The organism is Pseudomonas sp. LBUM1671 (genome assembly GCF_059695685.1).
The window spans coordinates 803,983-861,284 of record NZ_CP166782.1; the positions used below are offsets into that span (position 1 = coordinate 803,983).

Annotated in this window: 52 protein-coding genes, 1 other RNA gene and 1 pseudogene (2 of these 54 only partly in view); 24 read left to right on the forward strand and 30 right to left on the reverse strand. The window is 58.8% G+C overall.

The genetic code is table 11. The features are described 5' to 3' along the window. Together ACA060_RS03520 and ACA060_RS03525 are read right to left on the reverse strand one after the other, a co-directional pair. Positions 1 to 581: the 5' portion of a methyl-accepting chemotaxis protein gene (locus tag ACA060_RS03520; RefSeq protein WP_497318169.1), read on the reverse strand. It extends 283 nt beyond the left edge of the window; 581 of the gene's 864 nt are visible here — the first part of the coding sequence; the start codon lies at positions 579 to 581; its stop codon lies off the left edge, out of view. A 42-nt stretch (positions 582 to 623) separates the two neighbouring features. Beyond that, positions 624 to 1,637, reverse strand: a pseudogene (locus tag ACA060_RS03525) (methyl-accepting chemotaxis protein); the annotation flags it as partial. 260 nt (positions 1,638 to 1,897) lie between these two features. Between ACA060_RS03525 and pmrG the strand changes: the two are divergent. Together pmrG and ACA060_RS03535 are read left to right on the forward strand one after the other, a co-directional pair. Beyond that, complete coding sequence (pmrG, locus tag ACA060_RS03530) at positions 1,898 to 2,569, forward strand: lipopolysaccharide core heptose(II)-phosphate phosphatase PmrG (RefSeq protein ID WP_497315460.1); 672 nt, start codon at positions 1,898 to 1,900, stop codon at positions 2,567 to 2,569. Positions 2,570 to 2,594: 25 nt separating this feature from the next. Then, entirely contained in the window at positions 2,595 to 3,458 is an 864-nt protein-coding gene (locus ACA060_RS03535; RefSeq protein WP_497315462.1) for a phosphatase PAP2 family protein, read from the forward strand. Here the strand turns inward: ACA060_RS03535 and ACA060_RS03540 are convergent. The 12 genes from ACA060_RS03540 to ACA060_RS03595 form a co-directional block, all read right to left on the reverse strand. Then, positions 3,409 to 4,848: an ArnT family glycosyltransferase gene (locus ACA060_RS03540; protein ID WP_497315464.1), complete on the reverse strand. Its 1,440-nt coding sequence runs from the start codon at positions 4,846 to 4,848 to the stop codon at positions 3,409 to 3,411. The two genes, ACA060_RS03535 and ACA060_RS03540, sit on opposite strands and share 50 nt — an antisense overlap. A gap of 84 nt (positions 4,849 to 4,932) precedes the next feature. Next, positions 4,933 to 5,520, reverse strand: a complete 588-nt coding sequence (gene rimJ / locus ACA060_RS03545; protein ID WP_497315466.1) for a ribosomal protein S5-alanine N-acetyltransferase — start codon at positions 5,518 to 5,520, stop codon at positions 4,933 to 4,935. Positions 5,521 to 5,577: 57 nt separating this feature from the next. Further along, entirely contained in the window at positions 5,578 to 6,600 is a 1,023-nt protein-coding gene (locus ACA060_RS03550) for a sensor histidine kinase (protein WP_497315467.1), read from the reverse strand. Between the two features lie 9 nt (positions 6,601 to 6,609). Further along, positions 6,610 to 8,067: an ATPase domain-containing protein gene (locus ACA060_RS03555; RefSeq protein ID WP_497315469.1), complete on the reverse strand. Its 1,458-nt coding sequence runs from the start codon at positions 8,065 to 8,067 to the stop codon at positions 6,610 to 6,612. Then, positions 8,064 to 8,498, reverse strand: a complete 435-nt coding sequence (locus tag ACA060_RS03560) for a hypothetical protein (RefSeq protein ID WP_256597469.1) — start codon at positions 8,496 to 8,498, stop codon at positions 8,064 to 8,066. The genes ACA060_RS03555 and ACA060_RS03560 overlap by 4 nt, the downstream gene beginning before the upstream one ends. Before the next feature lie 242 nt (positions 8,499 to 8,740). Further along, positions 8,741 to 10,147 (reverse strand): DUF2252 domain-containing protein, encoded by a 1,407-nt coding sequence (locus tag ACA060_RS03565; RefSeq protein WP_497315471.1) that lies wholly within the window; start codon positions 10,145 to 10,147, stop codon positions 8,741 to 8,743. A gap of 222 nt (positions 10,148 to 10,369) precedes the next feature. Then, positions 10,370 to 10,627: a hypothetical protein gene (locus tag ACA060_RS03570; RefSeq protein ID WP_497315473.1), complete on the reverse strand. Its 258-nt coding sequence runs from the start codon at positions 10,625 to 10,627 to the stop codon at positions 10,370 to 10,372. A 35-nt stretch (positions 10,628 to 10,662) separates the two neighbouring features. After that, positions 10,663 to 11,034, reverse strand: coding sequence for a DUF6124 family protein (locus ACA060_RS03575; RefSeq protein WP_497315475.1), 372 nt, complete (start codon positions 11,032 to 11,034; stop codon positions 10,663 to 10,665). Between the two features lie 392 nt (positions 11,035 to 11,426). Continuing rightward, positions 11,427 to 11,594, reverse strand: a complete 168-nt coding sequence (locus ACA060_RS03580) for a hypothetical protein (RefSeq protein WP_497315477.1) — start codon at positions 11,592 to 11,594, stop codon at positions 11,427 to 11,429. Between the two features lie 93 nt (positions 11,595 to 11,687). Then, positions 11,688 to 12,278, reverse strand: coding sequence for a hypothetical protein (locus tag ACA060_RS03585; protein WP_497315479.1), 591 nt, complete (start codon positions 12,276 to 12,278; stop codon positions 11,688 to 11,690). Positions 12,279 to 12,373: 95 nt separating this feature from the next. Then, positions 12,374 to 13,297 (reverse strand): hypothetical protein, encoded by a 924-nt coding sequence (locus ACA060_RS03590; protein ID WP_497315481.1) that lies wholly within the window; start codon positions 13,295 to 13,297, stop codon positions 12,374 to 12,376. A 33-nt stretch (positions 13,298 to 13,330) separates the two neighbouring features. Beyond that, on the reverse strand, positions 13,331 to 13,483 hold the full coding sequence (locus tag ACA060_RS03595) for a hypothetical protein (protein ID WP_162556171.1): 153 nt from the start codon (positions 13,481 to 13,483) through the stop codon (positions 13,331 to 13,333). Positions 13,484 to 13,728: 245 nt separating this feature from the next. Between ACA060_RS03595 and ACA060_RS03600 the strand changes: the two genes are divergently transcribed. The 10 genes from ACA060_RS03600 to ACA060_RS03645 all read left to right on the forward strand — a co-directional run bounded on the left by ACA060_RS03600 (position 13,729) and on the right by ACA060_RS03645 (position 28,488). Then, entirely contained in the window at positions 13,729 to 14,661 is a 933-nt protein-coding gene (locus ACA060_RS03600) for an NAD-dependent epimerase/dehydratase family protein (RefSeq protein ID WP_010463668.1), read from the forward strand. A 62-nt stretch (positions 14,662 to 14,723) separates the two neighbouring features. Next, entirely contained in the window at positions 14,724 to 17,537 is a 2,814-nt protein-coding gene (locus ACA060_RS03605) for a bifunctional glycoside hydrolase/polysaccharide deacetylase family protein (protein WP_497315483.1), read from the forward strand. Next, positions 17,515 to 21,108, forward strand: coding sequence for a tetratricopeptide repeat protein (locus ACA060_RS03610; protein WP_497315485.1), 3,594 nt, complete (start codon positions 17,515 to 17,517; stop codon positions 21,106 to 21,108). The genes ACA060_RS03605 and ACA060_RS03610 overlap by 23 nt, the downstream gene beginning before the upstream one ends. Before the next feature lie 28 nt (positions 21,109 to 21,136). After that, positions 21,137 to 21,655, forward strand: a complete 519-nt coding sequence (locus ACA060_RS03615; RefSeq protein WP_109627884.1) for a penicillin-binding protein activator LpoB — start codon at positions 21,137 to 21,139, stop codon at positions 21,653 to 21,655. Between the two features lie 5 nt (positions 21,656 to 21,660). Then, positions 21,661 to 23,028 carry a PelD GGDEF domain-containing protein gene (locus tag ACA060_RS03620; RefSeq protein WP_497315487.1) on the forward strand — a complete coding sequence of 456 codons (1,368 nt, stop codon included), beginning with the start codon at positions 21,661 to 21,663 and terminating at the stop codon, positions 23,026 to 23,028. Beyond that, a complete protein-coding gene (locus tag ACA060_RS03625) occupies positions 23,006 to 23,995 on the forward strand; it encodes a HEAT repeat domain-containing protein (protein WP_109627886.1) in 990 nt (329 codons plus the stop codon). The genes ACA060_RS03620 and ACA060_RS03625 overlap by 23 nt, the downstream gene beginning before the upstream one ends. Continuing rightward, entirely contained in the window at positions 23,992 to 25,506 is a 1,515-nt protein-coding gene (pelF, locus tag ACA060_RS03630; protein ID WP_497315489.1) for a GT4 family glycosyltransferase PelF, read from the forward strand. Before ACA060_RS03625 ends, pelF begins: the two co-directional genes overlap by 4 nt. Continuing rightward, complete coding sequence (gene pelG / locus ACA060_RS03635; protein WP_497315491.1) at positions 25,507 to 26,877, forward strand: exopolysaccharide Pel transporter PelG; 1,371 nt, start codon at positions 25,507 to 25,509, stop codon at positions 26,875 to 26,877. A gap of 191 nt (positions 26,878 to 27,068) precedes the next feature. Beyond that, complete coding sequence (locus ACA060_RS03640; protein WP_497315493.1) at positions 27,069 to 28,028, forward strand: enoyl-CoA hydratase/isomerase family protein; 960 nt, start codon at positions 27,069 to 27,071, stop codon at positions 28,026 to 28,028. A gap of 37 nt (positions 28,029 to 28,065) precedes the next feature. Continuing rightward, a complete protein-coding gene (locus ACA060_RS03645; RefSeq protein WP_497315495.1) occupies positions 28,066 to 28,488 on the forward strand; it encodes an organic hydroperoxide resistance protein in 423 nt (140 codons plus the stop codon). Between the two features lie 113 nt (positions 28,489 to 28,601). Here ACA060_RS03645 and ACA060_RS03650 read toward each other — a convergent pair whose 3' ends face one another. From ACA060_RS03650 to ACA060_RS03710, 13 genes are all read right to left on the reverse strand, one after another. Next, positions 28,602 to 28,979, reverse strand: a complete 378-nt coding sequence (locus tag ACA060_RS03650; RefSeq protein WP_109627889.1) for a DUF6124 family protein — start codon at positions 28,977 to 28,979, stop codon at positions 28,602 to 28,604. 387 nt (positions 28,980 to 29,366) lie between these two features. Then, on the reverse strand, positions 29,367 to 29,570 hold the full coding sequence (locus tag ACA060_RS03655; protein ID WP_497315497.1) for a hypothetical protein: 204 nt from the start codon (positions 29,568 to 29,570) through the stop codon (positions 29,367 to 29,369). Between the two features lie 133 nt (positions 29,571 to 29,703). Then, complete coding sequence (locus tag ACA060_RS03660; RefSeq protein WP_497315499.1) at positions 29,704 to 30,471, reverse strand: DUF1828 domain-containing protein; 768 nt, start codon at positions 30,469 to 30,471, stop codon at positions 29,704 to 29,706. After that, on the reverse strand, positions 30,468 to 30,962 hold the full coding sequence (locus tag ACA060_RS03665; protein WP_497315501.1) for a DUF6978 family protein: 495 nt from the start codon (positions 30,960 to 30,962) through the stop codon (positions 30,468 to 30,470). Before ACA060_RS03665 ends, ACA060_RS03660 begins: the two co-directional genes overlap by 4 nt. A gap of 213 nt (positions 30,963 to 31,175) precedes the next feature. After that, entirely contained in the window at positions 31,176 to 31,379 is a 204-nt protein-coding gene (locus tag ACA060_RS03670) for a hypothetical protein (RefSeq protein WP_497315503.1), read from the reverse strand. Positions 31,380 to 31,494: 115 nt separating this feature from the next. Next, positions 31,495 to 31,888, reverse strand: a transfer-messenger RNA (tmRNA) gene (gene ssrA / locus ACA060_RS03675). A 115-nt stretch (positions 31,889 to 32,003) separates the two neighbouring features. Further along, entirely contained in the window at positions 32,004 to 32,255 is a 252-nt protein-coding gene (locus ACA060_RS03680; protein WP_056741045.1) for a PA2433 domain-containing protein, read from the reverse strand. A gap of 422 nt (positions 32,256 to 32,677) precedes the next feature. Beyond that, positions 32,678 to 32,953, reverse strand: coding sequence for a PA2433 domain-containing protein (locus ACA060_RS03685; RefSeq protein ID WP_109627891.1), 276 nt, complete (start codon positions 32,951 to 32,953; stop codon positions 32,678 to 32,680). A 206-nt stretch (positions 32,954 to 33,159) separates the two neighbouring features. Further along, on the reverse strand, positions 33,160 to 35,970 hold the full coding sequence (locus ACA060_RS03690) for an FAD-binding and (Fe-S)-binding domain-containing protein (RefSeq protein WP_497315506.1): 2,811 nt from the start codon (positions 35,968 to 35,970) through the stop codon (positions 33,160 to 33,162). Continuing rightward, on the reverse strand, positions 35,967 to 36,638 hold the full coding sequence (locus ACA060_RS03695; protein ID WP_497315508.1) for a LutC/YkgG family protein: 672 nt from the start codon (positions 36,636 to 36,638) through the stop codon (positions 35,967 to 35,969). Before ACA060_RS03695 ends, ACA060_RS03690 begins: the two co-directional genes overlap by 4 nt. After that, positions 36,638 to 38,092 (reverse strand): LutB/LldF family L-lactate oxidation iron-sulfur protein, encoded by a 1,455-nt coding sequence (locus tag ACA060_RS03700; RefSeq protein WP_497315510.1) that lies wholly within the window; start codon positions 38,090 to 38,092, stop codon positions 36,638 to 36,640. Before ACA060_RS03700 ends, ACA060_RS03695 begins: the two co-directional genes overlap by 1 nt. Further along, a complete protein-coding gene (locus ACA060_RS03705) occupies positions 38,089 to 38,913 on the reverse strand; it encodes a (Fe-S)-binding protein (protein ID WP_497315512.1) in 825 nt (274 codons plus the stop codon). Before ACA060_RS03705 ends, ACA060_RS03700 begins: the two co-directional genes overlap by 4 nt. Before the next feature lie 151 nt (positions 38,914 to 39,064). Next, positions 39,065 to 40,759 (reverse strand): lactate permease LctP family transporter, encoded by a 1,695-nt coding sequence (locus ACA060_RS03710; RefSeq protein ID WP_150633553.1) that lies wholly within the window; start codon positions 40,757 to 40,759, stop codon positions 39,065 to 39,067. 262 nt (positions 40,760 to 41,021) lie between these two features. On the opposite strand from ACA060_RS03710, the gene ACA060_RS03715 reads away from it, so the two are divergent. Beyond that, complete coding sequence (locus ACA060_RS03715) at positions 41,022 to 41,789, forward strand: GntR family transcriptional regulator (protein WP_109627897.1); 768 nt, start codon at positions 41,022 to 41,024, stop codon at positions 41,787 to 41,789. Between the two features lie 147 nt (positions 41,790 to 41,936). On the opposite strand, the gene smpB is transcribed toward ACA060_RS03715, so the two are convergent. After that, on the reverse strand, positions 41,937 to 42,419 hold the full coding sequence (gene smpB, locus ACA060_RS03720) for an SsrA-binding protein SmpB (protein ID WP_109627898.1): 483 nt from the start codon (positions 42,417 to 42,419) through the stop codon (positions 41,937 to 41,939). A gap of 118 nt (positions 42,420 to 42,537) precedes the next feature. On the opposite strand from smpB, the gene ACA060_RS03725 reads away from it, so the two are divergent. The 4 genes from ACA060_RS03725 to ACA060_RS03740 all read left to right on the forward strand — a co-directional run bounded on the left by ACA060_RS03725 (position 42,538) and on the right by ACA060_RS03740 (position 45,838). Continuing rightward, positions 42,538 to 43,941, forward strand: coding sequence for a sodium-dependent transporter (locus ACA060_RS03725; RefSeq protein ID WP_109627899.1), 1,404 nt, complete (start codon positions 42,538 to 42,540; stop codon positions 43,939 to 43,941). Between the two features lie 7 nt (positions 43,942 to 43,948). Then, positions 43,949 to 44,383 carry a type II toxin-antitoxin system RatA family toxin gene (locus tag ACA060_RS03730; protein WP_010463538.1) on the forward strand — a complete coding sequence of 145 codons (435 nt, stop codon included), beginning with the start codon at positions 43,949 to 43,951 and terminating at the stop codon, positions 44,381 to 44,383. Beyond that, complete coding sequence (locus tag ACA060_RS03735; protein ID WP_497318171.1) at positions 44,376 to 44,690, forward strand: RnfH family protein; 315 nt, start codon at positions 44,376 to 44,378, stop codon at positions 44,688 to 44,690. Before ACA060_RS03730 ends, ACA060_RS03735 begins: the two co-directional genes overlap by 8 nt. Before the next feature lie 125 nt (positions 44,691 to 44,815). Then, on the forward strand, positions 44,816 to 45,838 hold the full coding sequence (locus ACA060_RS03740) for an IS110 family RNA-guided transposase (RefSeq protein ID WP_497312317.1): 1,023 nt from the start codon (positions 44,816 to 44,818) through the stop codon (positions 45,836 to 45,838). A gap of 267 nt (positions 45,839 to 46,105) precedes the next feature. Here the strand turns inward: ACA060_RS03740 and ACA060_RS03745 are convergent, their stop codons facing one another. After that, positions 46,106 to 46,633, reverse strand: coding sequence for an outer membrane protein assembly factor BamE (locus tag ACA060_RS03745; RefSeq protein WP_109627901.1), 528 nt, complete (start codon positions 46,631 to 46,633; stop codon positions 46,106 to 46,108). Between the two features lie 97 nt (positions 46,634 to 46,730). Here ACA060_RS03745 and fur point away from each other — a divergent pair, with 97 nt between their 5' ends. After that, on the forward strand, positions 46,731 to 47,135 hold the full coding sequence (fur, locus tag ACA060_RS03750; RefSeq protein ID WP_003197684.1) for a ferric iron uptake transcriptional regulator: 405 nt from the start codon (positions 46,731 to 46,733) through the stop codon (positions 47,133 to 47,135). 75 nt (positions 47,136 to 47,210) lie between these two features. Here fur and recN read toward each other — a convergent pair whose 3' ends face one another. Beyond that, positions 47,211 to 48,884, reverse strand: a complete 1,674-nt coding sequence (recN, locus tag ACA060_RS03755) for a DNA repair protein RecN (protein ID WP_497315515.1) — start codon at positions 48,882 to 48,884, stop codon at positions 47,211 to 47,213. A 240-nt stretch (positions 48,885 to 49,124) separates the two neighbouring features. Between recN and grpE the strand changes: the two genes are divergently transcribed. The 6 genes from grpE to carB form a co-directional block, all read left to right on the forward strand. Beyond that, a complete protein-coding gene (grpE, locus tag ACA060_RS03760) occupies positions 49,125 to 49,691 on the forward strand; it encodes a nucleotide exchange factor GrpE (protein ID WP_109627904.1) in 567 nt (188 codons plus the stop codon). Between the two features lie 102 nt (positions 49,692 to 49,793). Further along, a complete protein-coding gene (gene dnaK / locus ACA060_RS03765) occupies positions 49,794 to 51,710 on the forward strand; it encodes a molecular chaperone DnaK (RefSeq protein WP_109627905.1) in 1,917 nt (638 codons plus the stop codon). A 297-nt stretch (positions 51,711 to 52,007) separates the two neighbouring features. After that, entirely contained in the window at positions 52,008 to 53,132 is a 1,125-nt protein-coding gene (dnaJ, locus tag ACA060_RS03770) for a molecular chaperone DnaJ (RefSeq protein ID WP_109627906.1), read from the forward strand. Between the two features lie 10 nt (positions 53,133 to 53,142). Beyond that, positions 53,143 to 53,946 (forward strand): 4-hydroxy-tetrahydrodipicolinate reductase, encoded by an 804-nt coding sequence (gene dapB / locus ACA060_RS03775; protein ID WP_109627907.1) that lies wholly within the window; start codon positions 53,143 to 53,145, stop codon positions 53,944 to 53,946. A gap of 258 nt (positions 53,947 to 54,204) precedes the next feature. Next, positions 54,205 to 55,341 (forward strand): glutamine-hydrolyzing carbamoyl-phosphate synthase small subunit, encoded by a 1,137-nt coding sequence (gene carA / locus ACA060_RS03780; protein ID WP_045060050.1) that lies wholly within the window; start codon positions 54,205 to 54,207, stop codon positions 55,339 to 55,341. Between the two features lie 121 nt (positions 55,342 to 55,462). Then, positions 55,463 to 57,302: the 5' portion of a carbamoyl-phosphate synthase large subunit gene (carB, locus tag ACA060_RS03785; protein WP_497315519.1), read on the forward strand. It continues 1,382 nt past the right edge of the window; the window shows 1,840 of its 3,222 coding nt (coding positions 1-1,840); it begins with the start codon at positions 55,463 to 55,465; its stop codon lies beyond the right edge, outside the window.

Consider the following 57,302-nt stretch of genomic DNA (forward strand, 5'->3'; position numbering starts at 1 on the left):
CTGTTGTTCATCACGGTGGACACTTGTTGAGTGCCATTTTGCAGACCGGCCACCAGACCTTCGATTTCTTCGGTGGATTTCTGTGTGCGCTGGGCCAGGCCACGGACTTCGTCGGCCACCACCGCAAAACCACGACCGGCTTCACCGGCACGCGCGGCTTCAATCGCAGCGTTGAGGGCCAGCAGGTTGGTCTGTTCGGCGACGGCTTTGATCACGTCCATGACGCTGCCGATCTTGTCGCTTTCCTGTTGCAACACGCTCATGGCTTCGGTGGAACGCGCCACTTCGCTGGCCAGACGCTCGATCTGGGCGATGGCTTCGTTGACCACTTTGTCGCCTTCGCGAGCTTCGCCGTCGGCGGCGGCTGCGGCCTGGGAGGCTTCTTCGGCGTTGCGCGCGACTTCCTGCACGGTGGCGGTCATCTCGTGCATGGCGGTGGCCACTTGATCGGTTTCGATCTTCTGGCTGTTAACGCCGGCGCTGGTTTGCTCGGTGACGGCGGACAATTCTTCGGCGGCGCTGGCGATCTGAGTGACGCCGTCGCGGATGCCGCTGATCAAGTCACGCAGGGTCACGCCCATGCGCGCGATGCCTTGCTGCAACACGCCAAGTTCGTCGCGGCGCGTCACCTTGACGTCCTGGGACAAGTCGCCGCTGGCGATGCGTTCGACCACCGCTAATGTGTCGCGCAACGGGCCGGTGATCTGACGGGTGATGATCACGGCAGCAATGATGCCCACCAACAACGCCAGCAATGTGCTGATCAGCTGCAGGGTGCGCGCCTGGGCGCTTTCGGCATCACGACGATCGAGCTGGATCTGATACAGCTGATCGCTCAGGGTCACGATGGCGGCGCCCTGCTCGGTCATTTCCTTGCGGGCCTGCACGGCATCGGTGTTGGCCGCTTTATAAGCCTGCAAGGCGCTGCGGTAGTTGCCGAGCGCGGTTTCCAGCTGACGCAGGGCGTCTTGCTGGGTGTCGGCAAACTGAACGTTGAGCGGCTTCAGGCTGGCAATCGCCGAATCCAGTTGGACGACGGCTTTTTGCTCGGTTTCGGCATTGGTGGTGGCGGTGTAGCCGCGCACTTCGTAGCGGGCCAGGATGAACGCTTCCTTGGCGGCAGTGACGGCCTGGAACTGTTCGAAACGCTGATCGCCAAGAGGCATTTGTTGCACGTGGGTGCCGATGGCATCGATCAGCGTGCTGGCCGTTTCGGCATTGGCGGCCATGGTGTCGCGGGCGCTGTTGCCGGTGCGGTAGGCGCTGCGCATTTTGTTCAGCGACGTCTTGTAGGCGTCGATGTAAGTGCCTTGTTCTTTGAGCAGCTTGAGGTTTTCCGGGCTCTTGAATTTCGACAACAGCGATTGTTGCTGAGCGGAAAAGGCGTCAAGGGTGGTCTGTACGTTCTGAGCGGCGGTTTCATCGCCGTTGGTCAGCATGTATTGCAGGCGCACCACACGAAGTTTGGTCAGACCAGAGTTGAGCTGGGTGATGTCGCTCATCCAGTTGCTGCGGTCAATCAACCCGCCCAGGCTCGTCCAGCCGGTCAGGGCCAGTATGCAGGTCAGAGCCAGGACCAGGCCGAACCCCAGGCCCAGTTTCATGTTCACGCTGATGTTGCCGAACCAGCTATTCATCAAATTCCTCCAGGAACGTTGCGCTTTCGATCGTCGGTTGGCTGGAAGATTGTTGTTTTTAGGTGCCAGCAAGGGATGTAGCAGGTTTGTATCGGCAGCAATCACTAGAGCTGAAAGGATTTTGTCGGACGGATTCTGTAACAAGGTTTTTGTGGGCGGCTTAAGCTTTTTTTCACATGGGTTTCACCGGCTGCCGACGCGCGCCTCTCTACCCTCGCGGCATCGAATGACAAGGGTGCACGCGGGTGAGGCCGTTTGATGTGGAATTGAGACTGAGTCTGTTCGGGATCAAACGCTCGATCAATCTGAGCGTTTTGGCCCGGCATCGAAATATCGCGGTGGTACTGGCCTCGGCATTGCTGGTGGTTCCGCTGACGGTATGGCTGTTGCAGCCGGCCGCAGTGCCGGACCTGGCCCATGGCAATGTGGCGGGCGCACGAACGTTGGCCGCCGAATGGGCCAAAGGCGACGTCATCGTGCTGGTGCGCCACGTCGAGCGTTGCGATCACTCGAAAGCCGCATGCCTGAGTGGCAACGATGGCATCACCGATCGCTCGCGCAGCGTTGCGGTGAATGTCGGTGCGCGGTTCGAACAGTTGGGGCTGGACAAGACCGATATCTACAACAGCCCGATGGTTCGCACGTCTCAGACGGCTGGCTACATGTTCAACAAGGTCGGTGTCGGCGAGGACTGGTTGGTGAGCTGCAAGGGCACGATGCTGCGTGATGCCCTGGCGCACAAAGTGGCGGGCCGCAATTTGATTCTGGTCACCCACAGCGAATGCATGGCGCAACTTGAAAAAGACCTCAAGGTGTCGACCTCCACCCTCGGTTATGGCGCTTCGTTGTTTGTCTCCGCCAAAAAACCTCTGACACCGCGCATGCTCGGCTTCATAGAAGCCTCCGACTGGCGTTCGGTGACCACCCAATGAATTTTCCTCTGGATCAGGACGCACCATGCTGACTTCTTCCCGCAGCCGCTTTTATTGGGCGAACTTCGGTATCCCGCTGGCCTGTGCGGTCGTGGTTTTCCTGATGTTCGACATGACCAACATCGACATCGCCTTTAGCAATCTGCTGTTTGATCCCGTCGCCCAGATCTTTCCCCTCGACAAGGTTCACTTCTTCGAGAAGTTGACCCACAAGTGGGCGCGGATCATTCCGAACTGGACCGGGGAAATCGCCGTGATCGGCGCCATGCTGTCGTTTGTCTGGCCGTTGCTAAACGTTCAAAGGCATCCGCGTCTCGGCAGTTTCCTGGAACGCAGCAAAGCCGCCCCGGTGCTCCGGTTTGCCTACGAGCATCGTCGCGATTTCCTGTTTGTGGTCGTCGCGTTCGCCATTTGCACCGGCGTGATCCATTTTCTCAAGGCGCACACCAGCGTGTACTGCCCGATCGAAACGACCCTCTACGGCGGGAAAATGGCCCACATAGAGTGGTACGAAAACTTCCAGCTGTTCAAGGAAGCCGGTGACGGCCGTTGCTGGCCGGGCGGCCATGCTTCCGGCGGCTTCACCATGCTCGCGTTGTACTTCGTGGCTCGCCGCTACCGCTGGCGATACTCCAAAGCGCTGATGTACGGCGCGTTGCTGCTCGGTTTCGTCTACGGCACGACACGGGTCCTGCAAGGCTGGCACTACATGTCCCACACTTTCTGGGCCGGGATCTTCGTGTGGCTGGCGTGTTTGCTGACGGCGCTGGCATTTTACGGTCGAGCGCGGCTGGAAGTGCCGGTGCTGCAAAAGGCAGGCGCGCAGACCGCTGAGCCGCTTACTGGTTTACAAAGTAGTAAGCCTGACGCCCCACCTTCATGGTCTTGAGCACTTTCAAGGGCGCGGTTGGTTCGGTTTCACCGGACATGACCGCCACGTTGGAGGGCGAGGCCGCCAGAAACTCATGCAGCTGCGCCTCGGTGTCCAGGCCCTTGAGCACTTGCCGGGTATAGAACACGCTGGCGCCGCCGACCCGTTCGTTGGCCTGGAACAGGGCGACGTGTTGTCCATTGGCTTGCATCGTTTGAATCTGCTCGGTCAGCGGCATAAACGACAATTTGCGGTCCGCGTGGGGCAGCGCCCATTGAGCGGCGGCCAGGTAGCTGCCGATCACCAGCATGATCATGCCAATCGCCACACCGCGTCGATGCCGTGCGATGTGCCCCAAAAGGTTCGAGGCCCCTTCGCGCATCTTCAGCCGCTCGAACAGAACGCCCGCATACTCCGCCGCAATCACCGCCGCCGCAGGCGTCATCGACATGAGATACACCGTGCGCTTGCTCGACGCCAATGTCAGCATCACAAACTGCGCCACGATCCACAGGGTGAAAAACAGCAAGTAACGATTGGCCATCAGGCGTTTGCGAAAATGCCACAGCCCCAGGTACACCAGAATATTCCACGGCAGGAACGCTTGGGGCAGCTTGGTCAGGTAGTAGTAGAACGGTTCGTAATGTCCGGCCTCGACGAAGGATCCGCTGAAGCGTCCGACGCTGTTGGTCAGCAGCACTTCTCCCACGGCTTGCGCTCCATCGCGCTGATACAGCACGGCGAGCCAGATCATCAACGGGATCAACCCTGCTAGCGTCAGTAAACCGGGGCGCAACCAGTCGGAGATTTTCAGGCGCCTGTCCATCAAGGTCTCGGCCAGCAGATACGCGAAAATCACCACGCCCGGCATCGCCAGGCCCAGTACGCCTTTGCTCAATGTGGCGATGGCGATTCCGGAGGAAAACAGCAGTGCGTTGCCGAGCGTCGATTGTCGGTGCCCCTGAAAGAATGCCAGCAACGCCATGCTCACACCAAGGGCAAGCAGCGCGTCTTCCCCGACCCCGCGCACGTTGCTCCAGTAACTGGCCATGGTTGCCAGAAAGATCCCCGCCGTCCAGGCAATCGCCTTGGGCCGCCCGAACCGCCGCAGCATCTCGTACAACAGCATCACACTGAACAACCCGGCAAACGCCGAAGCCAGTCGCACCGCCCACGGCGTGCCGCCGAATGCGCGGATGGCACCGGCATCCAGCCATAAGCTCAAGGGTGGTTTTTCCAGAAACGGTTCGCCGAACAAACGGGGCGTCACCCAGTCGTTTTCCAGGTGCATTTGCATGGCGATCCCGGCCACTCGGGCCTCGGTGGAACCTTGCAGTTGATGATTGCCCAAGGCAAAGAAAAACAGCATAGCGGCAAGCAGAAACAGTGAAGTGGCGGGACGCGACATAGACTTCTGGCTTCCGGGAAGGTGGACCGGGAAGCCCGAGCATACGGGGCGAATGCTTAATGAATTGTGAACAGCCGCGAAGTATTACGAGAGAGGTCTGGACCAGCGCTGTTCCGGGGCTTCAAAGCGGTCATTGATCAACGCGGTCAACACGTGATCCTGCCAGCGCCCGGCGATACTCAGGTAAGCCTTGGCGTAGCCTTCACGTTCAAATCCCAGACGCTCCAGCAACCGTGCGCTGCGTTCATTGCCGGGGATGTAATTGGCCATGATCCGGTGCAGTTTCTGCTCATCGAACATGTAGCCGATGGCCGCTTCCAGCGCTTCCTGCATCAAGCCCTGACCTTGATGGGATTCGTCGATGTGGTAACCCAGATAACACGCTTGAAACGCCCCGCGAGTGATGCCGCTGAAATTGCAGGCGCCGATCATCTGGCCGTTGTCCGCGTCCAACAGCGCGAAGTGCACCGCGAGGCCTGCCTGGAACGCGCTGGCTTGCACTTCAAGGCGCGGACGAATGTTTTCAGGGCTGTGGTAATCGGTGGGGCGAATCGGCGACCAGCGGGCGAGATGCCTTTGGTTGCGCCGGTAGAAGTCGCTTTCCAGTGCTGCCTGTTCAGGGTCGAGCACCGCCAGCGTCAAGCGTTTACAGGGCATGGACAACAGCGGCATAGGGCGCTCCGTTTCGGGGGGATCGTCGCGCAAGCATTGCGTGGTCAGCGGAAAAACTCAAACCGCCAAGGGCAATGTCACGATAAAGGTGCTGCCTTTGCCGTCACCGTCGCTATTGCCAATCACAGTGCCGCCATGGGCTTCCACCAGTTCGCGAACCACAGTCAGGCCAATGCCCAGGCCTGCTCCGTTGAAGCCGACGGCATGCACGTCTTGCACAAACGGCTCGAAGATAAACGGCAGTGCCTGGGCGGAAATACCGATGCCGTCATCACAAATGCTCATCTCCAGCACGTTGTCATTGGCCCTGGCCGACAACGTGACATGGCCCCCCGCAGGTGTGTACTTGGCCGCATTGCCCAGCAGGTTGCCGAGAATCTGCGTGAGCCGCACCGGGTCGCCGTTCACCGACAACGCACAGCTGGGCAGTTCGGCGGTGAAATGCAGCTGTCGGATAATCATCAACGGACGGCACACCTCGATGGCCTCGTGGATGATCTGCGCCATGTCGACGATCCGGCAATCGAGACGCAGCTTGCCGGTGCTGGCGCGGGACACGTCGAGCAAGTCATCCACCAGCCGCGTCATGTGCCGCACCTGGCCCTCGATCAATGCCTGCATGCGCGGCAACTCTTCACTGGGCACCCGCACCAGGCGGCCGGCGATCATGCTGATGGGGGTAAGCGGGTTGCGCAGTTCATGGGCGACCGTCGTGAGGAGGTTGCGTTGCTGCTCCAGCGTGTGTTCCGCCGAGGCTTGCAGGTTTTGCGCGCTGAGGGCGGCGATCACCAATTGTGCGTTGGCCTCGCGCATCTCCAGGAACAGCCGCTGCTCTTCTTGTGAGCGATGGGGTTTTTCCGCATCCGATTGCGCCAGCAGAATAGCCAACACCAGTTGCTGGTTGGCTTCGACCAATTGTTCGATTTGCTGGGCGTCCACCAGGCGGTTATTGGTATCGTTCAATTCCTTTTTCAGCGCCGCCAGCACCGCACGCGCTTCCACGGTCTTCTGGCCGAGCAGGAACAACTCACGAGCGGCGGTGGCCATCGTTTGTGCGTTCGTGCCATTGGCCTCGGTCATGGTCCTGGTTTACACCTCGTCCTTGTTGATCTGCCGGGTAGGCCGGCCCCCTAGTAACCCTTCCTGATCCGGCAACATCTCGCCGATCTGCAGGCCTTTATCGTCGATGCGGTACAGGCGCAACTCATCGGAATGGGCGCTGGCCCGAACCTTGACCACCGCCATGATGCGCAACAGGCGACTCTCTACTTCAATATAGCGTTGGACGATGATGGCGTCGGTGAGAAATGCCGTGCCATATGGGCTGAAGCGCAGGTCGGTGTAGCGGTCTTCCAGTTCCGAGGTCATCAAGACACTGACGCCGATGCTGGTCAGTGCCGTGACCATACGCGACAGCGATTCGCGAAAGTCTTCGCGGAAGGTCGGTGCCAGCGCCAGTTCGAAGCCCGACAACGAATCGATCACCACCCGGGTGGCTTTCAGTCGGCGGATCTCGCTGAGCAGCAACTGCACGATTTCGTCGATGGACAGGTCCGGCGCGCGGCTGTCCACCAGGCCGACTTGCCCACTCTCGATCAGTCCCGCAAGGGCTGCGTTCTGGGAGTGATTAGGCCGTTGCTCGAACACCGCGATCACGCCGGTCTCGCCGTTGCGCGCGCCTTCGGCGAGGAAGGTTGACGCCAGGATGCTTTTGCCCGAGCCCGACGGCCCGGCCACCAGCAAGGAATAGCCACGGGGCAGGCCACCACCGAGCATTTCATCGAGCTGCGGTACGCCCATTTTCAGGCGCTGAATCGGAAACTTCAGTGGCGCTTCAACCCGGTTGAGTGGGGGCGGCGCGAAGACCTTGATGCCGGAGGCGGCGATACGGAAGGTGTGCAGCCCCGGCAACGTCGGCTGGCCGCGCATCTTCATGATTTCCATCTTGCGCACCATGGAGTTGCGCTGGACGCTCTGGCGCAGCCAGATCAGGCCATCGGCCACGGTGAAAATCGGGTTGGTGTCGGTTTCGGTGAAATATTCGCCAATCAGGAAGGTTGTCGCCTGCCAGGTGGTCATCAACATGCCCAGTTGCTGAACGAACTGCGGCAGGTTGTTGTTGGGGTTGTCCTGGGTCTGGCTGGCCAGCACCACGGAGCGGAACGAGTCGACGAACACCAGCGCCGGTGAGTGAGCCTCTACCTCGCTGATAATCCGTCGCAGCACCTCGTCCAGATTCCCGGCCAGGGTGTCGGTGGACAGGTTGATATAGCGAATCGACTGATTGATCGCTTCGCTGTCGAAAAAATCGAATTGCTGCTGATAGCGCAGCATCTTCAGCGGCGGTTCCCCCAGCACGGTGAAGAACAGCGCCGGACGTTCAGGCGTTGCCAGGGCGAACATCATCTGGTGCGCGAGGGTGGTTTTGCCGCAACCGGGAGGGCCTGCGATCAGGTTGAACGAAAACTCCGGCAAACCTCCGCCCAGCACCTCGTCCAGTCCTGGCACGCCGGTAGCCAGACGGTTGATAGTCACTTTGGTGCTCATGGCGAATTTTCCTGCGAAGGGGTGTCGCTCAAAGAAGGTTCCCACATGCCACGAAGCAAGCGTTCGGTGAGCGAGGGCCCGATGAGCGTGGACAGCAGTTCGTAAAAGGTCGTCAGCAACACTTCACCGAAAAACAGCGCATCGGCGTCGCTTTGCTCAACAATTACGGACTTGAGGGCCGCCATGTCCATGCCGGCCGGCACTTTGTCGCGGGTGCTGGCTAAACGCGGATGAGTAATGGCGCACAGGTGGAGGCTGCGGCGATAAAGCGCGGCAACCCCTTGCTGGCCGATGATGGGCGTGAGGGCTACTTCCATATCCCGCAAGGTTGAAATGATCGCTTGGGCGATCCTTGCGATGTCAGCGTCGGGGCCAACACGGTGCGCCAGAGAAGCAACGATCTGACGGCTCTCTTCGCTTTGCGTGGACATGGCTAACTGATATCTGATGAACAGACATCGATGGTACACCCAATAAGGTGGCTGGACTTGATTTGCAACAGTTCCGGGGAAGGTATTGGGTTATGGGCCGCCGCTCATCAATCAAAAGGCAAAAAAAAGCCCGCGGGAGGGCGGGCAAACCGTAGTTTCTTGAATGAGCGAGGGCAATGTACCGGCTGGAGAGGGTTGATGGGGTGAAGAAAAATTCATATGGATGGACCCGCGTTGCCCGCTCAGGGCAAATGATCTGCCGCAAAGTCTGCCTCGGAGCGAGCTTGTAACCGGCCCGTACGGCAGGCTTGCTGGAATCGCTCAAAGTCTTGCTCATTCTGCGTTGCATAACTTTTCGCATACTTGAACAGCGCGTCCGCCAGTGCATCGCTCTTGCCGATGTAACCGCTGATCTGCGCGGCCTGTCCGGACGATTTGGCATGTGCGCGGGCGAGGGCGCGACCACAGACGCGTCCATACGCGGCGAAGGTGTCCGCATCGAAAGTCTCAAGTTCTGCCGAAATTTTCATGTCGCGCAACTGCCGCACGTAGAAGTGTCGACCGCCGGGGCCGGTGGTCCAGCCGAGAAACAGGTCACTGGCCGACTGCATCAACCGTTGACCCTCGACCACCCGCTGACCGTTATGCCGCACTGTTGATTTTGTCTTCACGTAGTCGGCCAGTACCGAGCGCCGTGCTTCCTTGAATTGCAGGAACAGCGGGAACTCCTGATCATCAGTCAGCAAGGCCACCAGACAACGGGTACCAACACTGCCGACGCCCACCACTTTGAACGCCATGTCCTGAACGTGAAAACGTGAAAACAACGCTCGACGGTCAGCCTGCAGCGTGCCTGGATACTTGCGCATGAAGGCGTCGTAGATCGGTCGCCAATCCGAGTGGAGCAGCCAGTCATCGTCGGCATTCAGCAATGTGGTTTTTTTGTGCAGGTGGAAAATTTCCGGCAGGTCATCGCGAATGATCAGACAGCCATCAGCGTCACGCTCGCTGATTTTCGGCAGCAGTTCGGCGTGGGAGCGGCCCTCGGCTTTTTCGATGGCGCGTTCGATATGCTCGAGCGTTTTTTTGTTCGCCTGCTTGCGCAGGTCGTCGTAACGGATGGATTCGTACCAGGTTTCCAAGGCGCTTTGTTCGGCGCACTCGAGCATGGTTTTCTGATAGGCGCTGACCACGTCGCGGCAGACCGATTCTTCGACCGTTTCCCCATGACGCAGATCGCGGGCAGCCACCACGATACTTGTCACCAGCCGTTTGATATCCCACTCCCAGGGGCCGGGATGGACCTCGTCGAAGTCGTGGACGCCAAACAACAGATTGCGTTCGGGCGTGGCGAACCCGCCGAAATTCATCAGGTGGCAATCGCCGCAGATCGGCGAGGTCAGGCCCATATTCGGCGTGGAGGCCAAGTCGTGGGCCTGCAAAAGCGCGGTGCCGCGATAGAAGCTGAAGGGGGAGACGAGCATGCGGCCGTAGCGGAGCTCTACAAGGGATTTGATTCGGCCTTCGCTGGAGGCTTTGATCAGCGGGAGTGGGTCGCGGTTTGTTTTGCCCGTGGACGCTTGAGCATTGCGGGGGCAATTCTTGCGGGCATTTTTGCCTTGCTTCAAGCGGTCTTTTAGGGTGGTCATGGGAGCTCTTTTGGAAAGTGTTTTGGGCGTATGCGGATTGAGTGTAGAAGGAGCCTACTGAGTCGACAGAAAGTTACAGTTTATGAAACCTTCTGTTGAGTCATCAGCCCAAGCGATGTTCTGTTTACGTAACATTCGGCTCCCAATGTCACGTATACGGAACATTGCACTCTTTAAATTCAAAAAAGGCACCCGCGATATTCTCGTCAGGTGCCTTTTTCGTTACATCGACGAAACCTGCGCCTGCAATCTTCGCCCAACGACATCCATCAAATCGCAGCCATCGCGCAACGAAGTCACCAACACCCGCGCCAATTCACTGTGAACACCTTCGCTCACAGCAAAGCTCTCCAGCAATTGAGTCGCTGTGCGGATGCGGTAAGCCGCGGTTTCATGCAGTACGTCCAGCGGTGCTTCGGTGTCGATCAGCAGCGACACTATGGTGCAGTCGATGCCTATGACAGGCATGTATCGATCCATGACAAAACCTCCATTCGGTAAAAGAACGCGAACACTCAGGGGTGGCTGGCGGACGGAGCTTCGGACACGCCAGCGGGCGGGTCGAGGTTGTCCAGCGCTCGGTTTACCAGCAGTTCACCCAGCACCGCCAGCTGCTGAATCGCCAGTGCCACGTTGCGGCGCGAGCCTTCGAGTTCGCAGGCCAGTTCGGTGGTCATGACATTGAGCGAGGCGAGGGTTTCGCAGGCATGAGCGAGCAGGGTTGGCGTGTCGACGTCGGGGAGGATGGTGAAAACGTGGCTGATTGGATCGGGGTGGTTTGGGTTGCGGAGGCGGGCGCTGATGGTTCGTTCGGTGGCTTTGGAGAGATCCGATAAGTCGGGCGACTCTTTTGCCGAGTCCGGCGGGTTGGGGCTGTGTTTTTTCATGGTGCATCTCCGGTTTGTAAAAGGAGCTGCCATGCCCCTGCTGTCAAACAGGGAAGGGTGGCAGCCGTACGCAGGTTGACAGACCGGCAAACCAGAAAGCCGGTGCATCCGAAGATGCCCCACGCACAGCCGCCATGAAAAAACTGCACACGTGCAAGGATGCCGTTTTATCAGGAAGAGTGAAAGTTTCTGGTTGTCAGCCTGTCAAAGCCGATCGCTGATTTGCAGCGATCCCTGAAGGCTATCGTCGATGCGCAGCGCCCGCCAGTTCATGAAAGGCACTACGAGTTGCGGGAAATTTCCTAGGACGGACTACACGCTTCTCTGGCCTTTGTTTGAGGAGAATGAAAAAAGCCCGGCATTGGGCCGGGCTTTTTAATCAGAACTGTCAGTTAACCTCGTTTGGCTTCCGCTTCCATCATCACGAGGTTTTGCTGCTTGGTAGCTTCTGCCAGCACTTCGCTGTAGATACGCTTTTTCTGCTCTGACTTGGCATTACGAATAAAGTCAGCAAAGGGACTCTTGGTGCCCTTAGAAAAGCCTAGTTTGATCGAAATCATTAATGTGCTCCTGGGAACCCGAGCCTAGCCGTTAGATTGGCCTGTCTGTGTAGCATAGAGATCTTGAGGGAGAGATGTTCGTCCCCGTTTTCCTTACTTGTAAACATCTTTGATACGGGATTTGGCTTCAATGGGCCGCTCTATGCAACCCGCTCCAAGCGCAATGAGTTTGGCTTTTTTTGAAACCTTATGAAAATTTTCGTCAGACGTGACGAAGATTTCTCGTCCGGCATTTATGTGACCCCATAGAGCCTGAACATCACACTTTGCATTGCGCCATTTTAGATTCAAAGCGGCGCTTGATGGGTCCAAGCCGTTAGCTTGGCAAAAGTCCGGCCACTGGAATTGAATATTGGGAAACAGAATTTGGTGAATTTCCTGTTCAAGCATCAACCCCGCTTCATCGGTGAGAATGGCGCAATCCCAAAACGTCAAATCAAAGTAAATCATGGGTAGGATGAGCTCTAGGTGCTCAAGTCCAAGAGATGCTAGACGGTTCTGAAAGCAGGTAAAACTCTCAAGATGCCCACCATCCTTTTGGCGTTCAGACGCTGAAATTGCAATGATCCCAACGCTAGCAGTCCCGGCAGCGTGAGCATTTGCCAGCGCTCGAACAGAAGTGGCCTCTGCGCGACCTTCCTCTAGCGCTATGACGCAATTCGTATCGAGCGAGAACGTTTGCATTTTGGCGCCTCACCATTCGTAACCAATAATTGGGAAATCTGACAGGCCTTATTCTTCAAAGGATCAACGAAGTACCATCCATGCAGCGATGCTCATCAATACTCCACAACCCCATCCCCCCGCAAAACCCACCCAGCCTCCCCAGCTACCAACCGATACCGAACCTCCCGCATCTTCCCCGTCCGTCCCGCGCCCTCATCTGCACTTTCATACACCGGAAACCGCCGCACCAACACACCCTCCACCACCGCAAACTCATCTTCGCCCTGATACCCCTCCGCTGCTTTCGCATTCTCACTAACAACCGGAAGATAAATCTCGCTCAACGATTTCTTGCGATTGGCCGCGTATGCAACCAACTCCCCCGGCATCCCTCGCCCAGGGGATCTGGCGAAAACGTAAATTTCCGGCGAACCATCCCGATCAAGGTCCGCCACCTCGGCCCGAACAATATTGCCGGTCAGCGACCGTGTGACTTCTGCGTTATCGATCTCCAGCCCTTGAGGCGAGATTCGCACCGCAGGGTTGCCATCGACCCATTTTCCCGTCACATGAAAACGGATGCCCTGTAATTCAAGCGTCTGCTCAAACGGCTGAGTGTTGTTCGAGGTGTCGGAAGGGCTGAGGTTCAAGGAAAGGTTGTAGTTCGCCACCTCATTGCGCCGTGCGGCGTTGCGCATGAGGTACACCTGAACTGTGTATTCGCCATCGGCGGGCAGCGGCCCCATAAAATGGTTGCCCATGATCGAGCCGTTAAACAGCGCGTAGTCCGCGCCTTTGGCGGTGATGTTGAAGTAGGCCGAGGTATTGGAAGGCTTGAGGTCGACGGTGAGTACCTGGCCTGCTTTCGCACTCACACGGTATTGCGCCGTGAGCCGGCCCTGGATGGACTGTTTGATCTCGACGGCATTGTTGCCTTTGTCAAAAGGGACTTGCTCTACACGAGGCGCGACGTCAGTGGCTGCCTGTGCCGACAGGGAAACCATGACTGTCAGGGCGGCAGTGATCCAGATGTTCATATTTATCTTCCTTAGAACAGCGCACCCAATTGATTACAGCTCATCCGACCTCACCGTGCGCTTGAAATGATGCTCCCAAAGCTTCATCCGGGGCAGGTTTTTGATGAGTTTTTGAACGCCGTTAAGGAGCCATTGCGGCGGATCGAAGTTGGGTTGGACATCGATGATAAGCAAGGCGTGATGCATGGCGTAGGCTCCGCTCTAGACGAGTCTGTGGGTCGCGCGTGGCAATTGTATGACAGCCTGTAGCTAATAAATGCCGCCAAATAAATGACTGTTTTCTGGCGGAATAACCGTTCGGCGACAAAGCAGACAAACTATTGACACTCTCTTTCTGATCTCCCATTATCGGCGGCGTTTTGATGGCCTTGCGCCATAGATCAGCGGACTTTAACCACTCGTATCCGCTCTACTGTTCAGGGAGAGATTTCATGTTTGTTGAGCGAATACTGGTGACTGGCGGTGCCGGATTTATTGGGTCGCACCTCGTAGAAGCCTTGCTGGGCAAGGGCTACAAGGTTCGTGTGCTGGATAATTTGTCGACCGGCAAGGTCAGCAATCTGCCGATGGATAATGCCAATCTGAACTTGGTCATTGGTGATGTCGCGGACGGCGCAGTAGTGGCACAAGCCATGCGCGATTGCGGTGCTGTCGTTCACCTGGCCGCAGTGGCCTCGGTGCAAGCGTCGGTGGATGATCCGGTCAGCACTCATCAAAGCAACTTCGTCGGCACCCTCAACGTGTGCGAAAGCATGGTGAAGGCCGGGATCAAGCGTGTGGTATTCGCGTCCAGCGCCGCCATTTACGGCAACAACGGCGAAGGCACGGCGATTCACGAAGACACGCCAAAATCCCCGCTCACGCCGTATGCCAGCGACAAACTGGCGAGCGAGCAATACCTCGATTTCTATCGCCGCGAACATGGCCTGGAACCGATGATCTTTCGGTTCTTCAACATCTTCGGCCCGCGTCAGGATCCGTCATCGCCGTACTCCGGCGTGATCAGCATCTTTACCAAACTGGCCTTGGCCGAGCAGTCGGTGGCGATTTTCGGTGACGGTTCGCAAACTCGCGACTTCGTCTATGTCCAGGACTTGGTGAGCATTCTCGTGCAGTCCCTGGAAGTCAGTGAACCGAGCCCCGGCGCGGTGAACGTTGGCCTGAGTCGTTCCACCAGCCTCAACGATCTGATCGCCGAATTGGGCACCGTCACCGGCAGCCCGTTGAAGGTGATTCATCACGCGCCACGTCAAGGCGACATTCGCCATTCGCGCGCCAACAACAGTCGCCTGCTGGAGCGTTTCAAGCTCCCGGAACCGACCGCCATCGGCAAGGGGCTGTCGCAGCTTATTCGCAGCCTGTAACCCGGCCGGTTCCACTGTCCGACATCCAAGCAGTATCGGTTCAGTCCATTCAAGAGTGAGTTATGGAAATCGTTTTTCGCAGGACGCGTGTCCGCGCGGCCGCTAATCGGCTGCTCGCCGCTTTAGCGTTGTTCGTGAGCGGGCCCGCCGTCCAGGCCGCAGCATTACCGCAACCCGCCAGCGTGGTTTTCTGGTACGCCGATCAACCACCCATTTCCGAGTTGGCTCAGTTCGACTGGTCGGTGGTCGAGCCGGGGCATATGACCGCGGGCGACGTCAAAACCCTGCGCAAGTTGGGCAGTCAGCCGTTCGCCTATCTGTCGGTGGGCGAGTTCCATGGTGGCAAGGCCGAACTCGAAAAGGCATCCCTCACGGGAGCGGTCAGCCCGGTGCGAAACGGCGCGTGGGACAGCCAGGTCATGGACCTCGCGGCACCCGCCTGGCGCGAACATTTGTTCGGCCGAGCCAAGGCGTTGCAGGCTGAAGGCTACGCCGGGTTGTTCCTCGACACCCTCGACAGCTTCCAGTTGTTGCCGGAGTCGTCGCGAGAAACACAGCGTGTGGCACTCGCCGGTTTCCTGCGGGAATTGCACCAGCGTCAGCCGAACCTGAAGCTGTTTTTCAACCGTGGCTTCGAAGTGTTGCCCGACCTCGATGGCGTGGCCGCCGCCGTGGCAATCGAATCGATTCACGCCGGTTGGGACGCTTCCGCCAAACGCTATCGCCCGGTGCCTGAAGCCGACCGCGAGTGGCTGGAAATCCAGATCCAGCCGTTGCGCGCCAAAGGCATTCCGCTGGTAGCCATCGACTACCTGCCACCGGAGCGTCGCGATGAAGCGCGCAAACTGGCCAAGCGTCTGCGCGAAGAGGGCTTCATTCCTTACATCGGCACGCCTGAGCTGGACTCGATGGGCATCAGCAGCATCGAAGTCCAGCCGCGCCGCATCGCACTACTTTACGATCCGCGCGAAGGTGACCTGGTGCGTAACGCCGGGCACACCTTGCTCGGCGGTTTGCTCGAATACCTCGGTTACCGGGTGGATTACCTGCCCGTCGACGGCTCCCTGCCGCAACACCGTTTCAGTGGTTTGTACGCCGGGATCGTGACCTGGATGACCAGCGGCCCGCCGCAGGACGCAGCGGCTTTCAATAGCTGGATCGGCAAGCGTCTGGACGAACAGGTGCCGGTGGTGTTCTTTTCCGGCCTGCCGATTCAAGACCCGCTGCTGCTCAAGCGTCTGGGCCTGAATCGCTCGGCGCCAATCGGCACTCAAGCGTTGACCATCAGCTATCAGGACAAGGCGCTGATCGGCGCCTTCGAAGCCCCGGTGCAGCCCCGCTCCCGTGACCTGACCGCAATTTCCCTGCTGCCCAAAGGTCCGAAAGCCGCGTTGCTGCTGACCGCTGCCGACGGCCAGACATTTGCCCCAGTGGCGACGGCCGAGTGGGGCGGTGTAGCCCTTGCGCCGTACATTCTCGAAACGAACAACGAGCGCAGCCGCTGGATTCTCGATCCGTTCGCCTTCCTCCAGGCCAGCTTGCGCCTGCCGGTTCAGCCGCGTCCGGACACCACCACCGAAAACGGCCGCCGCATCGCCACCGTGCACATCGATGGCGATGGTTTCCCGTCGCGCGCCGAAGTGCGTGGCACGCCCTATGCCGGCAAGCAGGTACTCGACGATTTCATTCAGCCCAATCCGTTCCTGACCTCGGTATCGATTGTCGAAGGCGAGATTTCACCGCGCGGCATGTTCCCGTTCCTGGCCCGCGAACTGGAACCCATTGCCCGTGAGTTGTTTGCCAACCCGAAAGTCGAAGTCGCCAGCCACACCTTCAGCCATCCGTTTTTCATGCAGCCGGAAGTGGCGCAGAAACGTGAGAATTTCAACCCGGAATACGGCTTGAAAATGGCCATCCCGGGCTACGACAAAATCGATTTCCGCCGCGAGATTTTTGGCTCGCGCGACTACATCAACCAGCAGCTCACCACCCCGGAAAAACCGGTGAAGTTGATCTTCTGGCCGGGCGATGCCTTGCCCTCGGCAGCCACCCTGAAGCTGGCCTATGAAGCGGGCCTGAAAAACGTCAACGGCGCGGAGACCATGCTGACCAAGGCCAACCCGTCGCTGACCGGCCTCAATCCATTACTGCGCCCCACTGAAGGCGGCTTGCAGTACTACGCGCCGATCATCAACGAGAACCTCTACACCAACCTGTGGAAGGGGCCGTATTACGGTTTCCGCGATGTGATCGACACTTTCGAACTCACCGACAACCCACGGCGTTTGCGCGGCCTGCACCTGTATTACCACTTCTATTCGAGCACCAAGCAGGCCTCGATCAAGGCGATGAACGAGATCTACGGCTACATGAAGGACCAGCAACCGATGTCGCTGTGGATGAGCGACTACCTCGATCGTGTGCACGGCTTGTATCAAGCCAGTCTGGCGCGCACCGCCGAGGGCAACTGGCAGGTTCGCGGCATGGACGCGCTGCGCACCCTGCGACTCGACCCGCAAATGGGCTGGCCGGACCTGCTGCGTTCGCAAGGCGTCGCCGGTGTTCGCGACTTGCCGCAAGGCCGGTATGTGGCGTTGAGCAGTGACAAGGCATTGCTGGTGTTGCGTCCCGACCGGGATCAACGGCCGGCGCTGGAGGAGGCCAATCTGCCGTTAGTGGACTGGAAGTATGTAGACGAAAAACAGGTGAGCTTTTCGTTTGCCGGGCAGGTCGACCTGACCTTCTCCGTGCGCTCGGCGAGCAGCTGCCGGGTGGAAGTGGACGGGCAACCTTTTGCAGGCAAGGCATCCGCCGGCCTGTGGACTTTTCAATTACCAATGAAGCAGGTGAGTCATGGTCAGCTCTACTGCATCTAACTCCTCAGTCACTAAAAGTCGACGCCTGCTCAATCCCTGGGCATTGGCGGTGGTGGCGGTCGCCGTGGGTGGCCTGCTGTGGCTGACGTTCCAGCGCGAAGAAGTGTTCCAGCCTGACGGCCGCGAGCCGGATGCGGTCTCGGCCAACTACGCCGAATTGCTGCTGGCGGCGCACCCGGATGACGATCAGTTGCGCTTGCAACTGGTCGATCTGCTGATCCGTCTCGGCGACTACCCGAAGGCGCGCCAGCACCTTGAGAACTGGCCGAAGCCGGTCGTCGAGTTGCAGGCCTATTACCGTCTCGAACTCGATGCGCTGGAAGCGACGAAGGTCGACGATCCGGTGGCGCAGAAAGCCTTGATCGAACGCCTGAAAAGCTTCGATCACCGCCTGTTGCCGCTGCCACAGTTGCACAACCTGGCCAAGCTGGCGCTGACGTTACAGGCCCCGGCCTTCGCCGCCAGCGTCTACGAAGAAATCGCCGACCGCGATCCGGCTCAGCGCATTGCTGCGCTCAAGTCCGCCGCGCAGTGGTACCTGGCCGGTGAGCAACCTGGCCGTGCCGCCGACATTTATCTGCTGCTCAAGCAAGACAGCCAACAAGCATCCGAGCGTCGTGAATACGCGCAACTGGCGTTCAACAGTCTGTTGGCCGCCGGTCGCGGTGAACAGGCTGCGCGTGTGCTGGCCGATGAACTGGATCAGCTCAAGGATCCGCAAACCGATTCGCCGTGGCTGGAGCAGGGCGTCGACGTTGCCGTCGGCAGCAAGCGCTTCGATCTGGCCCAGCGTTTTCTGGATCAGTGGCGCGTGTTGCAGCCGGACAACCCGCAAATCCTGCGCAAGGAATTCAACATGCGCCTGGCCCTCGGCGACCTGGCCGGTGCGTGGGACAGTGGCGAGCAGCTTGTAGCTGAGCACCCGGATGACCTGGCGTTGCTCGAACAAATGGGGCATCTGGGCGAATGGCGTGGCGACATTCAGGCCGCGCTGAGCTACTGGATTCGTCTGCTGAAACTGCACGAAGACCCGCAAACCCGTGAACACGCTTGGCGTCTGGCCAGCCAGCAGTTCGATTTCGACCGGGCGATCCCTTTGCTCGCCGACATCATGGAGCAGCGTGCGCTGACCGATATCGAACTCGACGCGCTGAACTACGCTCACGAATCCCGTGGCACACCGACCCAAGCCGAAGCCTGGTTGCACGCTTACTTGCGCAAGTACCCGGCGCATCGTCTGGCCTGGACACGCCTGCTGCAAAACCTCGAAAACACTGGGCAGTTTGCGCAGAAAACAGAAGTCTACAAGCGCTACTCGAAACGCTTCGCACTGACCACGACCGAGCGCATTGACTGGGCCAATACCGACCTCAAGCTGTTTGATAATCAGGCGGCGTGGGACGTGTTGCAGGTCGATAACCGCAAGATCACCGATGAGGGTTACTGGCGCCTGCGCGCCGCCTTGGCGTGGGATCTGGAACTCGACGACGAACTTCAGGCTTCCCTGGAACGACTCCTCGCGCTCAAGGGTTCGCTCAACAGTGGCGACGAGAGTCAGCTGATCACCCTGTATCGCACCAGCGATCCGAAGCGCGCCTTGACCATGATGGTCGGCAGCTGGAAGCGCACCCGCGATCCGCAGCGTCTGGTTGAATCCTTGCAGCAAGCTCAGGAATTGCAGGACTGGCCGCAAGTGGTCGCGCTGCTCAAAGACGCCGAGCAGTTCCCGGAAGCCAACGAGCAAGCACAAGTGCTGGCGATACGTGGTGCCTTGGCGGTGCAGCAGGGCAACATTGACGAGGCGCAGCGTTTGTACCTGCTGGGCCTGTCGCGTTTCCCGGATGACAACCTGTTCCGCGAACGTCTGATGTGGCTGTACGTCGACCAAGGCAACACCGCTGCGCTCAAGCCTTTGCTGACGGAATGGAAACCCCAGGCGCGGCAGGACCGAATCCTCTGGCTGCCGTTCGCCAGTGCCAGTCAGATGCTCGGTCGCGATACCGAAGCATTGGCCTGGTATCGCCTGTACCTCAAGACCAGTCCGCAGGATTGGCTGGTGCGCGCGGCCTACGCCGATGCCCTCGAAAGCGCCGGTTATCAGGATGCAGCGCAACGCTTGCGCTTGAAGCTGCTGCGCAGTCCCGAAGGCGAAAACATTCAGCCATCGTCCCAGCGTTACGCGATCTGGTTGCGCTTGATGGCCAGCAGTTATTCGCCGGGCAAGGCGCAACAGGAAGTGGCGCAGTGGAAGGACGGCTCGCCGGCGATGTTGCAATTGTGGTTTGAGCGATTGCTGGCGCGTCTCGACGCGACCAATCAGGAATCGCAGAAAGACCAGTGGCTTGATTGGGCGCGCAGCCAGGGCTTGAAGGTCCAGCGTTACGAAGAAATCCAGCAAGCCTTGCGCAGCCGTAACAAGGCGCAAGTCGAAACGCTGTTGGCCAGTAGCGACCTCAACCCGGCGCAACGCGCCCAGGCGCTCAGTCGTCTCGGACGCTTCGACGAAGCCCTCGACCTTAGCGAGTCAGCGCTGGGTGACGATCAGCCGGCCGCCGTGCGCGAGCAACTGCGTCGTCAGGCTGCCGAGCTTCAGGAACTGACGCCGCAAGGTGCGCAGCTGTCCTGGCATCAACAGGATTTCGGTGGCCTGGAATTCAACGCCCCGCGCCTGCAAATCGCGCACAACCTTGGCGCTCAGTGGTACGCCAATCTTGAGGTGGAAAACGGCACCTACAATAGCGATCAACTGATCGAATCGCGCATGGGCGATGAGCGCAACGCCGCGCTGACCCTGCAACGTTCTGTTGAGGACGGTGGCTACAAACTGTTCGCCGACACCAGTCAGCGCAAGGACGATGACCGCAACGGTTTGGGCCTGTCCCGGACGTGGCAGTTGAGCGCCAGCGACCAGATCGAGACCGGTGTGGACTGGCATCGCAAAAGCGAAGACAGCGGCCTGATGCGCGCTTTCGGCCAACACGACAGCGTGTGGGTCGGCGGTCGTCACGGGCTCTCGGCGCGGGATCAGATCAGCTGGGAAGTGGCGCAGAAATCGTTCTCCACCCGTGCGGGCGATTCCCTGGGCAACGGCCAGGCGCTGAAGATGGAATACAACCACACGCTGGAATTCGCCGGGCCGAACTGGACCGTGCGCAGCGGTGTGGATTATCAGCACAACAACGTCAAGGACCGCACCCTGGACTACCTGTCCAGCGCCAACGGCGGCCCGGTGAAAAGCGTCGATGACTCGGACGACCCCGCGGTGGTGACGGCCGACGATTTGCTGCAAAGCCGTTACGGCCAACTGTATGTCGGCAGCTCATGGCGTCGCGGTTTGCCGGGCGCGCTGGTGCGCACTCGCCCGCAATACACCTGGCTGGTGGACGTGACGGCGGGCTGGCAATGGCTGGATCAAACCTTCAACTACGGCATCAACACCGGGATCGGCGTCGAGGTGCTGGGCGGTGACGAATTGGCCCTCACCGTCGGCTACCAATCCGCGCCACAAGGCGGGGATGGTCAGGCAGGCGGAACACTGGGTGTGAGCTACGGCGTGCGATTCGGACGCTGATCATGAAATGTTTACAGGAGAAAAACTGATGCAAGCAATTCGTAATCTGAGCCTGGCTCTGGCAGTCCTGTTCGTCGCCGGTTGCGCGAGCTTCACCGGCGACACCAGCCCGAACCTTGCGCGTAATGCGAAGTGGGGCACCGTGCCGATGATCAACTATTCGCAAACCCCGCAAGCCGGTGAACGCGCCGAGCAGATTTTGCTCAGCGTGCTCAGCAGCCATGGTCTGCAACCACGGGTTTACCCGGTCAGCACTCAGGGCGAACAAGCGCTGATGGACGACAACGAACGCCTGGCTGGCGCCCTCGACTGGGCACGGGATCAGAAGCTTGATTACGTGGTCGCCGGCAGCGTTGAAGAGTGGCAGTACAAGAACGGTCTGGACGGCGAACCGGCCGTGGGCATCAGCCTGCGCGTGCTCGAAGCCAGCAGCGGTCGTGTGCTCTGGAGCAAAAGCGGCGCGCGTGCGGGCTGGTCCCGTGAAAGCCTCGCCGGCACCGCGCAAACGGTGCTCGACACACTTGTTGGCGCCCTTCGGTTCGAGTGAATGCAATGAATTCTCCTCACATGGATTACACCCTCGCGCCGCGTGCCAGCGGCCCGGTGTCTTGGCTGGAAACGCTGTTGGTCACCGGCGCGGCGATCGGCCTGGGCTTGTGGCTGACCCCGCAAGACCCGTTGCAAATGCACGCCGGTTTCCCTTGGCCGGTGCTGGCGCCGCTGCTGTTGGGTGTGCGTTATGGTTTTGTGCGTGGCCTGCTCAGCGCCAGCCTGTTGGTGGCGGCACTGTTTGCGCTGCGCTATAGCGGGCATGAAGCCTACGCGCAGCTTGATCCGTCGTTTATTGTCGGCGTGCTGGTCAGCGGCATGCTGGTGGGCGAGGTTCGCGATCTGTGGGAGCGGCGCTTGCAGCGTCTGCAGATGGCCAACGATTACCGCCAGTATCGACTCGACGAATTCACCCGAGCGCACCAGATTTTGCGGGTCTCCCACGACCTGCTGGAGCAGCGCGTGGCGGGCAGCGATCAGAGCCTGCGCAGTTCGTTGCTGGGTTTGCGCGACAAGCTGCGGGTGATGCCGGATGAAGGTGATGCACTGGCCGTGTTGGCCGATCCGATCGTGGCCATGCTGGGTCAGTACGGCGCGTTGCGTGTGGCCGGTCTGTATCGCGTCGATGAGCGCGAAGAAAACGTGTTGCCCGAAGCCTTGGCGACCATCGGCGTCATGGGGCCTTTGGGCACCGAAGACGGTCTGGTCAAGCTGTGCCTGGAGCGCGGTGAACTGGTCAGCGTGCGTCAGGAACTGATTGATGCCGGCAGCTCGGCGCAGTTCTCGTCGTTGCAGGCCTGCATTCCGCTGATCGATGCCGAAGGTCGTTTGCTGGCGATCCTGGCGGTGCGGCAGATGCCGTTCTTCGCGTTTCAGGATCGTACGCTGAGCCTGTTGGCGTTGCTCGCTGGGCACATTGCCGATCTGCTGCGCCGCGACCCGCAAGTGCTGCAACTGGCCGACGCCGATGCGCAGCAGTTCACCCTGCAACTCAAGCGTTCGCTGGTGGATGTCGAGCAGCACAAACTGGCGGCCGGCCTTTTCGCCTTTGAGATGACCCGTCCCAACGATGAGCTGTCGCGTCTGTTCGAACGCAGCCAGCGTGGCCTCGACCTGCAATTGCCGCTGCGTAACAACCGCGATCATCAGCTGTTGCTGGTGCTGTTGCCGTTGACCAGTCCGCAAGGCACCGAAGGTTATCTGGCGCGGATGAACCTGATGCTGCACGAACACTTTGGCATTGAAAGCAGCCTCGACAGCCTCGGCGTGCGCGTGTTGCCGTTCAACCTGGAGCCTGGCTGTGAACGCAACGGGCTGCGTAATTTCCTGTTCAACGAGTGTGGCCTGAATGATCAGCAAGTGGCTGTTTAGCGGAGCCTTGTTGTTAGAGGCGGGCAGTTGGGCCAGCTTGTGGCTCGCGGCGCCTGAGTTACAACAATTGCTGGTGTTCACCCTCAGCCATGGCTTGGCGTGCGTGATGTTGTGCGCGGCCGTGTGGCTGTTGCTGCCGGCGCGCTACCGTTCGCCGCTGCCGTGGAGCCCGCTGTTTATCTTCAGTCTGGCGTTCTTCGTGCCGGTGCTCGGCGCGGTCGGCGTAGTGGCGGCGATCTTCCCGGCGCTGTACCTGCCGCGCAAACGCGACAAGCAAGCGTGGCAAGCGGTGGGCATCCCGAAACTGCCGTTTCGGGCGCAGTTGCAACTGCACTCGCCGATCTTCGCCGATGGCGGTTTGCAGGACGTGTTGCGTCATGCGCCGGACCCGGATCAGCGTCTGGCCGCCCTGTTGGCCACGCGCCGCATGCCCGGCAAAGAAGCGGTGCCGATCCTCAAACTGGCCCTCGGTGACCCGAGTGACGACGTGCGGCTGCTGGCGTATTCGATGCTCGACAAGCAGGAAAGCGACATCAACCTGCACATCCAGATCGCGCTCGGCGAACTGGCCGGTGCCACTGCCAAAGCGGCGGGTGCGCTGCACGGCCGGCTGGCGCGCTGGTATTGGGAGCTGGCGTATCTGGGCCTGGCGCAAGGCAGTGTGCTCGATCACGTGCTCACGCAGGCCAGTGAACATGCCGAGCAAGGTTTAAAAGCGGGCGAGGGCGGTGAACTGTTCTTGCTGGCCGGGCGCATCGCTCTGGAACGTGGTGACGTCGAGCGTGCCGAAGTGCTGCTCAGTCAGGCGCAAGAGAACGGCATGGGCGCCGCGCAGGTGCTGCCATTTCGCGCCGAGCTGGCGTTTGAGGCCGGTCGTTACCACGAAATTCCCGGACTGCTCGCACGCCTTCCCGAGGAAACCCGTCAGCGGCCGCCATTCGCCGCATTGGTCAGGAGCTGGACATGAGTCACAAGGAACAGGCACCGGTTGCCGACATCTGTCTGCTGCTCGAAGGCACCTGGCCTTACGTGCGCGGCGGCGTTTCCAGTTGGATTCACCAGATGATCCTCGGCCTGCCGGAACTGACCTTTTCGGTGATGTTCATCGGCGGCCAGCGTCAGGCCTATCCGTCCCGGCGTTACGAAGTGCCGGCGAACGTGCTGCACATCGAAGAAGTGTTCCTCGAAGATGCGACCCATCCGACCGACAGGCTGGTGGAGCCCCGCGAGGCTGATGAACAGCAGTTGCAGGATTTGTATCGCTTCCTGCATCACCCGGACGCGCCAGACCCCGCGCTGGGCGAGCGCTTGCTCGACTGCATCGCCCAGGGCCGCATGACCCTCGACGATGTGCTGCGCAGTCGCGCCAGTTGGGAGTCGTTGAGCGAAGGCTATCGTCAGCATTGCGCCGACCCGTCCTTCGTCAATTATTTCTGGACCCTGCGCGCGATGCAGTCGCCGTTGCTGATGCTCGCCGAAGCCGCGCAACGGATGCCGAAAGCGCGGGTGCTGCATTCGATTTCTACCGGGTATGCGGGTTTCCTCGGCTGCATCCTCAAGCAGCGCTGGAACTGCACCTATTTGCTCAGCGAGCACGGAATCTACACCAAGGAACGCAAGATCGACCTGGCCCAGGCCAGTTGGATCGCCGAGAGTTCCGGCCAGGCGCTGAACCGCAGCCTCGACGCCGGCTCGGGTTACATCCGCACGTTGTGGGTACGTTTCTTCGAGCGCATCGGCCAGCTGACGTACAACAGCGCCGACAACATCATCGCGCTCTACGACGGTAACCGTCAGCGCCAGATCAAGGATGGCGCCCTCGCGGCCCGCACCCAAGTCATTCCGAACGGCATCGACTTGCCGGTGTGGACCGCAGCGCTGGAATCCCGCGCCCACGGCATTGCGCCTGTGGTCGGTTTGATCGGCCGCGTAGTGCCGATCAAGGACGTAAAAACCTTTCTGCGGGCGATGCGCGGCGTGATCAGCGCCATGCCGCAAGCCGAAGGCTGGATCGTCGGCCCGGAAGAGGAAGACCCGGAATACGTCAGCGAATGCCGCAGCCTGATGGCCAGTCTGGGCCTGGAAGGCAAGGTGCATTTCCTCGGCTTCCAGCGCATTCAGGACATCCTGCCGAAACTCGGCCTGATGGTGCTGACCTCGATCAGTGAAGCGCAGCCGCTGGTGATCCTCGAAGCCTGGGCCGCCGGTACACCGGTGGTCAGCAGCGACGTGGGGTCATGCCGCGAGTTGATCGAAGGCGGCAGCTTTGATGACCGCGACCTCGGGCACGCCGGCAAAGTGGTGGCGATTGCCGATCCACAAGCCACGTGCGCCGCGATCCTTGAACTGTTGCGCAGCCCGCGACGCTGGCAGGCCGCCCAGGCCAGTGGCTTGTTGCGGGTCAATCGTTATTACACCGAAGCCTTGATGCTGCAGCGTTACCGCGACCTGTATCAAGCCGCCATGGAGAACAGCTAAATGGCCGGTATTGGCTTTGAACTGCGAAAAATCCTTTCGCGCGATTCCTACACGGCGACCTTGCACGCCTACGTCTACGCCGGGCTGATCAGCTCCGGGCCGTGGGTCTTGTCGATCATCAGCGTGATGCTGGTGGGCATCATCAGCATCGGCCTGCTGCTGCCGAACATGCTGGTCGGGCAGTTCCTGGTGACGGTGACGTACCTGATGGCCTCCTCGTTGATCCTGACGGGCGGCTTGCAGTTGTTCTTCACGCGCTTCGTCTCCGACCGCTTGTTCGAGCACAAGTACGATCAGATCCTGCCCAACCTCTTGGGCGTGTTGTTGCTGGTCACCCTCGGCGCCGGGGTGTTGGGCATTGTGGTGCTGGGCTTGCTGTTCGACGAGCCGCTGATTTACCGCGTGCTGGTGTTGGCGAACTTTGTGGTGTTGTGCAACTTGTGGCTGGTGATCATCTTCCTCTCGGGGATGAAGGCCTATAACCGCATCCTGCTGGTGATGCTGGTGGGTTACACGCTGATGGTCGCGAGCGCCTACCTGCTGAGCTTTTTGCAGATGCCGGGCTTGCTGCTGGCGCTGTTGATCGGGCACAGCACGCTGCTGTTCCTGTTCCTCTACGACATCCTGCGCGAGTACCGCGCCGAGAAACTGATCGCCTTCGATTTCCTCGACCGGCGCAACGTTTTCCTCAGCCTGCTGGCCACCGGCTTCTTCTACAACCTGGGGATCTGGATCGACAAATTCATGTTCTGGTTCAACCCCGGCACCTCCAACGAAATCGTCGGCCCGCTGCGCGCCTCGATCCTTTACGACCTGCCGATCTTCCTCGCGTACCTGGCGATCATCCCCGGCATGGCGGTGTTCCTGGTGCGCATCGAGACTGATTTTGCGGAGTGGTACGACCGCTTGTTCCGGGCGATCCGCGAAGGCGAAACCCTGCAACACATCGGGCAATTGAAAACCGAAATGACCTTGTCGATCCGCCAAGGTCTGCTGGAAATCTGTAAGGTCCAGGGGCTGACGGCGGTGCTGTTATTCCTGTTCGCACCGCGCCTGCTGGAATGGCTGGGCATCTCCAGTTATTACCTGCCGCTGTTCTACATCGACCTGATCGGTGTGAGCATTCAAGTGGTGTTCATGGCGTTGCTCAACGTGTTCTTCTACCTCGACAAACGCACCGTGGTGCTGGAGCTGTGCGTGCTGTTCGCGGTGTTGAACGCGATGCTGACGCTGTTCAGCATGTACCTGGGGCCAAGCTTCTTCGGGTACGGGTTTACGCTGTCGTTGCTGATTTGTGTATTGCTGGGTTTACACAGGCTTTCGACGGCGTTGGAAGATCTGGAGTACGACACGTTCATGTTGTCTCGCTGACGTTACGGTCAGACAAAAAAGGCACTGGCGATGATCGCCAGTGCCTTTTTTTTGTCCGACTGACGTCACTTGTGAGTCGAATTTACGCTGCTAGGCTTGTTCAGTCGGTCCATTCCGGCATGCTCAAAAACTGCTTCAGACTGTAGAACGTTGTACGCGGGAACCCATGTTTTTCTACTGGAGGTTTTCCCATGAGACTGCAGCTATTCAACGCAGCGATCATTGTCGCCAGCATGGCGGCCACCGGCTTGTCTCTCGTCGGTGAAGCAGCGTCCACATCCGCTTCACAACCCGACAAGACACAACCCGTCAACGCGGTAAAACAGCAGATCAAGCTCACCCGCATCACCCCCGAGTATTGGCGCGTCACCTTCCACAATCCGCCGTACAACATCTATGGCCCCGAGACCATGCCGCAGCTGAATGAGGTCGTCACGGCCATCGAGACCGATCCGAAAGTGGTGGTCGTAGTCTTCGACAGTGATGTTCCGGACTTCTTCCTCACTCACTACGACTTTGTCCCGCCGCTGACCGACACCACCAGCCTCCCCAACGGCCCGACCGGCCTGCCGCCATTGCCTGACATGCTGGTTCGTTTGAGCAAGGCGCCGGTGGTCTCGATCGTGTCGATCCGCGGTCGTGCCACTGGCGTTGGCAGCGAGTTGGCACTGGCCAGCGACATGCGCTTCGCCAGCCGCGAAAAAGCCATCCTCTCGCAATGGGAAATCGGCGCCGCCCTGGTGCCGGGCGGCGGCCCGATGGCGCGCCTGCCACGGCTGATGGGCCGCGGGCGCGCGCTGGAAGTGCTGCTCACCGGCAACGACATCAATGGCGAACTCGCCGAGCGTTACGGCTACGTCAATCGCGCGCTACCTGACGCCGAACTCGATAAATTCGTCGACACCATGGCCCGACGCATCGCCCGGTTCGACAAACAATCGATCACCGACATCAAGCGTCTGGTCGACGCCGCCAGTCTGCCACCCAATGAAGCCATCGCCGCCGAATGGGAGGGTTTCATCGGCTCGGTCAAACGCCCGGCAGCGCAGCAACGCATCACCCAACTGATGGAGCTTGGCCTGCAGAAAAAAGCCGACGTCGAAAAACGCCTGGCGCACTACACCGGCACCTTGGGCGAGGCCTCGAAATGACCTCGCGGTTGTTCAATCCTGATCAGGAGTCACTGTCATGAGTGCAGCACTGGAAACCGTTCTCTACACCGCCAAAACCCACACCGTCGGCGGCCGCACCGGCACCGGCAAATCCAGCGACGGCGAACTGGACGTCAAATTCAGCTCCCCCGGCTCGGGCAAACCCGGCACCAATCCGGAGCAACTGTTTGCGCTGGGCTATTCCGCCTGCTTCATCGGCGCCATACAGGTGGCGGCGGGCAAGATGAAAATCAAATTACCGGAAGACACGTCGGTGGATGCCGAAGTGGACCTGGGTAAAACCGCCAGCGGGGACTTTCAGCTGGCGGTCAGGTTAAACGTCAACTTTCCTGGATTGGAGGAGGGCGTGAAACGGGAGCTGGCTGACGCGGCGCATCAGCTCTGCCCGTATTCGCGGATGACGCGGGGGCATGTGTCGGTGGATTTGAAAGTAGTCTAAAAACATCATCAATCCTGTAGGAGCGAGGCTTGCCCGCGAAGGCGGCGTGTCATTCAGAGATGATGTCGACTGACACGTCGCCTTCGCGGGCAAGCCTCGCTCCTACAGGGGGATCAACTGCGTGGCGCAGATTTCGGCACGACAACGTTATCCAGCATCCGATTCACCGCCAGTTCCGCCAGCATCACAATCTGCTGAATCGCCATCGCCGTGTGCCGATGCGGCCCTTCCAGATACCCCGCAAAATCACCCGCCATCACACTGGCCTGGGCCAACGATTCACAGGTATGGGCGAGCAGGTCTTCGTCCTTGATATCCGGTGCAACGAGAAACATCGTGCTCGGTTTGCGGGAAACGGGGGATTTCAGGGCGGAGGGATTGAGGTAGTGATCGAGCGCGCGGTCGGCGGCGTCGTGGAGTTTTTTGGAGTCGAGGGATTCGTAGGGGGAAACGTCGTCCGGGGCGGGCGGGTTTGGTGTTTCTTTGATCATGGCAATCGTCCTTTTAAGTCTTTGGAGCTGCCACTCTTCCGATTCCACTCGAATAGGTGGCAACTGTGCGCGGGGTGGAAAAACCGAGATAAACGGACAAAACCCGGCAGACCCGAAGGTCTCCCACGCACAGCCGCCATAACTTGAACCTGCGGCCGAAAAAAAGCGCCACAGTATGCCATGGGGGCATGTTTGTTTATCTTCGGGTTTCCACACCCGATCGCTGATGTGCAGCGACCGACAAAGCCTATCCACTCACCTTCCTACCCGACAACCGCCGGGACTTGTCGGAAACCTCCCCGGAAATCATGGCGTCTGTAGGATCAGGGCGAGATTTGTTGTTTAAAAGAACCCCTTCAATCCCGGCGCTTCTTACAAGACCAGAACCTAGTTCGAAGCCCCAACCCCAAACTTCAACCCACCCCAATTCCAGCCCTTCGACTGCTTCGCATAGCAACCAGCCTGATTCTTGGGCTCGGGATCACAGGCAATCCGCCCGGTCTTGTTGGTGTCGCTGGTGCGGTCGTTGTAATGCGCACAACCGGACGTCAGGGAAAGGATTAACGCGGCAATCAATACTTTGAATTTCATGACAGCGCCCTTGCGGGTGGACCGCCAGCGTAGGCCGGTCATGTTTAAGCACAAATCACCAACCCCCAGATGCAACAAAACCCGCACTTGGCAGGTTCTGTTTGCTTTGGATTGCAGTGTGGTCCGGGTTAGGTCATCCCATGCGGTGCTTAACTTTTTCGACTATCGATGCCGTGTCAAGAATTGATGGCGCGACATCGTTGGCTGCCGACATCAGCCGCGAGGCATCTTTTTTTGGCAGTTCGTAAAAGTCGCTGCACACAATAATTGAGTCAAATTTGACTCCGACCTGTTTGAGATGAAGCAACGTAATCGTCGTCAAGCGAGCCTTGTCCTTCCCGTTTACGCCGAAGAGAAACACAGGCTTGCCATCGGTTTTTATCCGGAAATCAACTGCGTAATCTTCCCCGCCATAGATCTCTGGGACGTAACCTTCCTGGATGATTTCCTTGGGAACAAACGAATACAACAACTCTCGCAGATCGTGAGTAAATGTCGAACCCACTCGACTTTTAGTCCAGAGGGCGATGTCCTCGACTCTGCTCAGACCTTGGCCCAGAGCGAAAATACCTCGAGAAAGCTTGTCAGCAGGAACATCGATATAGATTTCGCCGTCGTCCTCGAACAAGCCGCTTTCGGCCAAAATCGATTCGTAAAGCTTCGCCCTTGGACCTGTCAGCAGTTTGGCTAAGTCATTTTCATAGCTAAGCCGCATCATCGTGTTGGCCGCATCGGATACGCGCCACCCTCCATTCTTTCGACTCAGGTAGGCGGTAAAGCAATCCCCATCCCGAGCGGTAAGTGGGATCGATACAGTCAGCAAGTCGCCCCGCTCACTGATCACCACGTCCTCGCAGAACGCGGTGCATAGCGATTTTCGTAGTGCTGCCAAGTCGTTCATTCGAAGAGAGGTATCTGGAGTGAGTGATCATCTGCCTTGGAGTCTAGCTCCAGGCCAGTGATGTTGCAGTCAGAGAGCAAGCATGTCAAAGCACCACCGAGGTCTTTGTACCGTGTGGTCGTCTCGGCGTATCTATCGACCTTACCGAGCTCCATATAGCGCTCTGTTGCCAGATGGATGTGACAGAGGTTTCGGATTTCTTCATCGCCCTCCAGTGGGTTGCGATGAACGTGGTAGCCGCCGTTGTACCGAGTCAGCGTGATCCCTTTGTCGCCAGGTCTTGGATAAAACGTCAGGCCACAGGAAAAAGCGTCCGGATCTATCTGGTTCTGTCGTATGTAGAGTTCAAATGCGTGAGTCCCATCAGATGACTGCAGGGTGTAGTTGAATCTCAGCGACTTTTTGAACAGCGTTGGTTTGGCATCTGGATTTTTTACCACCTTATCCATAGTGAGGAGATGCCCAATCAAAGCATCGCTGAGTAGCGTCATCTGAAAGTCCCTATCTGCTTATGAATCCAAACTCGTGCCTATTGATCCTGGCCGCGTCATTCGGCTGATACCGGACAATCAGGGATTTTTCTCCCACAAGTATGCGGGCGGTGCCCAAAGCCTACGGACAGGCCTTCCCACTCGGCAACCGTCAAACCCTGTCGGAAACATCCCCTAAATAAAGAAGCCTGTAGGACCTCTCTTACCCTAAGCCTAGTTCGAAGCCCCAACCCCAAACTTCAACCCACCCCTATTCCAGCCCTTCGACTGCTTCGTATAGCAGCCGGCCTGATTCCTGGGCTCGGCATCACAGGCAATCCGCCCGGTTTTATTGGTGTCGGTGGTGCGGTCGTTGTAGTGCGCACAACCGGACGTCAGGGAAAGGGTCAACGCGGCAATCAGTACTTTGAATTTCATGGCGGCATCCTTGCGGGTAGATCGCCAGCATAGGTCTGGTTGTGTTTAACCACAAATCACCAACCCCCAGATGCAACAAAACCCGCACTTGGCGGGTTTTGTCTTGCTTCGTATTTGGTGGAGCCGGGGGGATTTGAACCCCCGTCCGCCAGTACTCCGCTGTCGGTACTACATGCGTAGCCGTTTCTATTAAGTTAACCCTCAGCGACCCGAAGGGCAGGGTGCTTTGGGCGAGTTGTGTAAGTTTTAGCCGCTTCGTCCACAACGTACTGCACGGCGATTCTGTTCTATATGACAATCACTTTGGGTTTACAGACATCCCCTGATGATTGCTGGACCCGAAGGTACCAGGAGGGAAGGGCTAAGGCTGCTTACGCAGCGAGAGCGTATTCCCCGTAGGTTTCGTCATTGGCAACTATAGAAAGTTGCAACAGTGGATTTACGAGTTCTGTTACCAACTCGGCATGCACCTAAAGTTTCGCAACCGGCGTCGAATCCTAAACGGCCCCGAGCCTGTTGCTCGGTGAATCAAAGTGAGCAACAAGCCTGCGCAGTGTACGCCAACACGCGTGAGAAGGCCAACCCGAAGGTTGGCCGCGAGTGGTTATGGGTTGGGTTTGTTGCTCAGTTTGTCAGCGCCAATGCCTGGATGGCCTCGGTGGCGCATTTTTTGTCGTCCCCGGCGGCTTTTGAAGTTTTGGCGCTGGCCAGCAGTCTTTTGATCTCCGGTGCGTTGGTGGAGGTCGCTGGTAGCGCATTCACTTTGGCTTCGAGCTCCTGCAGTTTGCTCGTACAAAGGTCGTTGTCCGCTGCAAATACGGGAGAGGCCAACATTGCAGCAGAGATGAACAAACCAGCGAGTGCGGTACGTTTCATGGATATCTCCTTGTACTGATGGTCTCGGTGCTGCCGTATGAGCGGGCGGCTCGGGCGAGTCCGAAAAGTAAGCCACGATTGATGAGGGCTTACCTAAAAGACTACGACGCCGCGCAGAAATTCGGTTTTTTCAGAAAGGCTATGAAAAGACTGTTTGATAGTCGATAGGAGCAGTGGCGCTAAAAAATTGGGGGCAATTGCCTCTGTCTCGCACGCATGACCCATCCTCCGATGCAACAAACCCGCACTTGGCGGGTTTGTTTTGGGGCGAGTTGTGTAAGTTTTAGCCGCTTAAACCGGCGTCGAATCCTAAACGGCTCCGAGCCTGTTGCTCGGTGATTGAAAAGTAAGCAACAAGCCTGCGCTGTGTACGCCACCGCAGTGGATAAGGCCAACCCGAAGGTTGGCCTGGTCACACGGGATTACTTGTTGGTTGGGTTGCGCGTTTGAATTTTCTCAAGCAAACCGCTAGTGATTCCAACGCACCCCTTGTCGTCCCCTGCGGCTTGGGCTGCTTTTGCTTTGTCCAAGTCGGCTTGTACGTTGTCCTTGGCGTTTTCTGATGTGGCGGGATCAGAGTCCAGTACCTGCTGAATTTGGCTCATGTTTTGTTTGCAAAGGTCTTTATCTGCCGCAAACACCGGCGAGGCCAACAGTGCGGCGGTGATGAACAATCCAGCAATTGCAGAGTGCTTCATGGGTATCTCCTTGCGCATGAGGGCTCGGTGCTGCCGGTGAAGTAGGCTGCTGGCCGAGGTGGTTATAAGCCCGTTCACAGGGCTTAGCTAAATGACTATAGCCGCATGCTGGAGTTCGGTTTTTTTTTGAAGGAGTGTCGAGAAGTTTGGCGCAACGGCAGTGCATGAAAAAGGGGCGAAGTCGCCCCATTTTCACCAAAGTACCCTCAAGCGGGACGCACTTGCGTCACACGATCCACCAAGTAAACCAAGCCGTGATAGTCGATCCCGCCATGTTGGCTCAGGCCGATTTCGCAGGTGCGGCTGGTGGAAATGCCTTCTGCGCAGAACTGCACGGCGTCTTTCAGGCTGCGCAGTGAGTGAGCGTTCAGTTCGGGAGTGGTGAAGCCCTTGTCCCCGGCAAACCCGCAACAGTGAATGCCCTCGGGAATGACCACGGTGTTGCTGCACTTACGCGCCAGATCAATCAGCGCCTGACTCTCGCCAAGGTGCTGGGTGCTGCAAGTGACGTGCACCGCGATCGGCGCTTCCTGCGGTGTGAAATCCAGGCGATCCATCAAATGCGTACGGATGAATCGCACCGGGTCGTAAAGGTCGAGTCGGACTTCGCCCAAATCCTGAACCAGCCGTAACGTGCACGGGCTGGTGTCGCAATAGATCGGGTCAAGCCCACCGCGACTGGCGTGCAGCAACGCGCCGATCAGTTCCTGGCGTTTGTGTTCGGCCTGTTCGGCGTAGCCCTTGGAGGCAAACGGCTGACCGCAGCAGAGGCTGTCCTGATTGTCCGGAAAGACTACCTGGTAACCGGCCTTTTCCAGCAGCCCACGGGTTTTGTCGTACAACGACATCTGCTCTTTATCACCCGCCGCCGGGCCCATGACTCGCGAGACACAGGCCGCCAGATAGACCACGCGGGGGCGCTCGTCCGATACGACCGGGCTGAAGCGAATGGCTTTTTCCGGCTGCGGCATGGCGTTGGTCCATTGCGGGACCTGGCCTTTGGACAACTTGGTCAGCGTTGCCGACAGCTTGGCCAGACGCGGCGCGCCCAGCAGCATCCGCGCGCCGTTGGCCACATGCAGGGTGAAGCGCGCGCCTTGCAATGCGGTGGCGAAATTTCCTTCAAGCCAGTTGGCGGTTTTCGTATGCGTCGCCTTACGGCTGCGGAGCTTTTTCACCAGCTCGCCGGTGTTGATGCCTACAGGGCAACGTTGCGCACATAACCCTGTGGCGGCACAGGTGTCGATGCCTTGATATTCGTAAGCAGCTTCAAGCTCGGAGGTGTCGACGCCTGCGCGTTTCTTCGCCTGGATATCCCGCCAGATCACGATGCGCTGGCGCGGGCTCAGGGTCAGTCCTTTCGACGGGCACACCGGTTCGCAGAAACCGCACTCGATGCACTTATCCACAATCTCATCGGCGGCCGGCAGCGGTTTCAGGTGCTTGAGGTGGATCTGCGGATCCTCGCTGAGCACCACGTCCGGGTTGAGAATGCCGTTGGGATCGAGGAGGCGTTTGAGCTGCCACATCAACTGGTAGGCATCGCTACCCCATTCCAGTTCGACGAAGGGCGCCATGTTGCGGCCGGTGCCGTGTTCGGCCTTCAGCGAACCGCCGAATTCCACTGCCACCAATTGCGCCACGTCGTCCATGAACGCCTGGTAGCGTGCGACTTCATCCGGGTTGTTGAAGCCTTGGGTGAAGACGAAGTGCAGATTGCCTTCCAGCGCGTGTCCGAAAAGAATCGCTTCGTCGTAGTGATGTTTGTCGAACAGCTCGATCAGGCGATTCACGCCGATGGCCAGTTGTTCCACCGGGAAGGTCACGTCTTCGATGATCACCGTGGTGCCGGTTTTGCGCACCGCGCCGACAGCGGGGAAGGTGTCTTTGCGGATCGCCCAAAGCCGTGCGTTTTCTACCGGGTCCTCGGTGAAGTCGACTTGTTTCTCCACGGGGAACGAGGTCAACGACGCCATGATCTGCGCCAGTTGTTCCTGTAGCAAAGTGGACGATGCGGCGCGGGACTCGATCAGCAGCGCGCAGGCATTGTTCGACAGCTGTTGTACGAAAGCCGGCATGCCGGGTTTGTCCTGCACCGAACGCAGGCTGCGACGGTCCAGCAGTTCGACGGCGGACACCGGCTGGCTTTTCAGCACGGTGACGGCGTTGCAGCAGGTTTCCACATCCGGGAATACGATCAGTGCCGAAGCCTTGTTCGGGTGGTCGATGACCGTGTCGTAGGTCACCGCGCTGATGAAGCCGAGCGTGCCTTCGGAACCCACCAACAAGTGGCTCAAGATATCCACAGGCTCGTCGAAATCCACCAAGGCATTGAGAGACAGGCCGGTGGTATTTTTCAGACGGTATTTGTGGCGGATTCTTGCGGCCAGTTCGGCATTGGCGCGGGTTTCGCGACCCAAGGTCGCCAGACGCTCGAGCAGCGAAGCATGGCTCTGGCGAAAGGCTGCGACGCTCGCTGGATCCTCGGTATCGAGACGGCTGCCATCAGCCAGCACCAGGCGAATGCCGGCCAGCGTGTGGTAGGTGTTCTGCGCGGTGCCGCAGCACATGCCGCTGGCATTGTTGGCAACGATGCCGCCGATTTTGCAGGCGTTGATCGAGGCCGGGTCCGGGCCGATCTTGCGCCCAAAAGGCGCCAGCCAAGCGTTGGCCTGCGCGCCGATCACGCCCGGTTGCAGGCGGATTTGCGTGCCTTGGCCGCGGATGTCGCGACCGTTCCAGTTATCCCCAAGCACGATCAGCACCGAGTCGCTGATGGCTTGGCCGGACAGGCTGGTGCCGGCAGCGCGGAAGGTCACCGGGACCTGATCCCGTTGCGCCAGTTTGAGCAGCGCGACCACTTCGTCTTCGGACTCGACGCGGATCACCAGTTTCGGAATCAGCCGATAAAAACTGGCGTCGGTGCCGAAGGCCAATGTCGACAGCGGGTCGTCGAAACGTCGCTCTTGGGGAATCAATTGCTGCGCATCTCGCAGGAAAGCCGCGGGTAGACTCATTGGTCCTCCAGAATCAAAACCACCAGGTCTTTCGGACCGTGCGCGCCGTAGGCCAGGACTTGCTCGATGTCAGCGGTTTTCGACGGACCGGACACCAGCAAGGCGTTGGTGGGCATGCCCTGGGCCCAGTCGTATTCCTGTTGCACTTGATAGAAGTTGTCGCGGATTTCACTGGCCTTGAGCAGGGCAAAATGCACCGGCGGTACCAGGCTCATCAGGCGCGGTTCTTCCCGCGTCGGCCAGAGAATCAGGCTACCTGTCGCGGCGATGGCGCCGAGGGTGGTGGTCAGGCTGGCTGGGGTGTCGTTGAACAGCTCGGCTTTCCATTCTTCAACCGGGCGGTCGTAGGACTTGAGTGTCGGCAGACCCGGATTGTTCGCCCAGTGTTGAGTGACACATTGCCCATGAGGCGTCGTCGGTGCGATCAACAGACTCGGCAATTGGCGGTCCCACAGCAACTGTGCGAGCAGCGCCGGCCAATCTGCGCCGGACGTCAGATGGATTTCGGTGTGCACCGCTTCCATCAGCTTGCGCAGTTGCGGGATGCGTTGTTCGGCGGTGTAGGTATAAGGCGCAGTCACCAGCTCGACGTCGAATTCATCGGGCACGGGCGTGGTGCCTGTCAGACTTTTCCGTAACTTGGCGAGGATGTTTTGCTTGGCGCTCATCAACGATCTCCCTGTTTGGCCAGATGCTCGCGGGCCATGTCATGCAGTGAGCGGGCAGCGGGTTTCGGTGCGCTGTGGTTTTGCGTCCACGGGCCAACATTACTCGGTGCCAGGGCGCGCAGCCGTGTGGCGAAAAAGCCGAACAGACGATACAGCGTCGGCGAGCTGTTGAGCCTGGCCCAGGCGCTCCAGATAAAACGTTCCTTGCGCGAATACTTGCTGCCCTGGCCGCGCATGACTTGATGCGGACTGTCCGGGGCTTTGACGTTCTCTTCCCGCAGGCGACGCAGCAGGGCCGGGATCGGAATTTTTACCGGGCACACTTCACCGCAAGCACCGCACAGCGACGACGCGCTCGGATGGTCCGGGACGTTCGCCAGGCCGACCATGTGCGGGGTGATGATTTTTCCGATAGGCCCAGGGTAAACCTCCCCATAGGCGTGACCGCCGATTCGAGTGTAGACCGGGCAATGATTCATACACGCGCCGCAGCGGATGCAGTTCAGGGTCTGGCGCAATTCACTGTCGGCGAAGGCCTGACTGCGACCGTTGTCGAGCAATACCAGGTGCACTTCCTGCGGGCCGTCGAGTTCATGTTCCTTGCGCGGGCCGGAGATCATGTTGACGTAGGTGGTGATCGGCTGGCCGAGGGCCGAGCGGGTCAACAGTGATAGCAGCGGCACCACGTCGCGCAGGTTTTCCACGACTTTTTCGATACCGGTCACGGCGATGTGTACCGGCGGCACCGTGGTGGTCATGCGACCGTTGCCTTCGTTTTCCACCAGCAGCAGGGTGCCGGTTTCGGCCACGGCGAAGTTGACGCCGGAGACGCCGATGTCCGCTTCGAAGAATTTCTGTCGCAAGACTTTGCGACCGATCTGAATGAGTTGGTCAACGTCCTTGGTGTACTCCACGCCAAGTTTGTCGTGGAACAAGGACGCGACCTGACCGGCATTCTTGTGGATCGCCGGCATAATAATGTGTGAAGGCTTCTCGTGGTCGAGCTGGACGATGTACTCCCCCATGTCCGACTCCAGGCATTCAATGCCTTGAGCCTCGAGGACATGGTTCATCTCCATCTCTTCGCTGACCATCGATTTGCCCTTGATCACTTGCCGCCCCTCGTGAGCGCGGATGATCGAGAGGACGATGCCATTGGCTTCGTCCACCGTTTCCGCCCAGTGCACTGTCACACCGTTGCGGGTCAGGTTCTGTTCAAGCTGCTCGAGCAGGTCGGGCAGCTTGGATAACGCTCGGGCGCGGACAGCATTGCCCAGCGCGCGCAAATGTTCTCTTTCGTGGGCATCGCTGAAGGACGCTGCCCGTTTGGTCATCAGAGAATCCATCGCAGTGCGAAAGTTATTTCGCAGTTGCTGGTCACCCAACGCCTTGTGAGCCCGGGTGCGGAAATCTTCTTCTACGGCAACCGTAGGAATAATTGCGGAAGCGTTCATAGAACACCTCCGGTTCGCTGCCAAAGGAAACTGGCCAGGTGTTGGCCGCGCAACGCTTCCTTCTGTTTCTCCAGCGAGCCGTTGATGTTCATCAGGCAACCGCAATCGGCACTGAGTACCTGGTGCGCGCCCGATTCCTTCAACGACCGGGTCTTGTCAGCCACCATCGCGCCGGAAATGTCTGGCATACGGACGCTGAAAGTCCCACCGAAGCCACAGCATTCACTTTCGTGGCTGTGGTCGACTCGCTCCACGTTGCTCAGTTGTGACAACAACTCGCGACCGTGCAGGTGGGTGTTCATCTCACGACGCGCCGAACACGAGGTGTGCAACGCCACTTTCACCGGCTCACCGCTGTCCTTGAGCTGCACCTTGCAGACAAACAGCAGGAACTCGGCCAGTTCATAGGTCCGGGCAGCCAGTACCTGAACCTGTTTCAGCGTGTGCGGCTCGTCCTTGAACAAGTCGGCATAGTGTTCGCGCAACATCCCGGCACACGATCCCGACGGCACCACCACCGGGTAATCCCCGGCGAACAGCGCCAGTTGCGAGCGCGCCACGGTCCTTGCCTGCTCGGTGTAACCCGAGGTGTAGGCCGGTTGTCCACAGCAGCTCTGCCCTTGCGGGTACTCGACCCGAATGCCTTCGCGCTCCAGCAAGTGGATCGCATCCATCCCGGCTTCGGGGTAGAACAAATCCACCACGCAGGTCCCGAACAGGTAGACCCGTGACGGTTTCTCGCTGGGGTATTGCCGAGGCAATGGCAGTGGCGGGGCCACGCGGGTCGCGTTCGGCACGGCGTTGTAAAAAAGCTCGCTCATCAGGCGTGTCTCCGGGTGGTCCCGGTTATCCGTCCGCTGAGGCTGCTGAATATAGAGAGGGAAGCTTTCAGCAGCCTTACAGACCGGGTTGTGAATAGCTGACGCCGGAATCGTGGTCCGGCGTCTGTTTTTTCGATGCTGCTTGTAGGTCTTAGTGCACCAGCATGCCGGTGAGCCAGTAGGCCTGGACGTAGGTGATCAGGCCGACGATCGTTGCAAAGAACAGGCTGTGCTTGAGGGTGAAGCGGAACAGATCCGATTCCTTGCCCACCAGGCCGGTCGCGGCGCAGGCCACGGCGATCGATTGCGGAGAGATCATCTTGCCGGTCACGCCGCCGCTGGTGTTTGCCGCGACCAGCAGCACATCGCTCACGCCGATCTGGTGCGCGGTGGTCGCTTGCAACGAACTGAACAGCGCGTTGGACGAGGTATCGGAACCGGTCAGGAACACGCCCAGCCAGCCGAGGAATGGCGAGAAGAACGGGAATGCCGCACCGGTGCCTGCCAATACCAGCGCCATGGTCGAAGACATGCCCGAGTAGTTGGTGACGAAGGCAAATGCCAAGACCATGCCGATGGACAGAATCGGCCAGCGCAGTTCGTAGAAGGTCTCTTTCAAAGTGGTCAGACCAGTTTTGATATTGATCTTCAGCACCAGCATCGAGATCAGTGCGGAGAAGAAAATCGCCGTGCCGGTCGCGGAAATCGGGTCGAGCTTGAACACCGCTGGAATGGCGGTCGGCGCGGTCACGATCGGCGCGACCTTGATCACCATCTGATCCAGGTGCGGGATGGCGAAGTTGAATACCCAGCTGTACATCGAACCGCCAGCGGCAAACATGGCCTTGAACGGTTTCAGGGTCCAGATGGTGACCAGCACGGTGAGGATCAGGAACGGCGACCAGGCTTTGATGATTTCGAACAGGCTGTAAGGCGACGCCACGCTGGTGCGCGGCTGGCCGAAACCACCGGCGCTGGCGGTCACCACCGAGGCCGAGACGGCACCGGCGATGTGTTGGCCGGCGGCGCGTTTCGGCTGCCAGACTTTCAGGAACAGCGTCAGGGAAATCAGGCTGGCCAGGGCCGAGGTGATATCCGGCAGCTCGGGACCGATGAAGTTCGAGGTGAAGTATTGGGTGATGGCAAAGCTCAAGCCGGCCACCAGCGCAGCAGGCCAAGTCTCACGAACGCCGCGCAGGCCGTCCATCATGAACACCAGCCAGAACGGTACGAACAGCGAGAGCAACGGCAGTTGGCGACCGGTCATGGCGCCGATCTTGAACGCGTCGATGCCGGTCACTTGCCCGGCCACGATGATCGGAATCCCCAAGGCGCCGAAGGCCACTGGCGCGGTGTTGGCGATCAGGCACAGGCCTGCGGCATACAGTGGGTTGAAGCCCAGTCCTACCAGCAATGCGGCGGTAATCGCTACCGGCGCACCGAAACCGGCGGCACCTTCAAGGAACGCACCGAAGCAGAAGCCGATCAGCAGAACCTGCAAACGCTGGTCGTCGGTGATTGACAACACCGAGCTGCGGATGACCTCGAACTGACCACTCTTGACCGTCAGTTTGTAGAGGAACACGGCCGCGACAATGATCCACGCAATCGGCCACAGACCGTAAGCGAAGCCATACCCGGCGGCGGCGAACGCCATGTCGACTGGCATCTGGAAGGCGAAGATTGCGACGGCGATGGACAACGCCAGCGTGATACTGCCGGCCACGTGCCCTTTGAGGCGGAACACCGCCAACGCCAGGAAGAAAAACACGATGGGGATAACGGCGGCGAGCGCGGAGAAGCCTAGGCTGCCGAGCGGGGTATAGAGCTGTTGCCAGGTTTGCATATGGGGTGGCCCCTAATTGTTGTTGGTCAGGCACTGGTCAGCGTTCTTGGATAATTGGTAATACCAATTTACAATCGCTGTTGGGTAGGGTAAAAGCGTTGTGTGTGGCGTGTCAATTTGTCGCCCTAGAACTTTTGTCGAATAAGCGCTGTGACGCGTGCTTGATCCGCTTTAACAAATGCCGTCTGGTAGGTGCTGGCACAGCGTCGATAGGCCAGAATAGAGGGCCCGGCGAGCCGTCGGGACCGTGGAGAATTGAGTTATGGGGTTTGATCAGATTCGTCAGCGCCGTTTGTCTGACGATATTGTCGAGCAACTCGAGGGAATGATCCTCGAAGGCACGTTGAAGTCTGGCGAGCGCTTGCCGGCCGAACGTGCGTTGGCCGAGCAGTTCGGCGTGTCACGCCCTTCATTGCGCGAGGCAATACAGAAACTGGCGGCCAAAGGGCTGCTGGTCAGTCGCCAGGGTGGCGGCAATTATGTGGTGGAGTCGCTGGGTTCGACCTTCAGCGATCCGCTGTTGCATCTGCTGGAAAGCAACCCCGAAGCGCAGCGCGATTTGCTGGAGTTTCGCCATACGCTGGAAGCGTCCTGCGCCTATTACGCGGCATTGCGCGCCACGGACGTCGATCGCGAGCGACTGACGGCGGCCTTCAATGAATTACAGGACTGCTACACGCGTCACGATGAAGTGAGTCGGGCGGAAGAGGGCGCGGCGGACGCGAAATTTCACTTGGCGATTGCCGAAGCCAGTCACAACGCCGTGTTGCTGCACACTATTCGTGGATTGTTCGATCTGCTCAAGCGCAACGTGGTGACCAACATTGGCGGCATGTATAAACAGCGTACGGAAACCCGCGACATGCTGATCACGCAGCACCGGGAGTTGTACATGGCAATTATCGAGGGGCGGGCAGAGCAGGCGCGGGAAGTGTCCAGCCGACACATTCTGTATGTGCAAGAAGTGCTGGAAGAGGTGCGTCAGGAAGTGCAGCGCGTGGCCCGGGCGGAACGGCGCAAGGGGATGTAGTCAGGTGACCTGATGACCTGTGGCGAGGGAGCTTGCTCCCGCTGGGGCACTAAGCGGCCCTCGCTAGTCGCCGCTGTCATGAAGATTGCTGGCGACTGCTGCGCAGCCGAACGGGAGCAAGCTCCCTCGCCACAATCGGGTGGAAGATTATTCTTCCTTGCCCTTGTTGCGCACCGCACGCTGCAACTCGCGACCGGCATCGCGTTCGCGTTCGGTATCACGCTTGTCGTATTCCTTCTTGCCCTTGCCCAGAGCGATCTCGCACTTGACCATGTGCTTGCTCCAGTACCAGGACAGGCACACGCAGGCATAGCCTTTTTGCTGCACGGCGGCGGCCAGCTTTTCCAGCTCGCGGCGGTTGAGCAGCAATTTGCGGGTGCGGGTCGGATCGGCGATGACGTGGGTGCTGGCGGTCATCAGCGGCGTAATGTGGCTGCCGAGCAGCCAGGCTTCGCCATCCTTGAGCAGCACGTAACTGTCAACCAGTTGCAGCTTGCTTGCCCGCAGACTTTTTACTTCCCAGCCGGCCAGGACCAGACCAGCCTCGAACTTATGCTCGATGAAGTAATCGTGTCGCGCCTTTTTATTTTGCGCGATGGTCCCTGTAGGGTGTTTCTTCTGTTTAGCCATAGGGGCGGCATTATAGGGAGTTGCAAGCAAGTCGGCTACGGTATCGCTACGTGCTTGAGCAGGTTGATTGAATCCCGGACAATGCGGCCTCTTTTTTGAACGCTTGGGCGTGATAACGATGTCGACAGACAAGGTTTCTGTCCACGGCAGTTGGGCTAGCCGCTGGGTCTTCATACTCGCCGCGACCGGTTCGGCCGTGGGCCTGGGTAGTATCTGGAAATTCCCTTACATGGTCGGCGTCTACGGCGGCGGCGCCTTCGTGCTGATGTTCCTGGCCTGTATCGCGCTGATCGGTGTGCCGGTCATGCTGGCCGAAACCCTGATCGGCCGCCGTGCGCGGCAGAGCCCGGCCAACGCCTTGAAGGTGCTGGCACAGGAAGCAGGGCATTCGGGCAAGTGGTCCTGGGGCGCATTCGCCGGGATGATCACGGCGTTGCTGATCCTGTCTTTCTATAGTGTGGTCGGCGGCTGGTCGCTGGATTACATCATCGACATGGGTCGTGGCGACTTCCAGGGGGCGACGCCTGATCAGGTCGGCGCGTACTTTGGCAATGTGATCGCCGATCCATGGCGCCTGACACTTTGGCACACGATTTTCATGCTGCTGTCTGCCGTCGTCATCGCCAAAGGCGTGGTCGCCGGGCTTGAACGCAGTCTGCGGATCATGATGCCGCTGCTCTTTGTGATGATTCTGGTGCTGCTGGGCTATAGCATGACCACCGGGCATTTCATGGAGGGCGTGCATTTCATGTTCGACTTCCACCCGGAAAAAGTCCTCGACGGCTTGTTGCCGGCCATGGGGCACGCGTTCTTCTCCCTGAGCGTGGGTGTTGGTTCGATCATGATTTACGGCGCTTACATGCCGAAGCATTCATCCATCTCCGGCACCGTGGTCGGTGTGGCGCTGCTCGATACCTTCGTTTCGCTGGTGGCCGGTCTGGCATTGTTTCCGATTGTGTTCGCTGCAGGCCTCAACCCGAGCGAAGGCCCGGGCCTGATGTTCGTCAGCCTGCCGTTTGCCTTCGGCAACGTGGCGTTCGGCCAGTTGATGGGCGTAGTGTTCTTCGTACTGGTCGCGGTGGCAGCCTGGAGTTCGGCGATTTCCCTGCTTGAGCCGATGGTGGCTTACCTGGTCGAGCGTACGAAAATCAGCCGCGCCTGGGTGACTTTCTGGCTGGCGTTTATCTGCTGGTTCGTGGGGCTGGGCACGGTGTTTTCCTTCAATATCTGGAAGGAAGCCAAATTTTTCGTGAACGAAGGCGGGATGTTCCATCTCTATCAATGGGGTGCGGCCAGCGGCTTGGACTTCTTTGGCGTGATCGATTTCTTTACTTCGCGGATCATGTTGCCACTGGGTGGTTTGTGTTTCGTGGTCTTTGCAGGCTGGATCATGGGCCGTGAAGCAGTACGCGATGAACTATCGATCCGCAGTCCCATATTGTTCGGTCTGTCCCTGTTCTTGATGCGCTATGTGGCGCCCATCGGCATTCTCGTAGTGTTTGCCGCACAGCTGTGGAAGTGACGCTTACATGACGACACACATTCAACGTTCGGCGTTGCTGCCATATCCGGCGCAAGCGCTTTATGACCTGGTCAATGACGTGGCGCGTTACCCGGAATTCCTGCCGTGGTGTTCGACCGCCGAAGTGCTGGAAAGCACACCCGAGCACATGCGCGCGAGCGTCGGAGTGGCCAAGGGCGGGTTGAGTCAGCATTTCGTCACCAGAAACACGTTAGTGCCCGGTCATTCGATCGAGATGAACCTTGAGGAAGGTCCTTTCACCCAGCTGCATGGCATTTGGGTGTTCAAGCCGTTGGGCGAAAAGGCCTGCAAGATCAGTCTGGACCTGTCGTTCGATTACGCCGGGCCGATTGTCCGCGCGACCTTGGGGCCGCTGTTCAATCAGGCAGCGAATACGTTGGTGGATGCGTTTTGCCAGCGCGCCAAACAAATGCATGGTTGAGTCGATGGTTGACGTCGAGGTGGTCTACGCCGCAGTTGATCGTCAGGAGCTTCTCTCTGTGACGGTGCCGGCAGGAACGACCGTGCGCGCGGCTTTGCTGAAATCGGGCGTTGGCGAAACCTTTGCGGAGCTTGATCTGACGGATTGCCCGGTGGGGATTTTCGGTAAAGTGATCACTGATGCAAACGATCGTCCTGTCCAGGCGGGTGATCGCATCGAGATATACCGGCCATTGCTGGCCGATCCGAAAGAGGTTCGTCGGCTGCGTGCCGCCAAGGCTGCCGAGGCCAAAGCCCGGAATCAGTGAATCGCCCAAACGCCAGACAATAAAAAACCCGGAAATTCCGGGTTTAATGAGATGGTCAGCCTGACCGAGAAGCCCTGCAGGTTTACGCTTGCAGGGCTTTTCTCGTTTTCGGCGGAGGATCTCTCATGAACACGATGACGCTTCTCGGTATCGACATTGGCAAACACAGTTTCCACCTACATGGCCAGGACGCCAAAGGTCATCAGGTATTGCGCAAGAAAACCAACCGCGGCCAATTGCTCAGCACATTGGCCCAGTTACCGGCCTGCACGGTGGTGATGGAGTCGTGCGGTGGCGCCCACTGGCTGGCTCGACAGATCGGTGCATTGGGCCACGAGGTGAAGCTGATCGCCCCGCAGCACGTCAAACCGTTCGTCAAAGGCAACAAAAACGACTTCATTGATGCCGAAGCGATTTGCGAGGCGGCGAGCCGCCCCGCGATGCGCTTCTGCTCGATCAAAACCGCAGAGCAACAAACGCTTTCAGCCCTGCATCGTGTCCGTAAATCTTTGATTGGCCAGCGAACCGTCGCGACCAACCAGATTCATGGCTTTCTGCTGGAGTTCGGGATCAGCCTGCCTATAGGTGCCGCTGCGTTGCACCGCGTGCCGGCGCTGTTGGACGACCCGCAGCACCCGGTTCCGTTGCGCCTAAAGGGCGTAGTGATGCGTCTCCATCATCAAATTCAACAGCTGAATGATGAAATCAAGGACATCGAGTCCGATCTGAAGCAACAGTTGAAAGAAGACGATGCCGGGAGTCGTTTGCAGAGTATTCCTGGCATCGGTCCCATCACCGCCAGTGCGGTATTGGCCGATGTAGGCGATGCGTCGAACTATCGAAGTGGACGCGATTTTGCCGCTTCGCTAGGGCTGGTGCCGAGGCAATATTCGACGGGCGGAAAGACAGTGCTTCTGGGGATCAGCAAGCGAGGCGACAAGCACATCCGCCAACTGCTGGTGCAGGGCGCGCGATCCATCATGCAGCATATCGATAAGCGGGAAGACGCCATTGGGCCTTGGGTTCGGGAGCTTCTGACGCGTCGACACTCCAATGTTGTCGCGTGCGCGCTGGCGAACAAACTGGCGCGAATCGTGTGGGCGGTACTGGCCAAAGGCGGCCAGTACGACCCACATCCGAACGCTTGAACGTACAGCTTTACTACCGGCTTTTGCGACGTCACTGACTGATGACAGTAAACGGCAAACGGCCCGACTGAGAACCTGGCAATAAAATCAGCTTTAGAGGCTGAGGGTTTTTTCAGGACAGTCGGGAGCGGCTACTCATCGAGGGCCGAGCGTTGTTGCAGCAACGCTCACAATGAGCCCGGATACATTAGCGCAAGCCAGCTTTACCGAAAACAGCCCATGAGGTTGCAGGAGATGGGCTGACCATACATTTTATTGCGTCGCAAATTATTGCGGCGAAGTATCGAGCGGTTCTGGCGTCGGGACCGGAACGGTTTCTACGCCGTCTACGTCCTTCTGGATCTGGTCCAGCAACGAACCTGGCTTGACCGGTTTTTCCGGTTTCGGCTTCTCGGCATTTTCTGCCGGTGCAGTGACTGTCGTGCCACTGTCCTTGCCGAGAATGGCTTCGTCGCGGCTTACGCCTGGCATGAAATCACCAGAGAGGCTGACAAGCTGGTCATTTGGGTTGAAGATAACGCTAATGCGTTCCTGTTGGCGTTCACCGCCACCCGGTTGCAGGCTGTACAGATAATCCCAGCGATCGGCATGGAACGTGTCGGTCAGCAGGGGGTTGCCCATGATAAACCGTACTTGCTTACGGGTCATTCCCGGGCGTAACTGGTTTATCATGTCCTGCGTGACGACATTGCCCTGCTGGATGTCGATTTTGTAAACCCCGGGGAATGAACAACCGGCGAGTGCGAGCAGTCCCACAAAGGTGAAACTGGTTAGCAAGAGCTTGGTGTTTTGCATCGGTGGGCGACTTCCACTATCTTGGCTGGGACAACGTAAACGCCGATCATACCCGCATTAAGAGAAGCTGCGAAGCAGCATCGCGAGAAAGCTGACCATGGTTGAAAATAGCGAACTACGCAAAGCCGGCCTCAAAGTGACCCTTCCACGGGTCAAAATTCTGCAAATGCTCGATTCCGCCGAGCAACGCCACATGAGTGCCGAGGATGTTTACAAGGCGCTGATGGAGGCTGGTGAGGACGTCGGTCTGGCCACGGTTTACCGTGTACTGACTCAGTTCGAGGCAGCTGGCCTTGTGGTGCGGCACAACTTCGACGGAGGCCATGCGGTCTTCGAGCTGGATGACGGCAAGCATCACGACCATATGGTCAACGTCGAAACCAGCGAAGTGATCGAATTCTTCGACGAAGAAATCGAGCGCCTGCAGAAAGCCATCGTCGACAAGTACGGCTTCGAGATGGTTGATCACAATCTGGTGCTGTACGTGCGCAAGAAAAAGTAAGCATGTCGCGCGAATTTCACATTCGCGAAACGAGCGAAGGCGACCCCGTGGTCGCCTTCGTGCTTTCTGCCGTTCTCAAATTTTTGCGGTGACGACCATTTTTTTCGCGTGAGCCAGGGATTCCTTGGTCAGGTCGATGCCGCCCAGCATCCGCGCCACTTCTTCGACGCGATCATTCTTGCTCAACTTGGAAACAGCCGTGTGGGTTGCCTCCTCGCCGCGCACCTTGTGCACGAACAGATGTTGATGGCCCTGAGCGGCCACTTGCGGCAAGTGAGTCACCGTCAGCACCTGTCCGCGCTCACCAAGGCGACGCAGCAATTGGCCAACGATTTCGGCAGTTGGGCCGCCGATGCCCACGTCCACTTCGTCGAACACCAGCGTCGGTACGCGCGAGGTCTGCGCGGTGATCACCTGGATAGCCAGGCTGATCCGCGACAACTCACCGCCTGAAGCGACTTTGGCCAAGGCTTTCAATGGCTGGCCGGGGTTAGCGCTGACCAGCAACTCTACCTGCTCAAGTCCATTAGGCAGCAGTTCATCGCTGCTGTTTGGGCGTAATTCGATGGTGAAGCGCCCACCGGGCATGCCCAGGCGCTGGATTTCCTGCTCCACTGCACTGGCCAGGCTGTTCGAGGCTTGATGACGCAAATCACTTAGCTCCCGAGCCTTCTCCTGATAATGACGGGCATAAGAAGCCAGCTCATCGCTCAGTCGCTCGATGGATTCGTCGTTGGCGTTCAGGGTTTCGATTTCATCCAGCAAACGCTGCTGCATCTCCGCGACCTCGGTCGGCCGGATGCGATGCTTGCGCGCCATGGTGTAGATCGCGTCCAGGCGTTCTTCCAGGTACTGGAGTCGTGCCGGGTCGGCGTCGAAATTGTCGAGGAAGCGGTTCAGTTCACCGACGGCTTCTTCAACCTGTATCTGTGCGCTGGTCAGCAGGCTGCTGGCTTCGCCCAGTGCGCCGATCGAGTTATTGACGCTCGATAGACGATTAAGGCTGGCGGTCAGCGCGTTCAGGACATTCCCGGAATCACTTTCGCTGCATTGCTCGACCACTTGCCGGCAGATACCCAGCAGGGTTTCGGCGTTGGTGAGGTTCTTGTGTTCCTGTTCCAGTTGCTCCAGCTCGTTTTCGCCGAGACCGAGGTTTTCCAGTTCTTCAAGTTGATAGCTGAGTAATTGATGGCGAGCGCGCTGCTCGTCGCCGGAATTGGAGAGACGCTCCAGCTCCTGGCGAGTCTGGCGCCAGCGTTGGGCTGCCAGTTGTACCTGGCGGGCAAGGTCGGTGGCGCCGGCGTATTCGTCCAGCAGGCGGCGGTGGGTGTCGGTCTTGAGCAGGGATTGGTGTTCGTGCTGACTGTGGATATCGATCAGCAGTTCGCCGAGGGCCTTGAGATCTCCGAGCGGGCAGGGCGTGCCGTTTATATAGCCGCGCGAGCGTCCTTCGGCGGTGATCACCCGACGCAGGATGCACGGGCCATCGCTCTCCAGATCGCGTTCGGCCAGCCAGGCGCTGGCTTCCGGGATGTCGACCAGGTCGAAGGTTGCGAGGATGTCGGCCTTGTCGGCGCCGGGACGGACCACGCCGCTGTCGGCGCGATCGCCCAGGGTCAGGCCGAGGGCGTCGAGCATGATCGACTTGCCGGCGCCGGTTTCCCCGGTTATCACGCTCATCCCGCGATCGAGTTCGAGATCGAGATGTTCAACGATGGCGTAGTTATGTACGGACAGGTGCACCAGCATAAAGGCCGCTCCCAGGCTTTAGGTCTGGTTATTTATACAGTGTTTTATTTGCGGCTGACAATGCCCCCTCTTAGCTCGATTTGCTCGGTCTGACGAAATGCTTGGTCCGTCGAGCAATCGCAATGCAGCGTTTTTTGTAGGGTTAATCGCAGTCCACCCCTTGAAGCTGATTTTTGCGGCCCCATATACCGGGACAGAAGCGCGAGTTGAGCTCGCGGACGTTATTGAAAGGAGAATTCTATGGCTGACGAACAGACAGTGGATACGCAAAATCTAGACGCCGATCAGGCTGCCCAGGATTCGGGTGATGAGCTGGCGGCTCGTGTACAAGTGCTCGAAGAGCAATTGGCTGGCGCTCATGATCAAGCTTTGCGTGTAGCGGCTGATCTGCAGAACGTCCGCCGTCGCGCCGAGCAAGATGTAGAAAAAGCGCACAAATTCGCCCTGGAAAAATTTGCGGGCGATTTGTTGCCGATTATCGACAGCCTGGAGCGGGGTCTGGAGTTGTCCAACCCGGATGACGAAAGCATCCGTCCAATGCGCGAAGGCATCGAGCTGACTCTGAAAATGTTCCAGGACACCCTGAAGCGTTATCAGCTGGAAGCGATCGATCCGCATGGCGAACCGTTCAACGCCGTTCTTCATCAGGCGATGGCCATGCAGGAAAGCGCCGACGTAGAGCCGAACAGCGTTCTCAAGGTGTTCCAGAAAGGTTATCAGCTCAACGGTCGTCTGCTGCGCCCGGCCATGGTTGTGGTCAGCAAGGCCCCTGCGCCAGTTTCGCCTTCTATTGATGAGCAGGCTTGAAATTAGCCGCAAGGCCCCCATTTAGAAGTCAAGCGTTTAAGTGCTACCGCAGTTAGCCACCACTGCTGCGGCAACCAAATCCAAAGTTTCGGGAGAGTGAACATGGGCAAAATTATCGGTATCGACCTGGGGACTACCAACTCCTGCGTCTCCGTGATGGAAAACGGCAAAGCCAAAGTTATTGAAAACGCTGAAGGCGCGCGTACCACGCCGTCGATCATCGCTTACGCCAACGATGGCGAAATCCTGGTTGGCCAGTCGGCCAAGCGTCAGGCTGTGACCAATCCGCATAACACCCTGTACGCGGTGAAGCGTCTGATCGGTCGTAAGTTCGACGAAGAAGTCGTTCAGAAAGACATCAAGATGGTGCCTTACAAAATCGCCAAGGCTGACAACGGCGACGCGTGGGTAGAAGTGAACGGCCAGAAAATGTCGCCGCCACAGATCTCGGCTGAAATTCTGAAGAAAATGAAGAAGACCGCCGAAGACTACCTCGGCGAGCCAGTGACTGAAGCGGTGATCACCGTTCCGGCCTACTTCAACGACAGCCAGCGTCAAGCCACCAAAGACGCCGGCCGTATTGCTGGCCTGGACGTAAAACGCATCATCAACGAACCAACCGCAGCCGCTCTGGCTTACGGTATGGACAAGGCGAAGGGCGATCACACTGTGATCGTTTACGACTTGGGCGGCGGTACTTTCGACGTTTCCGTTATCGAAATCGCTGAAGTCGATGGCGAGCACCAGTTCGAAGTGTTGGCCACCAACGGTGACACGTTCCTGGGCGGTGAAGACTTTGACATTCGTCTGATCGACTACCTCGTCGACGAGTTCAAGAAAGAAAGCGGCATGAACCTTAAAGGTGATCCGCTGGCCATGCAGCGCCTGAAAGAAGCCGCTGAAAAAGCCAAGATCGAACTGTCCTCGAGCATGTCGACCGACGTGAACCTGCCGTACATCACTGCAGATGCCACCGGTCCCAAGCACTTGAACGTGAAAATCTCCCGCGCCAAGCTCGAAGCGCTGGTAGAAGACCTGGTTCAGCGCACCATCGAACCTTGCCGCATCGCTCTGAAAGACTCCGGTATCGACGTTGGCGCGATCAACGACGTGATCCTGGTAGGTGGTCAGACCCGTATGCCACTGGTTCAGAAGCTGGTGACCGAGTTCTTCGGTAAAGAAGCTCGTAAAGATGTTAACCCGGACGAAGCTGTTGCCATGGGTGCTGCGATCCAGGGCGCCGTATTGGCTGGTGACGTGAAAGACGTTCTGCTGCTCGACGTCAGCCCGCTGACCCTGGGTATCGAAACCATGGGTGGCGTGATGACCGCGCTGATCGAGAAAAACACCACGATTCCTACCAAGAAATCGCAAGTGTTCTCGACTGCCGACGACAACCAGGGCGCCGTGACCATTCACGTACTGCAGGGCGAGCGTAAGCAAGCCGCTCAGAACAAGTCCCTGGGCAAGTTCGACCTGGCCGAGATTCCACCAGCACCACGTGGCGTGCCACAAATTGAAGTGACCTTTGACATCGACGCCAACGGCATCCTGCACGTAGGCGCCAAAGACAAGGCCACCGGCAAGACTCAGTCGATCGTGATCAAGGCCAACTCGGGTCTGTCCGAGGAAGAGATTCAGCAGATGATTCGCGATGCTGAAGCCAACGCCGAGGAAGACAGCAAGTTCGCAGAGCTGGCCGCTGCCCGTAACCAGGGTGATGCACTGGTTCACTCGACGCGCAAAATGGTCGCTGATGCTGGCGATAAGGTGACTGCTGAAGAGAAGACTGCAATCGAAGCCGCTGTTGTTGCCCTGGAAGCCGCTGTCAAAGGCGACGACAAGGCTGCAATCGAAGCCAAGGTTGAAGAGCTGTCGAAAGTCTCCGCTCCAGTGGCGCAGAAGATGTACGCCGAACAGGCTCAGCCTGCTGAAGGCGCGGCACCGCAGGACGACAAGGCTGAAAAGGCTGATGACGTTGTCGATGCCGAGTTCGAAGAAGTCAAAGACCACAAGTAAGTTGTTGGTCGCCCGGTTGACTGCCTTCAGGCGGTGACTGGTAGGATGTCGCCGCGCGGGAGCTTGCTCCCGCGTTGGCGTGTCTGGAGTTAGCGAATTTTTACAGCATGCGACAACGCTCGGATGCTGATGGTATGGCCGGGAATGCTCCTGCTTTTCGAGCCGAAAGTACCGCATTGAATCAAAGACCAGGATCGTTGAATTGACGTGAGTTGGGTCCGGGCCTGTATTGGGGCTCAACGAGTTTGGCGAGGCTCAGGAGGGGTTTGCCGAACGTCCTTAAGAGTGCAAAGACTTATGGCAAAGCGTGACTATTACGAAGTATTGGGTGTTGAGCGTGGCTCAAGCGAAGCGGACCTGAAAAAGGCCTACCGTCGCCTGGCGATGAAGCACCACCCGGACCGTAATCCTGACGACAAAGCGTCGGAAGAGATGTTCAAAGAGGCCAACGAGGCCTACGAAGTGCTGTCCGATTCCAGCAAGCGCGCGGCGTACGATCAGTACGGTCATGCCGGCGTCGACCCGAGCATGGGTGGCGGCGGTGCCGGGTTTGGTGGTCAGAACTTCTCCGACATCTTTGGTGATGTCTTCAGTGACTTCTTCGGTGGCGGTCGCGGCGGTTCTCGTGGCGGCGCCCAGCGCGGCAGCGACTTGCGCTACACCCTGGAGCTGAACCTGGAAGAAGCGGTGCGCGGCACGACGGTGAATATCCGCGTTCCGACACTGGTCAACTGCAAACCGTGCGACGGCTCGGGTGCCAAAAAAGGCTCCTCGCCAGTCACCTGCCCGACGTGCGGTGGTATCGGCCAGGTGCGCATGCAGCAGGGCTTCTTCTCGGTGCAGCAGACCTGCCCGCGTTGCCATGGCCAAGGCAAAATCATTTCCGACCCGTGCAACTCCTGCAACGGCGAAGGCCGTGTGGAAGAGTACAAAACCCTTTCGGTGAAAGTGCCGGCCGGTGTCGATACCGGTGATCGCATTCGTCTGTCCGGCGAAGGCGAGGCGGGTGCGCAGGGCGGTCCGACGGGCGACCTGTACGTGGTGATCAATGTGCGCGAGCACGCGATCTTCCAGCGTGACGGCAAGCACCTGTTCTGCGAAGTGCCTATCAGCTTCGTTGATGCTGCGCTGGGCGGCGAGCTGGAGATTCCGACCCTTGATGGTCGAGTCAAACTGAAAATCCCTGAAGGGACCCAGACCGGCAAGCAGTTCCGTGTTCGCGGCAAAGGCGTTGCGCCCGTGCGTGGCGGCGGTGCCGGTGACTTGATGTGCCGTGTGGCGGTCGAAACCCCGGTCAACCTGGGCCGTCGTCAGCGCGAATTGCTGGAAGAGTTCCGCAGCTCGCTGGCAGACGACAACAGCCATTCGCCGAAAACCACCGGTTGGTTCGAAGGCGTGAAGCGCTTCTTCGGCGATTTGTAAGGAGACAGGCATGCGACGTATTGCAGTGATGGGCGCCGCCGGGCGCATGGGCAAAACCCTGATCGAAGCCGTGCAGCAACAGCCGGGCGCCGGTCTGACGGCGGCCATTGATCGTCCGGACAGCTCGCTGGTCGGCGCCGATGCCGGTGAGCTGGCTGCGCTGGGTCGTATTGGTGTGCCGTTGTCGGGTGATCTGGATCGCGTGGTCGACGAGTTCGACGTGCTGATCGACTTCACGCATCCGACGGTGACCCTGAAGAACCTCGCGTTCTGCCGCAAGCATCATAAAGCGATGATCATCGGTACCACCGGTTTCAGCGTTGAAGAGAAGCAGCTGCTGGCGGAAGCGGGCAAGGACATTCCGATTGTCTTTGCGGCGAACTTCAGTGTCGGCGTCAACCTGTGCCTGAAGCTGCTCGACACCGCTGCGCGTGTGTTGGGTGATGATGTCGATATCGAAATCACTGAAGCCCACCATCGGCATAAGGTTGATGCGCCGTCTGGTACTGCCGTGCGCATGGGTGAAGTGATTGCCGATGCGCTGGGGCGTGATCTGAAGAAAGTGGCGGTCTACGGTCGTGAAGGTCAGACCGGTGCTCGTGCTCGCGAAACCATTGGCTTCGCCACGGTGCGTGCCGGTGATATCGTTGGTGATCACACCGTGCTGTTCGCCGCCGATGGTGAGCGTGTCGAAATCACGCACAAAGCGTCCAGTCGCATGACCTTCGCCAAGGGGGCCGTACGCGCTGCTTTGTGGCTGGACGGTCGCGAGCCTGGCCTTTATGACATGCAAGACGTGCTCGACCTGCGTTAAGAAGTGCCTGAAATCGGGTTCAAACACAGCGTTTGAGCCCGGTTTTACTCCGCCAAGCGACGTCCTGTCGCATTCTCCGGCCTTTAAGGCTCATTGGCGGTAGACCAAAAATGCCTTTTTCTGTAAGCTACAGCTTTAGTGTGTTCACTAAAAGCGCGCAGAATAATTCAGTGAATGAGCGGGGTGACGTGTCCATACGTCACTCCGCTTTTTTACACCTGCGATCGCCCTTTCAGGCTTTATTTACGGGAGGTCTTCTTGACTAAGCCAGCCATACTCGCCCTTGCTGATGGCAGCATTTTTCGCGGCGAAGCAATTGGAGCCGACGGTCAAACCGTTGGTGAGGTGGTGTTCAATACCGCCATGACCGGCTATCAGGAAATCCTTACCGATCCTTCCTACGCCCAACAGATCGTTACCCTGACTTACCCGCACATCGGCAACACCGGCACCACGCCGGAAGACGCCGAGTCCGACCGCGTATGGTCCGCTGGCCTGGTCATCCGTGACCTGCCGCTGGTTGCGAGCAACTGGCGTAACACGATGTCCCTGTCCGATTACCTGAAAGCCAACAACGTTGTGGCCATCGCCGGTATCGACACCCGTCGCCTGACGCGCATCCTGCGTGAGAAAGGCGCGCAGAACGGCTGCATCATGGCCGGTGACAACATCTCCGAAGAAGCCGCCATCGCCGCAGCCCAGGGTTTCCCTGGTCTCAAAGGCATGGACCTGGCGAAAGTCGTCAGCACCAAAGAGCAGTACGAATGGCGCTCGACTGTCTGGGACCTGAAAACCGACAGCCACGCGACTATCGACGCCTCCGAGCTGCCGTATCACGTGGTGGCCTACGACTACGGCGTCAAGCTGAACATCCTGCGCATGCTGGTCGAGCGCGGTTGCCGCGTGACCGTAGTGCCGGCGCAAACGCCAGCCGCCGACGTTCTGGCGATGAAGCCTGACGGCGTGTTCCTGTCCAACGGCCCTGGTGATCCGGAGCCTTGCGACTACGCGATCCAGGCGATCAAGGACGTGCTCGAAACCGAAATTCCGGTATTCGGCATCTGCCTTGGCCACCAACTACTGGCCCTGGCCTCCGGCGCCAAGACCCTGAAAATGGGTCATGGCCACCACGGTGCCAACCACCCGGTCCAGGACCTGGACAGCGGTGTGGTGATGATCACCAGCCAGAACCACGGTTTTGCGGTAGACGAAGCGACCCTGCCAGCCAACGTTCGCGCGATTCACAAGTCGCTGTTCGACGGCACCCTGCAAGGCATCGAACGTACCGACAAGAGCGCCTTCAGCTTCCAGGGTCACCCTGAAGCCAGCCCTGGCCCGAACGACGTAGCGCCATTGTTCGATCGCTTCATCAACGAAATGGCCAAGCGACGCTAATCGCTCGCCTTGATGTTGCATAGCTTGAGGGGCGGTCCCGAACACCGGCGGCCCCCCTCAAGGCTTCACAGATTGAACAAGACGGCTTGCCGACTGACCTGCGGATTTGAGTGACAAACCCATGCCAAAACGTACAGACATAAAAAGCATCCTGATTCTCGGCGCTGGCCCGATCGTGATCGGCCAGGCCTGCGAATTCGACTACTCCGGCGCCCAGGCCTGCAAAGCCCTGCGCGAAGAGGGATACCGCGTCATCCTGGTGAACTCCAACCCGGCGACCATCATGACCGACCCGGACATGGCTGACGCCACGTACATCGAGCCGATCAAATGGCAGACCGTTGCCAAGATCATCGAGAAAGAGCGTCCGGACGCGCTGCTGCCGACCATGGGTGGCCAGACCGCTCTGAACTGCGCACTGGATCTGGAGCGCGAAGGCGTTCTGGAGAAGTTCGGCGTAGAGATGATCGGCGCCAACGCTGACACCATCGACAAAGCTGAAGACCGCTCGCGTTTCGACAAGGCGATGAAATCCATCGGCCTGGACTGCCCGCGTTCGGGTATCGCCCACAGCATGGAAGAGGCTAACGCGGTCCTCGAAAAGCTCGGCTTCCCATGCATCATCCGTCCTTCCTTCACGATGGGCGGCACCGGTGGCGGTATCGCTTACAACCGCGAAGAGTTCGAAGAAATCTGCGCCCGTGGTCTCGATCTGTCGCCGACCAAAGAGCTGCTGATCGACGAATCCCTGATCGGCTGGAAAGAGTACGAGATGGAGGTTGTCCGCGATAAGAAGGACAACTGCATCATCGTCTGCTCCATCGAAAACTTTGACCCGATGGGCGTGCACACCGGTGACTCGATCACCGTTGCTCCGGCACAAACCCTGACGGACAAGGAATACCAGATCATGCGTAACGCCTCCCTGGCGGTGCTGCGTGAGATCGGCGTGGAAACCGGCGGCTCCAACGTTCAGTTTGGCATCTGCCCCGATACTGGCCGTATGGTCGTGATCGAGATGAACCCCCGTGTATCCCGCTCTTCGGCCCTGGCCTCGAAAGCCACTGGTTTCCCGATTGCGCGTATCGCTGCCAAGCTGGCGATCGGCTACACCCTGGACGAACTGCAGAACGAAATCACCGGCGGCGCTACTCCGGCCTCCTTCGAGCCGTCGATCGACTACGTCGTGACCAAGCTGCCACGCTTCGCCTTCGAGAAATTCCCGAAAGCCGACGCGCGCCTGACCACTCAAATGAAGTCGGTCGGTGAAGTCATGGCCATCGGCCGGACCTTCCAGGAGTCCCTGCAGAAAGCCCTGCGCGGTCTGGAAGTAGGCGTTTGCGGCCTGGACGAGAAGCTCGACCTGAGCAATCCGGAAAGCATGAGCATCCTCAAGCGCGAGCTGACCGTGCCGGGCGCCGAGCGTATCTGGTACGTGGCTGACGCGTTCCGCGCGGGCCTGTCGGTCGAAGACATCTTCGGCATGAACATGATCGACCCGTGGTTCCTGGTGCAGATCGAAGATCTGATCAAGGACGAAGAGAAGGTCAAGACCCTGGGTCTGGCCAGCATCGACCGCGACCTGATGTTCAAGCTCAAGCGCAAAGGCTTCTCCGACATGCGTCTGGCCAAGCTGCTGGGCGTGACCGAGAAAGCTCTGCGTCGCCACCGTCACAAGCTCGAGATCTTCCCGGTCTACAAGCGCGTTGACACCTGCGCGGCCGAGTTCGCCACCGACACCGCCTACATGTACTCGACTTACGAGGAAGAGTGCGAAGCAGCGCCGTCGGGTCGCGACAAGATCATGATCCTCGGCGGCGGTCCAAACCGTATCGGCCAGGGCATCGAGTTCGACTACTGCTGCGTACACGCGGCACTGGCCCTGCGCGAAGACGGTTACGAGACCATCATGGTCAACTGCAACCCGGAAACCGTTTCCACCGACTACGACACCTCTGATC

Bases quoted from the DNA above. Each gene is read 5' to 3' on its own strand.
- ACA060_RS03535 (WP_497315462.1), top strand. From the start codon at position 2,595: ATGCTGACTTCTTCCCGCAGCCGCTTTTATTGGGCGAACTTCGGTATC.
- ACA060_RS03540 (WP_497315464.1), bottom strand. From the start codon at position 4,848: ATGTCGCGTCCCGCCACTTCACTGTTTCTGCTTGCCGCTATGCTGTTT.
- rimJ (WP_497315466.1), bottom strand. From the start codon at position 5,520: ATGCCGCTGTTGTCCATGCCCTGTAAACGCTTGACGCTGGCGGTGCTC.
- ACA060_RS03550 (WP_497315467.1), bottom strand. From the start codon at position 6,600: ATGACCGAGGCCAATGGCACGAACGCACAAACGATGGCCACCGCCGCT.
- ACA060_RS03555 (WP_497315469.1), bottom strand. From the start codon at position 8,067: ATGAGCACCAAAGTGACTATCAACCGTCTGGCTACCGGCGTGCCAGGA.
- ACA060_RS03560 (WP_256597469.1), bottom strand. From the start codon at position 8,498: ATGTCCACGCAAAGCGAAGAGAGCCGTCAGATCGTTGCTTCTCTGGCG.
- ACA060_RS03565 (WP_497315471.1), bottom strand. From the start codon at position 10,147: ATGACCACCCTAAAAGACCGCTTGAAGCAAGGCAAAAATGCCCGCAAG.
- ACA060_RS03570 (WP_497315473.1), bottom strand. From the start codon at position 10,627: ATGGATCGATACATGCCTGTCATAGGCATCGACTGCACCATAGTGTCG.
- ACA060_RS03575 (WP_497315475.1), bottom strand. From the start codon at position 11,034: ATGAAAAAACACAGCCCCAACCCGCCGGACTCGGCAAAAGAGTCGCCC.
- ACA060_RS03580 (WP_497315477.1), bottom strand. From the start codon at position 11,594: ATGATTTCGATCAAACTAGGCTTTTCTAAGGGCACCAAGAGTCCCTTT.
- ACA060_RS03585 (WP_497315479.1), bottom strand. From the start codon at position 12,278: ATGCAAACGTTCTCGCTCGATACGAATTGCGTCATAGCGCTAGAGGAA.
- ACA060_RS03590 (WP_497315481.1), bottom strand. From the start codon at position 13,297: ATGAACATCTGGATCACTGCCGCCCTGACAGTCATGGTTTCCCTGTCG.
- ACA060_RS03595 (WP_162556171.1), bottom strand. From the start codon at position 13,483: ATGCATCACGCCTTGCTTATCATCGATGTCCAACCCAACTTCGATCCG.
- ACA060_RS03600 (WP_010463668.1), top strand. From the start codon at position 13,729: ATGTTTGTTGAGCGAATACTGGTGACTGGCGGTGCCGGATTTATTGGG.
- ACA060_RS03605 (WP_497315483.1), top strand. From the start codon at position 14,724: ATGGAAATCGTTTTTCGCAGGACGCGTGTCCGCGCGGCCGCTAATCGG.
- ACA060_RS03610 (WP_497315485.1), top strand. From the start codon at position 17,515: ATGGTCAGCTCTACTGCATCTAACTCCTCAGTCACTAAAAGTCGACGC.
- ACA060_RS03615 (WP_109627884.1), top strand. From the start codon at position 21,137: ATGCAAGCAATTCGTAATCTGAGCCTGGCTCTGGCAGTCCTGTTCGTC.
- ACA060_RS03620 (WP_497315487.1), top strand. From the start codon at position 21,661: ATGAATTCTCCTCACATGGATTACACCCTCGCGCCGCGTGCCAGCGGC.
- ACA060_RS03625 (WP_109627886.1), top strand. From the start codon at position 23,006: ATGATCAGCAAGTGGCTGTTTAGCGGAGCCTTGTTGTTAGAGGCGGGC.
- pelF (WP_497315489.1), top strand. From the start codon at position 23,992: ATGAGTCACAAGGAACAGGCACCGGTTGCCGACATCTGTCTGCTGCTC.
- pelG (WP_497315491.1), top strand. From the start codon at position 25,507: ATGGCCGGTATTGGCTTTGAACTGCGAAAAATCCTTTCGCGCGATTCC.
- ACA060_RS03640 (WP_497315493.1), top strand. From the start codon at position 27,069: ATGAGACTGCAGCTATTCAACGCAGCGATCATTGTCGCCAGCATGGCG.
- ACA060_RS03645 (WP_497315495.1), top strand. From the start codon at position 28,066: ATGAGTGCAGCACTGGAAACCGTTCTCTACACCGCCAAAACCCACACC.
- ACA060_RS03650 (WP_109627889.1), bottom strand. From the start codon at position 28,979: ATGATCAAAGAAACACCAAACCCGCCCGCCCCGGACGACGTTTCCCCC.
- ACA060_RS03655 (WP_497315497.1), bottom strand. From the start codon at position 29,570: ATGAAATTCAAAGTATTGATTGCCGCGTTAATCCTTTCCCTGACGTCC.
- ACA060_RS03660 (WP_497315499.1), bottom strand. From the start codon at position 30,471: ATGAACGACTTGGCAGCACTACGAAAATCGCTATGCACCGCGTTCTGC.
- ACA060_RS03665 (WP_497315501.1), bottom strand. From the start codon at position 30,962: ATGACGCTACTCAGCGATGCTTTGATTGGGCATCTCCTCACTATGGAT.
- ACA060_RS03670 (WP_497315503.1), bottom strand. From the start codon at position 31,379: ATGAAATTCAAAGTACTGATTGCCGCGTTGACCCTTTCCCTGACGTCC.
- ACA060_RS03680 (WP_056741045.1), bottom strand. From the start codon at position 32,255: ATGAAACGTACCGCACTCGCTGGTTTGTTCATCTCTGCTGCAATGTTG.
- ACA060_RS03685 (WP_109627891.1), bottom strand. From the start codon at position 32,953: ATGAAGCACTCTGCAATTGCTGGATTGTTCATCACCGCCGCACTGTTG.
- ACA060_RS03690 (WP_497315506.1), bottom strand. From the start codon at position 35,970: ATGAGTCTACCCGCGGCTTTCCTGCGAGATGCGCAGCAATTGATTCCC.
- ACA060_RS03695 (WP_497315508.1), bottom strand. From the start codon at position 36,638: ATGAGCGCCAAGCAAAACATCCTCGCCAAGTTACGGAAAAGTCTGACA.
- ACA060_RS03700 (WP_497315510.1), bottom strand. From the start codon at position 38,092: ATGAACGCTTCCGCAATTATTCCTACGGTTGCCGTAGAAGAAGATTTC.
- ACA060_RS03705 (WP_497315512.1), bottom strand. From the start codon at position 38,913: ATGAGCGAGCTTTTTTACAACGCCGTGCCGAACGCGACCCGCGTGGCC.
- ACA060_RS03710 (WP_150633553.1), bottom strand. From the start codon at position 40,759: ATGCAAACCTGGCAACAGCTCTATACCCCGCTCGGCAGCCTAGGCTTC.
- ACA060_RS03715 (WP_109627897.1), top strand. From the start codon at position 41,022: ATGGGGTTTGATCAGATTCGTCAGCGCCGTTTGTCTGACGATATTGTC.
- smpB (WP_109627898.1), bottom strand. From the start codon at position 42,419: ATGGCTAAACAGAAGAAACACCCTACAGGGACCATCGCGCAAAATAAA.
- ACA060_RS03725 (WP_109627899.1), top strand. From the start codon at position 42,538: ATGTCGACAGACAAGGTTTCTGTCCACGGCAGTTGGGCTAGCCGCTGG.
- ACA060_RS03730 (WP_010463538.1), top strand. From the start codon at position 43,949: ATGACGACACACATTCAACGTTCGGCGTTGCTGCCATATCCGGCGCAA.
- ACA060_RS03735 (WP_497318171.1), top strand. From the start codon at position 44,376: ATGGTTGAGTCGATGGTTGACGTCGAGGTGGTCTACGCCGCAGTTGAT.
- ACA060_RS03740 (WP_497312317.1), top strand. From the start codon at position 44,816: ATGAACACGATGACGCTTCTCGGTATCGACATTGGCAAACACAGTTTC.
- ACA060_RS03745 (WP_109627901.1), bottom strand. From the start codon at position 46,633: ATGCAAAACACCAAGCTCTTGCTAACCAGTTTCACCTTTGTGGGACTG.
- fur (WP_003197684.1), top strand. From the start codon at position 46,731: ATGGTTGAAAATAGCGAACTACGCAAAGCCGGCCTCAAAGTGACCCTT.
- recN (WP_497315515.1), bottom strand. From the start codon at position 48,884: ATGCTGGTGCACCTGTCCGTACATAACTACGCCATCGTTGAACATCTC.
- grpE (WP_109627904.1), top strand. From the start codon at position 49,125: ATGGCTGACGAACAGACAGTGGATACGCAAAATCTAGACGCCGATCAG.
- dnaK (WP_109627905.1), top strand. From the start codon at position 49,794: ATGGGCAAAATTATCGGTATCGACCTGGGGACTACCAACTCCTGCGTC.
- dnaJ (WP_109627906.1), top strand. From the start codon at position 52,008: ATGGCAAAGCGTGACTATTACGAAGTATTGGGTGTTGAGCGTGGCTCA.
- dapB (WP_109627907.1), top strand. From the start codon at position 53,143: ATGCGACGTATTGCAGTGATGGGCGCCGCCGGGCGCATGGGCAAAACC.